43 protein-coding genes, 3 pseudogenes, 3 riboswitches and 1 other annotated feature (1 of these 50 cut by a window edge) are annotated in these 57,671 nt (G+C 50.7%); of the genes and pseudogenes, 10 read left to right on the forward strand and 36 right to left on the reverse strand.

The window, feature by feature from the left end:
* Positions 1-746, forward strand: partial view of an RNA polymerase sigma factor gene (locus LBW89_RS09130; protein WP_225039032.1) — the final stretch only. Its footprint begins 1,030 nt before the window's first position; 746 of the gene's 1,776 nt are visible here — the last part of the coding sequence; its start codon lies beyond the left edge, outside the window; the stop codon is at positions 744-746.
* A 144-nt stretch (positions 747-890) separates the two neighbouring features.
* Entirely contained in the window at positions 891-1,892 is a 1,002-nt protein-coding gene (locus tag LBW89_RS09135; protein WP_225039033.1) for an extracellular solute-binding protein, read from the forward strand.
* A 516-nt stretch (positions 1,893-2,408) separates the two neighbouring features.
* On the opposite strand, the gene LBW89_RS09140 is transcribed toward LBW89_RS09135, so the two are convergent.
* The 7 genes from LBW89_RS09140 to LBW89_RS09170 all read right to left on the reverse strand — a co-directional run bounded on the left by LBW89_RS09140 (position 2,409) and on the right by LBW89_RS09170 (position 9,652).
* The gene (locus LBW89_RS09140) at positions 2,409-2,807 is read right to left on the reverse strand and encodes a VOC family protein (protein ID WP_148453818.1); all 399 of its coding nucleotides are present in this window, start codon (positions 2,805-2,807) and stop codon (positions 2,409-2,411) included.
* A gap of 99 nt (positions 2,808-2,906) precedes the next feature.
* Entirely contained in the window at positions 2,907-4,211 is a 1,305-nt protein-coding gene (locus LBW89_RS09145) for a glycosyltransferase family 2 protein (RefSeq protein ID WP_225039034.1), read from the reverse strand.
* On the reverse strand, positions 4,204-4,347 hold the full coding sequence (locus LBW89_RS09150; RefSeq protein WP_213506601.1) for a hypothetical protein: 144 nt from the start codon (positions 4,345-4,347) through the stop codon (positions 4,204-4,206). Before LBW89_RS09150 ends, LBW89_RS09145 begins: the two co-directional genes overlap by 8 nt.
* 48 nt (positions 4,348-4,395) lie before the next feature.
* A complete protein-coding gene (locus tag LBW89_RS09155; RefSeq protein WP_225039035.1) occupies positions 4,396-5,271 on the reverse strand; it encodes a GGDEF domain-containing protein in 876 nt (291 codons plus the stop codon).
* Positions 5,272-5,305: 34 nt separating this feature from the next.
* Positions 5,306-6,346 (reverse strand): glycosyl hydrolase, encoded by a 1,041-nt coding sequence (locus tag LBW89_RS09160; RefSeq protein ID WP_225039036.1) that lies wholly within the window; start codon positions 6,344-6,346, stop codon positions 5,306-5,308.
* 291 nt (positions 6,347-6,637) lie between these two features.
* On the reverse strand, positions 6,638-8,746 hold the full coding sequence (locus tag LBW89_RS09165) for a TerD family protein (RefSeq protein ID WP_225039037.1): 2,109 nt from the start codon (positions 8,744-8,746) through the stop codon (positions 6,638-6,640).
* Positions 8,747-9,073: 327 nt separating this feature from the next.
* Positions 9,074-9,652 carry a TMEM175 family protein gene (locus tag LBW89_RS09170; RefSeq protein ID WP_225039071.1) on the reverse strand — a complete coding sequence of 193 codons (579 nt, stop codon included), beginning with the start codon at positions 9,650-9,652 and terminating at the stop codon, positions 9,074-9,076.
* A 229-nt stretch (positions 9,653-9,881) separates the two neighbouring features.
* On the opposite strand from LBW89_RS09170, the gene LBW89_RS09175 reads away from it, so the two are divergent.
* Complete coding sequence (locus tag LBW89_RS09175) at positions 9,882-10,364, forward strand: hypothetical protein (protein ID WP_225039038.1); 483 nt, start codon at positions 9,882-9,884, stop codon at positions 10,362-10,364.
* A gap of 324 nt (positions 10,365-10,688) precedes the next feature.
* Here the strand turns inward: LBW89_RS09175 and LBW89_RS09180 are convergent, their stop codons facing one another.
* Positions 10,689-11,867 (reverse strand): oxalate decarboxylase family bicupin, encoded by a 1,179-nt coding sequence (locus LBW89_RS09180; RefSeq protein WP_225039039.1) that lies wholly within the window; start codon positions 11,865-11,867, stop codon positions 10,689-10,691.
* A gap of 141 nt (positions 11,868-12,008) precedes the next feature.
* A complete protein-coding gene (locus tag LBW89_RS27695; protein WP_225039040.1) occupies positions 12,009-12,911 on the reverse strand; it encodes a methyl-accepting chemotaxis protein in 903 nt (300 codons plus the stop codon).
* Between the two features lie 189 nt (positions 12,912-13,100).
* On the opposite strand from LBW89_RS27695, the gene LBW89_RS09190 reads away from it, so the two are divergent.
* Positions 13,101-14,174 (forward strand): hypothetical protein, encoded by a 1,074-nt coding sequence (locus LBW89_RS09190; protein WP_225039041.1) that lies wholly within the window; start codon positions 13,101-13,103, stop codon positions 14,172-14,174.
* Positions 14,175-14,212: 38 nt separating this feature from the next.
* Here the strand turns inward: LBW89_RS09190 and helD are convergent, their stop codons facing one another.
* The 6 genes from helD to LBW89_RS09220 form a co-directional block, all read right to left on the reverse strand.
* Positions 14,213-16,633, reverse strand: a complete 2,421-nt coding sequence (gene helD / locus LBW89_RS09195; protein WP_225039042.1) for an RNA polymerase recycling motor HelD — start codon at positions 16,631-16,633, stop codon at positions 14,213-14,215.
* A 249-nt stretch (positions 16,634-16,882) separates the two neighbouring features.
* Positions 16,883-17,644, reverse strand: a complete 762-nt coding sequence (locus tag LBW89_RS09200; protein WP_148453836.1) for an AAC(3) family N-acetyltransferase — start codon at positions 17,642-17,644, stop codon at positions 16,883-16,885.
* A 44-nt stretch (positions 17,645-17,688) separates the two neighbouring features.
* Positions 17,689-18,603, reverse strand: coding sequence for an HPr(Ser) kinase/phosphatase (hprK, locus tag LBW89_RS09205; protein WP_148453838.1), 915 nt, complete (start codon positions 18,601-18,603; stop codon positions 17,689-17,691).
* A 189-nt stretch (positions 18,604-18,792) separates the two neighbouring features.
* Positions 18,793-21,966, reverse strand: a complete 3,174-nt coding sequence (locus LBW89_RS09210; RefSeq protein ID WP_225039043.1) for a collagen binding domain-containing protein — start codon at positions 21,964-21,966, stop codon at positions 18,793-18,795.
* On the reverse strand, positions 21,963-22,241 hold the full coding sequence (locus tag LBW89_RS09215) for a hypothetical protein (protein WP_225039044.1): 279 nt from the start codon (positions 22,239-22,241) through the stop codon (positions 21,963-21,965). Before LBW89_RS09215 ends, LBW89_RS09210 begins: the two co-directional genes overlap by 4 nt.
* Before the next feature lie 280 nt (positions 22,242-22,521).
* Positions 22,522-23,322 (reverse strand): transglutaminase-like domain-containing protein, encoded by an 801-nt coding sequence (locus LBW89_RS09220; protein ID WP_148453842.1) that lies wholly within the window; start codon positions 23,320-23,322, stop codon positions 22,522-22,524.
* A 13-nt stretch (positions 23,323-23,335) separates the two neighbouring features.
* Positions 23,336-23,423, reverse strand: a riboswitch (cyclic di-GMP riboswitch).
* A 58-nt stretch (positions 23,424-23,481) separates the two neighbouring features.
* Positions 23,482-23,567: riboswitch (cyclic di-GMP riboswitch) on the reverse strand.
* A 187-nt stretch (positions 23,568-23,754) separates the two neighbouring features.
* Between LBW89_RS09220 and LBW89_RS09225 the strand changes: the two genes are divergently transcribed.
* Positions 23,755-25,062 carry an ATP-binding protein gene (locus LBW89_RS09225; RefSeq protein ID WP_148453845.1) on the forward strand — a complete coding sequence of 436 codons (1,308 nt, stop codon included), beginning with the start codon at positions 23,755-23,757 and terminating at the stop codon, positions 25,060-25,062.
* A 902-nt stretch (positions 25,063-25,964) separates the two neighbouring features.
* On the forward strand, positions 25,965-28,010 hold the full coding sequence (locus LBW89_RS09230; RefSeq protein ID WP_225039045.1) for a serine hydrolase: 2,046 nt from the start codon (positions 25,965-25,967) through the stop codon (positions 28,008-28,010).
* A 72-nt stretch (positions 28,011-28,082) separates the two neighbouring features.
* Here LBW89_RS09230 and LBW89_RS09235 read toward each other — a convergent pair whose 3' ends face one another.
* The 9 genes and pseudogenes from LBW89_RS09235 to LBW89_RS09275 all read right to left on the reverse strand — a co-directional run.
* Positions 28,083-29,462: an amino acid permease gene (locus LBW89_RS09235; RefSeq protein ID WP_225039046.1), complete on the reverse strand. Its 1,380-nt coding sequence runs from the start codon at positions 29,460-29,462 to the stop codon at positions 28,083-28,085.
* Positions 29,463-29,611: 149 nt separating this feature from the next.
* A riboswitch (glycine riboswitch) is annotated at positions 29,612-29,692 on the reverse strand.
* Positions 29,693-29,880: 188 nt separating this feature from the next.
* The gene (locus LBW89_RS09240; RefSeq protein ID WP_148453852.1) at positions 29,881-31,485 is read right to left on the reverse strand and encodes a malate:quinone oxidoreductase; all 1,605 of its coding nucleotides are present in this window, start codon (positions 31,483-31,485) and stop codon (positions 29,881-29,883) included.
* Positions 31,486-31,636: 151 nt separating this feature from the next.
* Positions 31,637-31,963 carry a darcynin family protein gene (locus tag LBW89_RS09245; protein ID WP_225039048.1) on the reverse strand — a complete coding sequence of 109 codons (327 nt, stop codon included), beginning with the start codon at positions 31,961-31,963 and terminating at the stop codon, positions 31,637-31,639.
* A complete protein-coding gene (locus LBW89_RS09250; protein WP_225039049.1) occupies positions 31,845-32,348 on the reverse strand; it encodes a Crp/Fnr family transcriptional regulator in 504 nt (167 codons plus the stop codon). Before LBW89_RS09250 ends, LBW89_RS09245 begins: the two co-directional genes overlap by 119 nt.
* Positions 32,349-32,428: 80 nt before the next feature.
* Positions 32,429-34,099: a 2-isopropylmalate synthase gene (leuA, locus tag LBW89_RS09255; protein ID WP_225039050.1), complete on the reverse strand. Its 1,671-nt coding sequence runs from the start codon at positions 34,097-34,099 to the stop codon at positions 32,429-32,431.
* A 79-nt stretch (positions 34,100-34,178) separates the two neighbouring features.
* Positions 34,179-34,444, reverse strand: a binding site (T-box leader).
* 142 nt (positions 34,445-34,586) lie between these two features.
* A complete protein-coding gene (locus LBW89_RS09260) occupies positions 34,587-35,558 on the reverse strand; it encodes a helix-turn-helix transcriptional regulator (RefSeq protein ID WP_148453858.1) in 972 nt (323 codons plus the stop codon).
* Between the two features lie 50 nt (positions 35,559-35,608).
* Entirely contained in the window at positions 35,609-36,244 is a 636-nt protein-coding gene (locus tag LBW89_RS09265; protein WP_148453860.1) for a type 1 glutamine amidotransferase family protein, read from the reverse strand.
* Positions 36,245-36,333: 89 nt separating this feature from the next.
* Positions 36,334-36,504: a hypothetical protein gene (locus LBW89_RS09270; protein WP_170287108.1), complete on the reverse strand. Its 171-nt coding sequence runs from the start codon at positions 36,502-36,504 to the stop codon at positions 36,334-36,336.
* Positions 36,505-36,667: 163 nt separating this feature from the next.
* A pseudogene (locus LBW89_RS09275) lies at positions 36,668-36,889 on the reverse strand (helix-turn-helix domain-containing protein); the annotation flags it as partial.
* A 13-nt stretch (positions 36,890-36,902) separates the two neighbouring features.
* On the opposite strand from LBW89_RS09275, the pseudogene LBW89_RS27470 reads away from it, so the two are divergent.
* The 3 genes and pseudogenes from LBW89_RS27470 to LBW89_RS09285 all read left to right on the forward strand — a co-directional run.
* A pseudogene (locus LBW89_RS27470) lies at positions 36,903-37,070 on the forward strand (LysR family transcriptional regulator); the annotation flags it as partial.
* Between the two features lie 99 nt (positions 37,071-37,169).
* The gene (locus LBW89_RS09280) at positions 37,170-38,120 is read left to right on the forward strand and encodes an ABC transporter ATP-binding protein (RefSeq protein WP_148453862.1); all 951 of its coding nucleotides are present in this window, start codon (positions 37,170-37,172) and stop codon (positions 38,118-38,120) included.
* A gap of 1 nt (position 38,121) precedes the next feature.
* A complete protein-coding gene (locus tag LBW89_RS09285) occupies positions 38,122-38,862 on the forward strand; it encodes an ABC transporter permease (RefSeq protein ID WP_148453864.1) in 741 nt (246 codons plus the stop codon).
* Positions 38,863-38,878: 16 nt separating this feature from the next.
* On the opposite strand, the pseudogene LBW89_RS09290 reads toward LBW89_RS09285, so the two are convergent.
* The 8 genes and pseudogenes from LBW89_RS09290 to LBW89_RS09325 all read right to left on the reverse strand — a co-directional run.
* A pseudogene (locus tag LBW89_RS09290) lies at positions 38,879-39,090 on the reverse strand (IS630 family transposase); the annotation flags it as partial.
* Positions 39,091-39,164: 74 nt separating this feature from the next.
* Positions 39,165-39,962, reverse strand: coding sequence for an SDR family oxidoreductase (locus LBW89_RS09295; RefSeq protein WP_148453866.1), 798 nt, complete (start codon positions 39,960-39,962; stop codon positions 39,165-39,167).
* Between the two features lie 47 nt (positions 39,963-40,009).
* Positions 40,010-40,534 carry a GNAT family N-acetyltransferase gene (locus LBW89_RS09300; protein WP_148454558.1) on the reverse strand — a complete coding sequence of 175 codons (525 nt, stop codon included), beginning with the start codon at positions 40,532-40,534 and terminating at the stop codon, positions 40,010-40,012.
* A 20-nt stretch (positions 40,535-40,554) separates the two neighbouring features.
* On the reverse strand, positions 40,555-41,007 hold the full coding sequence (locus LBW89_RS09305; RefSeq protein ID WP_148454560.1) for a MarR family winged helix-turn-helix transcriptional regulator: 453 nt from the start codon (positions 41,005-41,007) through the stop codon (positions 40,555-40,557).
* A gap of 143 nt (positions 41,008-41,150) precedes the next feature.
* Complete coding sequence (locus LBW89_RS09310) at positions 41,151-42,026, reverse strand: DMT family transporter (protein WP_148453868.1); 876 nt, start codon at positions 42,024-42,026, stop codon at positions 41,151-41,153.
* Positions 42,027-42,289: 263 nt separating this feature from the next.
* The gene (srtB, locus tag LBW89_RS09315; RefSeq protein WP_148453870.1) at positions 42,290-43,063 is read right to left on the reverse strand and encodes a class B sortase; all 774 of its coding nucleotides are present in this window, start codon (positions 43,061-43,063) and stop codon (positions 42,290-42,292) included.
* Positions 43,064-43,085: 22 nt separating this feature from the next.
* The gene (locus LBW89_RS09320) at positions 43,086-49,274 is read right to left on the reverse strand and encodes a carboxypeptidase regulatory-like domain-containing protein (RefSeq protein WP_148453872.1); all 6,189 of its coding nucleotides are present in this window, start codon (positions 49,272-49,274) and stop codon (positions 43,086-43,088) included.
* 1,178 nt (positions 49,275-50,452) lie between these two features.
* On the reverse strand, positions 50,453-50,875 hold the full coding sequence (locus LBW89_RS09325) for a VOC family protein (protein WP_225039051.1): 423 nt from the start codon (positions 50,873-50,875) through the stop codon (positions 50,453-50,455).
* Between the two features lie 248 nt (positions 50,876-51,123).
* Between LBW89_RS09325 and LBW89_RS09330 the strand changes: the two genes are divergently transcribed.
* Complete coding sequence (locus LBW89_RS09330; RefSeq protein ID WP_225039052.1) at positions 51,124-53,508, forward strand: glycoside hydrolase family 16 protein; 2,385 nt, start codon at positions 51,124-51,126, stop codon at positions 53,506-53,508.
* A 76-nt stretch (positions 53,509-53,584) separates the two neighbouring features.
* On the opposite strand, the gene LBW89_RS09335 is transcribed toward LBW89_RS09330, so the two are convergent.
* The 4 genes from LBW89_RS09335 to LBW89_RS09350 all read right to left on the reverse strand — a co-directional run bounded on the left by LBW89_RS09335 (position 53,585) and on the right by LBW89_RS09350 (position 57,549).
* A complete protein-coding gene (locus tag LBW89_RS09335; protein WP_225039053.1) occupies positions 53,585-54,976 on the reverse strand; it encodes an MATE family efflux transporter in 1,392 nt (463 codons plus the stop codon).
* Between the two features lie 527 nt (positions 54,977-55,503).
* A complete protein-coding gene (locus tag LBW89_RS09340; protein WP_225039054.1) occupies positions 55,504-55,929 on the reverse strand; it encodes an SRPBCC family protein in 426 nt (141 codons plus the stop codon).
* 73 nt (positions 55,930-56,002) lie between these two features.
* A complete protein-coding gene (locus LBW89_RS09345) occupies positions 56,003-56,962 on the reverse strand; it encodes a sigma-70 family RNA polymerase sigma factor (RefSeq protein ID WP_225039055.1) in 960 nt (319 codons plus the stop codon).
* Between the two features lie 143 nt (positions 56,963-57,105).
* Positions 57,106-57,549 carry an SgcJ/EcaC family oxidoreductase gene (locus LBW89_RS09350; protein ID WP_148453884.1) on the reverse strand — a complete coding sequence of 148 codons (444 nt, stop codon included), beginning with the start codon at positions 57,547-57,549 and terminating at the stop codon, positions 57,106-57,108.
* Positions 57,550-57,671 lie beyond the last annotated feature (122 nt).

Below are 57,671 nucleotides of genomic sequence, written 5' to 3' on the forward strand. Positions count from 1 at the left end.
TGCCGTTCATCCGAAAATATGTTGAACTTGGCAGGCCGGTGCTGTACTTCGATACGTTCGCCACAAAACCTTATGTGCACGAATGGGCCCTGATTTACGGCTATGACGACGAGGCACGAGAAGTCTTGTTGACCGATGCGGTGAAGCCGGAGGGAAAACGCCTCTCCTACGACGATCTCGCGGAAAATCCGCTGCGCTTTCTCGTAGGCATCGATGGAGAGGCGGAGGCCTTCGTTCCGGCAAGGCCATCCACGGCGAACGGAACGGAAGCCGCCGCGGCCGAACGGGTCGAGCGGACCGAACGGGCGATCCGCGAAGCGGTGCGTTATTCCCGCGAGGGCTGCGAATACCGCCCTATGACGGGGTATTTAACCTACACGTCGGGACTCGCCGCGTATGATCGCTGGATCGGCCATCTCCAGTCCGGACACGCCAACCGGTACGGCATGGGGCAGCTGGCCTTCGTGTATGCGGATACGAAGCGGTATGCGGCGGACTATTTGCGGCGTGTGCCGCTTGAAGGCGAAGCCATGCGGCTTGCGCTGCTGGCATCGGAAGCTTATGAACAGGCCGCCGCATCGCTCGCCGCGTTAAGCAAGGACGTACCGTTCATACGCTCGACCGAACTGCTTACCGATGAGCTGCGGGCCGTTTGCATTTCCCGACTGACGCAAGCGAAGGAATTCGAAACCGCCGCGGTCGGTTACTTGGAGAAAGCGATATGTGAATTGGAAAAGGAGAAATGAGCCTTGGCGCAAACAAAGATGAAGCTTCGCTATTTGACGCAGTTTGACCCTATGCGGGATCTCCTGGATGCAAAGACTTCGTTTGAGCAGACTCATCCGGAGGTAGAAATTGCGATCGAGTAGGCTGCCGATAACTTCGAATCGATGCAGGTATTCAAATCCGGCGAGTGTCCGGATATTATGGATGACGGCGGATGGTATCTTTTTAATCAAAAGGGGTTATTCGTGGACTTGATGCCGTTCGTGGAGAGTGAGCCCGGTTTGGCGGACGATCTGCAGCCCGGGATTATGCGGGTGGCGCGTAAGGATGGAAATCTTCCGGGGCTCCCTATCGATATCGCACTCCCGCTGATGGTGATCCATAAGGAGATGTTCAAGAAGGCCGATGTTCCGCTTCCCTCCGACGACTGGACGTGGGACGAAATGATCGAAATGGCCAAGCAGCTGACGATTCGCGACGAGGACGGGATCGCAACGCAATTCGGGCTCGGTATCGGCCAGGATATCGAGGAGATCGAGCCGTTCATCCTGCGAAATGGCGGACGTTATTTGTCGCCGGACGGCTCCACGACGCTAGGATACGCGGACAGCTCCGCATCGATCGAGGCCATGCAGCGCGTAATCGACGCCTTCCGGGTCCACCGCGTCACCCGCAAACCGGGCGAACCGTCGAAGGCGGGGGACTTGCATGAAGGATTCGCGATTGCGCTGGGCTACACCTGGTACGTCGGGAACCTGATCCGGTTCGGGTTGGACGGAAGATTTCAGATCGTCCGCTTACCCCGGATGCCGCGCGCCGAGGAGGCGAATATGATTTATATGGGCGCCGCCGGGATTACGACCAAGTGCGAGCATCCGGAGCTGGCATGGCAATTCCTTAAGCATTACATTCTCGAACGCCCCGAACGGTTCCGGCAGACGCAGACGCTGCCGTTGACAAAGTCGCTGGCCCGCGACAGCGGGATGACGGAACACCCGATCTGGGCCAAGTTTATAGAAGAACTGGATTATGTGCAGGCGAGCGGCTTTTACCTGAATGAGAAATGGAATTCTTCGCGGCAGCTCATCAATGAGGAAATTCAACGCATGATTCTTAACGGGGCGGACGTCGCCCAAACGATGCGCTCCTGGAGCAGGTATGCATAGAGGATACCCCTTTCACGGGAAATTCCCCCGTGAAGGGAGGCTGTGCGGGAGGAGAGGTGAGTGGGCAGGGTAACCCCGAAACAAGATCATCGGCAACCATACCGTGTAATGGCTGTTTTTTCGGCTATTACCCGCCCGCGGCACTAGTTGTTGCATTAACCCGAAGGGCTAATCGCCGTAACCGCCTCTCTTTGAAGCCGGGCTGGTGGATAAGGGCCTTTTGAGGCGCTATTTTGTCGAAGTTGGCTCTTCGAGGTGAAATAGAGGTCATTTGGGGCCTTATTTTAGAGAAAGTCGGGCAAAAACTTGATTTTTAAGCTCGCACCAGAGAAATAAGGCCCTTTTTAACCGCTATTCTTCCCGAAAAAGCAAATCTGGACGAAATAACGGCCCAAAACGCCGCTATTATAGCCGGCGGCAAAAGAGATTAGCGGATCGACAGCACCATGCCAGGTTTAATGCAACTCCTGTAGGCCGCAAGCCCGTTTCCGGTATAACGGGTGGGGCGTTTTCACCTTATTCCCCGTCCTGCGGCCAACCGCCCCACAAGTTCCCCATATGTCCATCCGGATCCCTAAAGGTGAAGCTGTAACCGCCTTGGGGTTTAAACACCATTTCCCCCACTTCCGCCCCCAGCTTCCTTAATTCTTCATAAGCTTCATGAATATTGTCCACCTGTAACGAAATGATCGGCTGAAGCCGCCCCTGGCTGTCCGTGAAGTCCAGCTTGGGGACCTCGGGCGAGTAAATCAGTCCCAGGCCGACTCCCCCGACATTTAACCAAGCCTCCGGGTCCCCGGGGGTATAGTCGAACGTGAACGGAATGCCCAGCATCTGCGTGTACCATCTCACGGAAGCGTCCAGATCACGTACGGGCAATTGGACGACAGCATAGTTTTTTACGTGGAATGCCATAATACTCCTCCTCTACAAGTTGTCCCCCCATTATAAACGAACGCCAGCCTTATCTTTCCCTTCCTTTCCCAGTCGCTTTTTCGGAGCGGTAACCGCCCCCTATCCCTCAAATCGCTGCGTCTTGTACCATTTCGTTTTCCGTCCCGTCGCTTTATCGACGACCATCGAATAGAAAGCGCGCAGGGAAATCAGCAGGAATAGTTGAGCATAGGTGAAATAAGAGAGGCAGGATAAAATAAAGTTTTGCGTCGTGCTCTGCCCGATATCCGTGGCCAGCGCCAGATTGATCTGCAGTACAAACAGGTAATACATCAGTCCCCAAGCAATCATCAGGTACACGTACAGATCGTCCGCAAATTGGAACGGCATCGCCACCTCGGGATTAAACAGCCCGATGAAGCCGTAAATCAAATTCATGACGATAATGATGTCCGAAATGATAATGGCCAGCAAAAACCAGAAGTAACTCGCCGTATAGTACAGCACGTGCAGTTTGATGCGCCAACTGGACCGGTTGAACAAATGGTGGAGATTACCGATCACGACGGAAAAATTCCCCTTGGCCCACCGCTCCCGCTGCTTCAAGTACACGCCGAGCTGTTCGGGCTCCTGCTGATACGCCTCTGCCTGGGGCGCCAGCGCGATAAGCTGTCCCCTCGTTAGGATCTCGAACGAAATGGCCGTATCCTCCGTAATCGCCTCCGTATCCCAGCCGCCGATGTCCCGGATCAAATCCGTTTTGACGATAAAGTTCGTCCCGGGAATCGTGCCCAGTTTAAACAGCTCCCATAATCCGGTGTGATAAATCCGCTGGGCCGTAACCAGTTCAAGGTTAATGCATTTGGACAAGAGGTTCTGCCCGCGGTTTCTCGCCTTGTTCCGTCCAAAAACCGCCCCGTAATTTTCCGGGTCTTCCATCGCCTTTTCGACCAAAAAAAATAAAGCGTTGCGCTCGGGCGCCGCGTCGGCGTCAAAAATACAGATCCACTCGTGTTTCGCATACTGAAGCGCGTCGTTGAGCGCACCGGATTTTCCGCCGATTCCCGTCCGTTCAAAGATCATAAAGTCCCGGTCCCGGAACGCTTCCTTGCTTTTCAGCGCCTTTAGCTTTCCGGCGGTATCGTCACTGCAGTTATCGGCAATAACGATGAGCTGCACTTTCTCCTTCGGGTAATTCAGCCGCAAAATATTCTCCGCCGTCGCCGCGATCACCAATTCTTCATTGTGCGCCGGCACCATGACGGTAATCGTAGGGAAGTGCTCCATTTGCTCCGGATCGGGAACCGTCCAATCCTTGCGGCTTTGTTTAAAAATAAAGCGGACAGCGCCCGACATAATCACAATCGATTGAAATACGGCCGCCCAAATACTAAGAATTGAAAACACCAATAATAAATCAGCCACGAACTTTCCTCCGGTCATATTTTCGATTTACGCGTCCCCGAAAGACCAGTGTTGCAATAAACAATACCAGGACCGCAGCGGCAAAAATCAGGCTGACGATCCGGCATAGCGGAATAAACCAGGCGGTATAAGCCATTTCCTACTCCTCCTGTTGCATATCACCCATCATGAACCGCGGGTGACTTTAAATGTACTCTCCGATCAAGTCCGTCTCCGTATTGCGCTCAAGCGCGGATATGACTGCGTCGATATCTTCGTATTTGCTGAACTGTTCTTTCGTAAAAACCAAGGCTCCGGCGCGGATCACCAGCTTCAAATCCCGGTCTTTCCGGTCCAGGAAGGGCATGTCCATCAAGGCGTTTTTGATCCGGTCCGTCAGTTCCTTCAAATGCTCGTGATTCGTCATCGGGAATAGAACAATAAACCTCCCCCGGCCCAGCCCAAACTTATAATCCTCGTAGCGGATTTGCTCCTGAATCTCCTCCGACAAGGAAGCGAGCAGCCGGGCATATCCTTGGGAGCCGAGCGACTCCCGCACCATCGGCAAAAAATCAATCTTAAACATAGCCAGACAGAAATGATATATATCGGAATACCGGTTGGCCAGATTCGACTGTTTCACAAGCGTTTGGGCAAAAGCGTCCTTATTCCCGAGCGAAGTATCCAAATCCACTTCCGGATTTCTCTGCTCCAGTTCGTCAAGCCGCTCCATCAGCCGCTTGTTGCGGATCAATCCCACTTTGATGAACGCGGCGGCGGCCATATAGGCCGGGGGGAGCCACAGCCAGGAAAGCGACAACACGTCCACCTCGGCATAAGACGCCAACCACACGAAATAGGCTACCAAGTAAACGAAAATACAGACGGTCGCAACCCCGACCGGGAGCAAAAAACCGAGCAGCAGAGCCGCCAGGCTGCCTATACTGAACACCAATTCGAATGCCGTAAAAGATTGCTCCCTAAACATATTCACAAACACCAGCAGCACCTGGACGACCGCCAACCCGATCAGCAGGCTGTATCCCCAGACCATGCGCTGGATTAATCTCCTATTTCTCATGCCCACCTCTAAAATGTTTAAAATTCATAATTCATTACTTTCTCTTCAACGCATACTCCCCCAGGAGGGGGAGCAGATTATCAAAAATGTGGGTATTGGCCTCAAACACATACCCTCCAGGATAGCGGGAATCGCGCCCCTTGAAGGTCAGCATTCGTTTGTACAGTTGTTCGGCAAAAGACCGGTCCCCTTGTTGAAGGGCGAACTGGATGGCGAGGCCGTAAACCGAAGGGGACTCATACGTCACGGCCGCCGTCCGGTCGGCTCGCCTGTATTGTCCGAACAGTTTGCCCGTTTGTTTGAACTTCTGCTTCAGGAATTGATGCAGCGCCCCTTGATCTCTTTTCGTCTTCCCGGTATGAATGGCTACCATCAGCTGGTCAATCATATTTACGCTGGCTTCATACGAATACTCTCCGGTGACCACGTTGAACGACTTGGGGTAAAATACACCGTCATCCGGCATGTCCTGCAGCAGCGTATAGTACCGCAGGTAGGTCTCCTCGTGCAGCACCTCTTCTTGCACGAGCCTCTTTAACGTAGATAAATCCACATAGGCCAGAGCCAAAGTATCCGGGGACTCCTCTCTGGCGAAATCGTAGAAATCCACGAGGTATCCGTTTTTTTGCGAGTGGATCAGCAAGGCTTCCGTTAACCCCTTCGCCTTGGAACGCCACTCGGGATGTCCCTTCCACTTCCCCGCCCCTTCCAGCAAAGCCCCAATAATCCGCAGGTCGTCGCCAAGCGCGTTCGTGCTGACTTTCGAACTTCCGTCAGAGCTTAGCTTCCAAGCAATATAACTTTGATCCTTTGTGAAATAGCGGTCCAACGTTTCAAAGCTCCTATCAAAAGCGGCCTCATCGTTACCGGCCAACGCCGCCTGCATCCATAACCCGAGCGACTCGGAGAGCGCCTCTCGTCCCGCCGCCATTTCCGGACTGACCGAGGGGGACTCCTTTAAATAGGTAGCCAAGGTGCCGTTGAGATTGGTCATATGCTTCGCAACAAAACTTTTCGTCGACTCTTTCCCTTCCGCGTAGGACAAACATCCCCCGATCCCCAAAGCCGCACTCAATAATAACCCGAACCCCAAGCCAAAAATTTTACGTCTACTTCGCCTTAACAAACTAGGACCCCCGTTCTGTTGTGTCTCTCGTAGTCGTGATGTTGACGCGGTCTTCTTGAGAGGCCGATCTATTTGGAGCCTGGTGCAGTATTCTGGAATTAAATGAAAGTTTAGTGTTTCCTCCACGCATTGTATCATTTTTTATCTGTACAAAAACTGTACAAGCAAGAAAAAAAATCTCCGCACGCCAAAATCCCCGGTGAAATCCACCGAGGATAACGGTTGAGTTTAAAGTTTGGATCAGACCAAATACTCCGCCATAATTTGTTCGATATCGTAGGGAGTTACCCCTTTCTTCACCGAAAATACCATCCCCGCCTGGTCCGGACTGTCAACCCGTTCCCCGCGTGCCTGGGCATGCAGGCTGAACAGGTCTTGCAGATCGGGTTTCCGCATCGAGGTCATGGCTTTGCCCATAAGGACCATCCCTTTTTGGTTTCCTTCCACATTGTTGTAGTAATGGGGATGTCGCGTTAACGAAAGATCCGTCCAGATCACCTTACGGGTTACCAGATCCATAATGACGGGAATCGCGATCTGCGTATCGGCGGTGACGTCGATCTTGTTCTCCACGGTGGATGGCTCGAATATTTCCCCGGAGCCCGGTTTTTTACGCATCATCCAGCCCGCGAAGCACTCCGGCAAATCGCAATAAGGCTGTTCCGTAAACGAGTGCAGGGTGGCCACGATATACCGGCCTCCGTAATCGACAATGGAAGGGATATGCAGGTCAATAAACTCGCAGGCGCCCTGAGGAGCCGACACGATATCCCCGCTATGAACGGCACGGTATTTGGACGAGCGCAGGTTCGTATAGGAAATATGCTCCACGTACTGCCAGTTGCGGTCATACATGACGGCGGACAGGTCGATATCCACGCGGCCGGTGGGCTTTCCGTCGACGTTCCCCTCTTTCCACCAATTGAAGAACCGGATCGTGTCCCCTTCGCCCATCGGGAGGCGGCTTCCCCGCACAAGAGTGCGCAGCGCCTTGCTCGCCGAGCGTTGCGAGAACGGAACATGATAATTCTTCAATTCCGGATCGACATAGACTTTCCCAAGCGGAGGGAGCAAGGAGAAACGCCGGACCAGCGCTTCCTCGCACAATCGTACCGCTTCCCGGCAGACAGCCTCATCGATTTCCGGAAGGGTATCGGGAATCGCAAAAGCGTTAGCCACCCTTCCTTTCGGGAAAAAGACGCGCAGATCCCGCGGCTCGTTTCGGCGGGCAAAATGGTTTTTTACCTGCAGCAGCACCGGAGTCGATACCTGGTCCACCACTTCGCCGAACGCCAGCAATACATATTCCGGGTCTTCGGCGGTCCGAACCAGGTGATCCAGTCTTCTGGCAAATTCGCCGGGACGCTGCGTTAACAGATCTATGAGCGTCCACATATTTCGGTACTGGAACGCCAGTTCGACGCTTCCGTTGAAGGTCGTAAAGGGCTTGTTGTTCCGCAAAATAGCAAAAGCTTCCTCACATCGGCGAAAACGGTGTTTGTATTCGGAAGGGTGAAGAATCTCGCCCAAACGAATCCAGCGTTCCTTATACCGGAGCATATCCTCCGTGATTTGACCGCACTGTTCCAGCAGGCCCAGCAGCAGTCTCCGTTCACGCCGTTTAAATTTGCGGAAGCGCGTCGCCTCCGCCAGGCTGACATCGCCGTCCGACCAGGCCACGGCCAACCGCAGGACATCGGTAGCGGTTTTAAAATACCGCCCGATCAGCCCCAAATCGGCCTTGTCATGCCTCATCAAGGAGGCCGCTACGAAAGCGGCATTCTCCTTGAACGGAATCTCGGACGGTAGCATCGCCGCCAATTCATCCGGCTCCGCATGCTCAATAGCCGAATCGATATCTTGTTTGTCCGTCTCGGAAATGGAGACCTTGGCTTCGATCAGTCGACGGATCATGAGATGGAATTCTTCCTTGCTTCCAAGATCGATGACCTTCAGGTTTACCTGATCGAGCAGTGTAGGCCTATCCACAGGAGGATATTCAGGGTATTCATAAGTCAGATAATGATAGATCGCATTCAAATACAGCTCCACGTCATCCTCCTGCATCACCTGCATCGGGAAGGCGGGATACATCGGCTTATATTCCACATGCGCGCCAACCATCACCCTTAAATCGGATACCAGCTCGCGATAAAACATTTCAAATTGCCCTTTGGATAAGGCAAGTACGGCGCGCATCAACGCATGCGAAAACGTAAAGCCAAGGGCTTCCAAGTTTTTTAACGCCGTCGCCAAGTAAGCTTTGGGAAGTGTGTTCGCCATGTTCGCCTCTTGCCCTGGCTCGACGATCACCTTGTTCGCTCTCCGCAAAAAAATCGTATTTATCATAATTAAAGAGTCCAGGAAAGCCATATCCCTAATTCAATAAGGGAAGTAGAAGGAAGGAATATGATAGCCTGGACGCCTCCTCTCCGGATGGAAATCCTTCAGGAAAGCCGCGACCCTAATTCGCCAAATGAGTTTAGAAGGAAGGATCGCAATAGCCTGAAGGCTCAAAGGCTCGAAGTCCGTGACCCGATCGCTTTGATGTACTCATCATCGCAGAGTTTGCGGCGCACCAACAGGGCAGAAGTATTACGACTTGTTGAATGAAGGCGGCATTCGCCCAAAAAAGCTCTTCGAACCCGCCTTCACACGAGTATCGAAGAGCTTTTATTAACGGTCTCTCAGCGCATGCGCGATCCGCTGATCCGGCACGAACCAGATGACCGCAACGAGTACGAAGAAGAAGCCGGAGATCCAAGGACTCACATAGGCGCTCAAGGCCGCAACCAAGTAGAGCAAGGGAGATAATTTCCCTTTCCAGTCTTTGCCCAGCGCTACGACGAAGGAAGAATCGCCGGCATGCTGGTTGCTGATCGTCCGCTGAAGCAGCCAGTACGAGAACGCCGCCAGCAGCAAAATAAGGCCGTACAGCGCCGTTGGAGTAGCCTCAAAATGGCTTTCCCCCATCCAGGCCGTTGTGAACGGCACAAGGGATAGCCAGAAGAGAAGCAGTAAGTTGAGCCACATCAACCGCCCGTTCATCGTTCGAACCATATGCAATAGATGATGGTGATTATTCCAGTAGATACCGACATATACGAAACTGAAAATGTAGCTAAGCAGTTTCGGGCCAAGTCCGATAAGCGCCTCCCAGTTGTGGCCTTCCGGCACTTTGAACTCCAGCACCATGATCGTAATGATGATCGCCAGCACGCCATCGCTAAACGCTTCCATCCGGTTTGCTTTCAGAGGGGCTCCCCTTTCTCGCTTCTCGCGTCTTTTTCTATTCGACACCAGTAACTTTGCACATCCCCCTCCACCCTGTCAAGAAAAACTTCACGCTTTTACCCCATAACGTTCACGAATCCTACAAAAGGTTGAGTCGGGACCCTATTCAAAAAATGCTCTCGCAGCCGATATACCTTAAGTATTAAATTTTGAAAATTATCCCAACTGGGAAACTTGGAGGTCGTATTCAATGGCAAAATCATGGACCGTCCTGGTCGATGGCTCACCACACGAAATCGGCATTAAAACGGGGCTCTTTAAATGCAAGATCACCGTGGATGGGGTCGAAAGACGGGTGAAGAGCAGAAGCACGGTGATTCGGCTCATCGATGAACCTATAGTTATCGGGAGCAAAACCCTGAACCTGACTGCAATTGGAGGAAAAGTGGATTTGGCGGTTGACGGTTTCTATCTGAATTCCGCAAAACCTTATATTCCTCTCAGCAATATCCCGGGCTGGTCAACGACTATTATGCTGATTCTCACGATATTCGGCTGGCTTGTTGCAGGGCCGATCAGTTGCTCCATCGGTGTACTGGGAGGGGTATCCGTCGTTTCAAATTCACTGGCACCGGGGCAGAAAAGCCGACTCCCCGTCTGTCTGGCCATTACAGCCGCCACCGTGGGGCTCCAGATTGCATACCTTTTTCTTCGGTTGCAGCTCATGTATTGATTCACAATTCCAGTAGGAATACATAGCCGATGTACCAGGAAATACATAAGAAGATATCCGACATTATCGGGTGGAAAATGTTCTAGCGCACTTTCTAACCCTTCCAACTCCAAAAAGATGCAAATCTGCAGGTATTTTAGGCCGGTCCCCAAGGGAATTCGAAAAAAGATGCAAATCTGCAGGCATTTCTGACGATTTTAGAGAAACGAGCCGATTTCGTCAAAAATTCCTGCAGAATTGCAAGAATTTTGAAATTATTGTTCCAAACAGAAAAAAACCATGCACATATGCAGGAATTCTTTATCAAGGTTGTCTGATGGGGCACTAGCACCCCGGATACTTTACCACCGGCCACTTTTGCTTCCGCAGGGCGTTCATCGCTTCGGGGCCCAGGTTAAGATTGTCTTGTACCAACTGATGAGGCGTCAGCGCCATCCATTGATTCAAGGAAACATCCTCGAACCGGTCGCTCTTAAACATTTCCAGAAACCATAGGCTCTGGTCGCCTGTGTTCTGAATGTAATGACCATAGGCAAAAGGGACGTACCCCACATCGCCGGCACGATAATCGAACGTCCGGGCCGTGCCGTTTGCGGCAAACACCGTCATCCGCCCCATTCCCGAGATGTAATACTGCCACTCGTCATTGTTCGGATGCCAGTGCATTTCCCGCATGCCGCCCGGCTTGATCTCAACCAGAGCGGCGGCAATCTGGGTGGAGATCGGAAAGTTCGTGGAATCGACGATCCGCACGCTCCCTCCCGGAGTTACCAACGGCTTCTGCGCAAGCAGCCGATGCGAAAACGTTAAAGGAACCGTACCATAGGGATCGGCTACCTGTTGGCTTTCCAGAGTCCCGGGGACCTTGGCCTGAAAAATATAACGCTGTTCTTTCGGGATATGAGCAAAGGCGCTTGCCGGCACTCCAAAATTCGCGGCCAATACGTCCTTCGGCGTGTGCGCAAACCAATCGGAGATCGACAACGTATTGAGGTCCGAGAAACTCCCGTCGTCAAAAACGAGTAAGAACTCGCAGCCTTCCTCCAATCCTTGGATCGAATGCGGAACTCCCGGGGGAAAGTACCACAGGTCCCCCACGCCTACATCCGCTATAAAATTCCTCCCGTTCTGATCGACCGCCGTGATCCGGGCCCGGCCCACCAACATGATGGACCATTCCGCCTGCTGATGCCAATGCAATTCCCGGACGCCCCCCGGCGTAAGCGCCATGTTCACCCCGGCCAGCGTCGTCGCGGTCGGAAGCTCGCGAACGGTCACCTCCCGCGACCAGCCGCCGTGATTCAACTGCATATGTGCATCGGAGAATGAAAACTTCAGGTTGGGGATCATTCCGGCATCCGTGACGGGAGGAACCAGCAAATCCGGGTTCTCACGGTCGCGCAGAATATCACGCGGACCCAAGTCCCACCAACCTGCCCCATCCTGCCTTATCGGCTGTGGGATATGTCCCGTCGCAGCTTGGTGAAGCGGGTTATTTTCCACAGTATCACTCCTCCTTCTCTACTTGCCACTAATCTAAACTATGCCGGGTATACCTATCCCAATCCCAAACCTCCCGCGACTTTTTTCGGAGATATACGTAAAAAAGCCCCCAACCTGCCTGGGGGCAATATATCATCCTATTTAAATATTGGCCGCAACGTTTCGTGCCTGCTCGTCCAGCTTTTGAGCATAATCTACGATATTGTCAAAATCATCCAGGGTCACGCGAATCTGCTGCTGACTCTCCACGACGGAAGACTGAACGCGGCGGATACCTTCCGAAATCTCGGAAATTTCCTTTGCAATGCCGTTGATGGTTCCCTGGATTTGGGTGATGGAATCCGTCACTTCATTGGCCAGCTTGCGCACTTCGGCAGCCACGACATTAAACCCTCGGCCATGCGGTCCCGCATGGGCCGCCTCGATGGTGGCATTCAGGGCGAGCAGGTTGGTTTGTGAGGCAATGTCGCGGATCGTCTGCACAATCCCCTGGATCGACTTGGCCTGCTCCTGCAGCTGCTTCAGGGTAAGGTTGTTATCCTCCGAAACCTCGGCAACCCGGTCGACACTCCAGAGAAGCTCCCGACTTCGGCTGATTCCCGCTTCCGCACGCTGATTTAACCCCTGGGAGGTCGCCTCCAATTCCCTAACCACTGTAGCCAGGCTGGATTGACGAGCCGTAATATCCGTCGCGATTTTGAAAACGCCGATGATCTCGGATTCCCCTTCATCATAAATCGGCATATAGGTGGCTTCCAGCCACACCGCTTTTCCACGGGAGTTTTTCCGTTCTATTTTATCCTGAAAGCTCTGTCCCGACAGTAAGCCACCCCAAAATTCTTCGTAGGCCGGCGAGTCCGCAAAATATTCGAAACAGAAATCGCGATGCCGCATGTTCATAATCACATCTACGGAATATCCCATCGTGTTCGCGAATACCTCGTTGACATAAGCCACCTTTCGGTCAGTGTCGAAACGGATCATGGCCAAATTCCGCTCCAGCGCTCTGACGACCAGCCCGTCCGTTACCGCTTGATTGTTCATAATGATAAATTTGTCGACCTCCACCATGAAAAAATAAGCAACTCGGTTTCAGTTTAGCAAAGAGAACTCGACAATAAATATACAGATCCAAAAGGATTCCGGCCCCATGCGGCGAAAAACTCTAGGCAGGATAAGCTTTTTTCCGCCCATTCGAATGATGGACTAAACCCCAAAGCGAGGATATAACGGATGAACCTTCAATTACTCTATCATGAATATGTGAATCTAAAATTTAGTAGAGGTTTGCCTCCCGTGCAAATGGGCAGCTTCGAATACGGTTATTGCGAAGACGGCAGAACAGCGTTGTTCCTGACCGGCCGAGATGATGCGCTCTTTACGGACTGGACGGACGAATTACAGCCGAGAGATCCCCACTACATCAGGAACCCCGACTGGGAGCCCGTACTCTCGGATATTTTCAAGCAGATGGATGTATATGATGAACTGGTATTCTACTACCTGCTGTTTACGATCAACTCGACGACGACCATAACCAATCACAATCCGTACGGCGCAATGAACGATTTCATGAAAAACTATTGTTTCACCCAGTTGTCGCAATTGGGGGATGTCTCCGCCATAAGCGAGGAACGGAAGCGCCAATTAAGGGAGTTCTTCTTCTTTTTCTACCTCTATGCCCACCCGGTAAATGAGGAAACCCTCTACGCCTTTTCATTCCGGGAGCATGAGTTGGTTCATACGAAAACCAATATAGAGATGGAGCGCTATTTCTCCGCATATCACGATTATTACCGCGAGCATCTCGACAAGTTCAGCGGGAAGATCCTCCTGTCCCCCCAGGAAATCGAGGCCTGCAAAAGACTCACGTTGGAGCTGTTGAGATCCCTTGAAGGAAAATCGGCCAAGCTGACCCTGCCGCCGGAAGACGGGCTGGAGGACGTGCTGCGGCTGGTTAACGACGTTGATGCGCTGATTCGCACTTATTCGGAAAATAGAACGCAGGTGTTCGAGGTCATGGCCGGGTTTCTTGCGGACAACCACTCCAGTCCCTACCGCGATCACGGTTTCCGGACCCTGCTCCAGCATTATGCTTGTTACATCCTGTATTTTAAATTTGATGAGATTCATCATTTGGTGGATTACTTTAAAAGCAACCCCGCATGGTGCGGGAAGATTATTAACCACATGTTTGCGGATACCATCTTTCCACAGCGAATCATGAGGCTGAACCACATCGATATTACCGAACATAAGCGGGTGATCGAGTTTTTCGGCGAGGAGGCCCGAAGGATTTATCTGTAAACCAAAATCGGGGCACCGCGATGGGTGCCCACTTCATTCTATCCTTCTTCGATCTCATACAAAGACCCATCCAAATCCTGAATGAACGGGGTCCATTCTCCCGCGGCGTACAGCAACAGCCGATGCATGGCACGCGTGCACGCCGTATAAAACAGCTTGCGTTCGCTCTCCCGATGATACGTCCGCGAGGAGGCGTCATAGATGAGAACAGCGTCGAATTCAACCCCCTTAGCGAGATATACAGGGAGAATCAGCGTGCCTTGTTCAAAAGAGGGAGTGTTCTTCGTCACATGCTTTAGCCCCTGGCACCCCTGCGACATCAAGAGGTCATAGGCTTCTTGGCTTTCGGCCGCCGTCTTCGTAACGACGCCGATGGAGACGAAGCCTTCCGCTTGAAGCGCCGCTATGTGCTCGGCGATCCGCGCCGCCCGCGGCTCCCCGCTACCCGCGTCGCAGAGGAGCGGCTTCCGGCCGCTTCGTTCAAAGGGCACGATCTCCTGGCCGTCCGGCAGCAGCGACCTTGTGAATTCCACAATCTCACGGGTCGACCGGTAACTGCGAACCAGCCGAAACAGGTTGGTTTCGGCTTCCCCATATAAGCGGACCAGCGGCGAGTCGCCTCCGTAAAGTTCCGTGGCCTGAGCGAAGATGGCCTGGCCAAAATCGCCGAGCACCGTCATGCGGGCCCGGGGGAACATTTTTTTGAGGAACTCGTATTGAAACAGCGAATAATCCTGGCCCTCGTCAATGAACACATGCCGGATTTCCGTGTTTGTCCGCACGCCCTCGATAAGCTCTTTTAAGTACAGATATGGCGTTGCATCCTCATAGAACAGTTCGAGCCGGTCCAGCTTCTCCCGGGTCTGCCCGCAGATTTCCGTCCAAAGCGACGGGATCTCCGCGTGACCGGTCATCTCCCTGAACGTCTCCTCTTCCGCAAACAGCTGGCTGTACAACCCGACCATGTCGATGAACTTCATCCGCTTCACGCTTCGTTTCAGCGGCTTGAACTGCTCCTTGACGATCATCCGCCGCAGCATTTGTTCCTCCCGGTCGGCATAGTCAAAGTCAGCTTCATCGGGTCGGCGCTCCCCTTGGAGCCTTTCCTGAACTTCCTCATATTGTTCGGCGAAATCAAAAACGCCCCGATCCTTGTGCAGCCGTTGAAACGCCTCGGCATACTGATCCTTGTCGAGATAATCCAGCTCCTCCTGTACCCAAAGCTCCTCCCGTTCCTTCTTCTCCAGCGAAACCAGTTCACGCAGCAGCCACTCCTGCAGCAGGGCGATGCGGTTGGTCATACGGATGGAGGGATCATAGCTGTAAAACTTGGCCTCCATCCGCTCGGCCGGAATCAGGTCGCGATCGCGGAACCGGATGCTTTGGAACCGCATGCCCGCTTGCTCCAACCGCTCCGCATAATTCCGGAGCGCTTGCAGGAAGGCGGCGGACGCTTTATATTGAATGCCTTGGACCCGGGCCTCATACCCCTGGCCGGCATGTTCCGTCAAAACGTATTCGATTTGGTCGAAGGGGTCCTCCAGCCGAAACGTATGGCCCAGCCAGTAGTCGAGGTACTCCTGAAAGGTCGTTTGCTGCATGTTCTCTTCCCCCAGCTCAGGGAGCACCGTGGAGACATAGCTGTTGAACATCGGATTCGGCGAGAAAAGAATGATTTGATCCGCCTTTAGACGCTCACGGTGCGTGTACAGCAGGTACGCCACCCGCTGCAGCGCCGCCGAGGTCTTCCCGCTTCCGGCCGCTCCCTGAACAATGAGCATCCGGCTTTTGTCCTCGCGGATAATCGCGTTCTGCTCTTTTTGAATCGTCGCGACGATACTCTTCATTTGATGGTCCGCGCCTTTTCCGAGCACCTGCTGCAGCAATTCGTCGCCAATCGTCACGCTCGTGTCGAACACGTTTCGCAATTGCCCCTCGCGGATCTGATACTGCCGCTTCAAGGTCATCGTTCCCGTGATGGGTCCACCCGGCGTATCATATCCGGCCGCGCCGGGGGAATGATCGTAATACATGCTCGCGATGGGAGTGCGCCAGTCATAAACCAAGAAACGCAGGCCATCCGCATCGACGAAGGAAGAGACGCCGATATAAACTTGCTCGACAAAACCCAGGCCATCCTCATGGAAATCGATTCGCCCAAAGTAAGGGGACGACAGCAGCCGTTTCATGCTCTTCCATTGCTGGGTACGCAGACGGTGGCTTCGCTCCCGCTCGGACAATAGCGCTTCCTGCTGCCGGATGCTGTAGAAGGTTTCTTCAAAATCCTCATCCGTGCTGGTATTTACGGTGACTTCTTCCCAAAACTGCTTGCGGATGCCCGTCACCTGCTCATGCAGCCCGGTCACCTCCGGCTCCAGCTCGGCGATCCTGGCTTGCAGCTTCTCCGTGACCTCGTCCAACCGTTCCTGTTCTTGTTTCCAATCCTCAGCGCTGATCATCTTCCGCCTGCACCCCTTCATTCAAATTTGCGAAAAAATAAAGTTTGACAAAGCGAATTTCCATGTGGTATGATTAAGGTGTAAATAAGATGGGTTAAATACGCTCTGTTTCAAAAATATTAAAAAGCAGCTCTCCAATCATATCACAACATATCTATGTGCGCAACTTTAAACCGTCACAATTAAACCCGGCAAATTCGCCGGGTTTTTGATTTTTTTATGCGACTTGATTGCGTTATAAAACTCGCCTCAATCCTCCAAGGGAAGGTTATCCGAAAACAAATCCGGATTGCGCTTGAGCATTTCGGTGATTACTTTCGCCACCATCGCGGCATCACACACCCTTACCGAAGCATCGCCAAACTGCCCCCGGTGCATCGCGCCCGTCTTTTCCAGGACCTCATCCACCTTCCAAAAATGCTCCGACCACGACAGCCCGCAATGCCTGCGGGACGGTACCGGGATTTCCGAGCCGTCGGGTAAAACCGTATACAGCATCTCATGATCATCCGTTAACCTGCCCGGGATGTCCGCCCACTCCTCGACCCCATGAATAAAGGTATTGCGCCTTAAGTCAACACCAACCAACAAAATGGTCGCCCGTCGGTCGAGCAGCTTCCCCCAAGCGGAGCCTCTGGCGCAGGGAGTATCGAAATGATGGTCATCGTTTGTAAACGCTACGGCATCCCGACCTAACGCAGCCACGGAATGGGTGGGGTGCAGGGAACGCACCACACCGGGCCGTTGACGAAAAAGTTCGGGCAATATCCCGACGTTGGAGGGCGTCCGATCCACGTAAAACCTCGGATGATCCGCATTGATGCGGGACCACGTATGAGTCGGCAGGACAAGCAAGCCCTCCTTCATATACGCTGTAAACGCATCCAAAACGGTGTCTGCGCCGCCCTCGACCGGTCCTATGCTTTTCATGGAAGAATGGATCAGCAGCGTCCCCTTGCCGTCGATTCCCAACTGCTCCAATTGCTTTATCAAGCTCTCTTTCGTATGCACGTGCTCCCCCTCTTTGCGCCTTTATGGGCAAATGTCTCGATAACCTACTGCAACTTGCTCTCGATTCGCTGCATAAATTCCTCGGCTGCGCTGTATCCCAGCTGTTTAAGATACCAATTGTTCGCCGCCGCTTCGATCAATCCCGCTACGTCGCGTCCGGGCTGGAGCTGGATTTCAAGATGCGGAATTTGAACGCCGAGGTACTCGGTGAACTGGGGAACGACCTCCAACTCATTGTTCAGCGCATCTTCCTTCCAGGGAGACAGCTCAATATCAAGGACAATACGCGTCTCGTCCTGAAAAGCCCGGCGTCCATACTGGCGTACGACATTGATCAGCCCGACGCTGCGCAGGGCCAGAAACTCCCGAGTCGTCTCATTATGCGTCCCGAGCAGGGTCGACGGCCCCAGTTTCTTAAGGACCACGATATCGTCGGCCACAAAACGGTGCCCCCTGCGAATGAGCGTATGGGCGGTCTCGCTTTTGCCGATCCCCGATTTGCCCCGAAGCAGGATGCCTATCCCCGAAACATTCACGCAAACCCCATGAATCGACAACTCCGGCGCCAATGCCTTCACCAGATAGTTATCCAACTTGGCTATAAACTCCGTAGTCGTCTCGGACGTGCGCAGGAGCGGAATGCCCTCCTGGTCGCAGAACAGGGTTAGATAGGGAATCTCTTGCTGCCCCGACGTCACAATAAAACAAGGCGGTTGATATTTGACAATATTTCCGATATGAAGCTTGCGTTCCTCTATGCTAAGCGTCAATAAATAGGTAATCTCCTTGCGGCCGAGCACTTGCACGCGCTCCATTGGAAAAAAATCGAAGTATCCGACAAACTCCAGTCCCGGTCTATGCGTTCGCGGCCGGGTAATGGCGCGGTCCAATCGGTCGGCCCCCGCAAGTACTTCCAATTGGAATGTTTCCGTAAGACGCTGAACGGTAATCGACTTCATGTAGTTTTCTCCTCCTGCGGCTAAAGCGCACCTAAAATAAAATGCGCCTAATAATCGATACCCCGGTTTTAAGGATATATTCCACAGCCGACAGGTGCATTCCTGCTGAGTTTGCCGGAATGATAAACAACGGCTCCCCTTGCCTCATTTAAGGACAAGGGGAGCCGAAGCTTCCGAAATACATGATGGTTATTTGCTTACCCGTTTACGGCTTAACCATAAACCGAGACCGATCAGTCCCAGACCCGCTAAGATGTACGGATAACGGCTTCCTTCACCGGTCTTGGGAAGCAGGGTTCCCGGCGATGGCTTGCGCGTTTCCTGCGGTTCCGGTTCCGGCTTGCCGCGCGGGATATCCCCTTCTTCGATATCGACCGGAGGCGTCTCCGGATCTTCCGGCACAGGCGGCTGAGGCGTCGTCGGTTCGCCTCTCGGGATATCCTCATCCGGTACGTCCACTTCGCCGGACGGCGGTGTTCCCGGATTGGCCGGATTCGATGGATGGCTCGGCGTTACCGGAACCGATGAATTCCCGGGGCTCGTTGGATTCCCTGGAGTTCCCGGATCGGTCGGGTTTGACGGATTCGTTGGATTCGAAGGCTCGCCCGGTTTGACGGGTTCTTCCTTGCTGTTCGTCACGGTCAAGTTCTTCACGTTGCCTTGGCTCGTAATACTGGAGTCAATCGTGATGTTCCACTTCGCTTGATCGATTTTATATCCCTCCGGAGCTGCCAGCTCCTCCAAAATATAATCGTCGTACAGCAGTTTCGTGAACAGGATTTTGCCGTCCGCATCCGTTGTTTTCACGATCGGCGCCCGTTTGCCGGCTTCGTCGTAAAGCGCGAACTTTGCGCCGGCCAGCGGCTTCGTCTTATCGTCCCGGTCGACCTTGACCACTTCCAGGTTGCCCGTTACGCCGCCTCCGGATCCCGAACCGGAGGAAGTACGGACAATAATCTCTTCCGTGGTCTCCCTAAGCTCGGTCTTCAGTTGGTCGCCCTCGAGCGCTACTTTATTTTGTACGGCTTCTTTGTCTTCCGCGACAATGAACGATTGATATTCCAAAATATACGCCGTGGAGATCGGGTTGGTGAACTTCAATTCAAACGTCTCTTGATCTCCATCAAGCCTTGCGATGGTTAGCGTGTAGTCTTTTCCCTTTGTTAGCTCTTCCGCTTTCGCCGCTTCCCCGCTGGCCTCGATCTTGGTGGCGTACAGATGGAACGAATCCTCGATCAGGATCTGGTTGGAACTCGGATGGTCGATGATTTTAGCGTTGGAAATATGCGACTGCCCCTCATTGATTCGAATCGACCAGTCGATTTTATTTCCTTTCTGACTCCCTTGCTTCGCGACATATTCACCGCCATGAGGGACCGTTACTTTACCGTTCCAGGTCGCCGCTTTATCGCTTCCTTTCCAAAGTTCAGCGGTATTGTCTATCTCTTTGACAATCAAAGCGCCCTGCAGCGATGTTTTGAACTCAATCCAGTAAGCGGATGAAGTCGACCCGGGAAAATGAATCGAAAGTTGGTTTCCGTTAGCCTCGGAAGGCTCCGTCACCTTATATTTCGATGCGGGAACTTCGTCGCCTTTCTTGACGTCATTTCGTCCCCCCATCAATTTCATCTCGTATACCTTGACCGAATTCGGCACCAGCTTTTGATCCTGCTTTAACACATCCGTTACAACCGCGTCTTTAAGGGGTTCGAGGTTGTAGTTCATCTTGATGTTCCATGTAATCTCTTTGCCGACGGGATCATAACCGCCGTCTTTACCGCCATTGTTCTTCGTGTAATCGTCGGCGGAGAAGCTGGCATCCCGCTCAATCGGCCCCTTTTTCTCCCCGTTCTCGACCCACGTCATGGAAGCCCGGTTCAGAAAATCAAGCTTACGGTCCTTCAGCCAACCGATGTTAAACTTCGTCTCATACTCGATCGTATAGGTGGTGTCCAAGGTTTTGGCGAACTCGATAACAAAGCCTTGGCGTACATCTTTGTACTCCACCTTATAATGGCTCTCGGGAACGACTTTTCCGTCCGCTTTAACGACGACGGAGCCCGGTACGAATTCAAGCCCTTGTTGCGGGAACGTATCCGTGATCACGACGCTGCTCATGCTGTACTTACCGCCACCCGGCATTTTGTCGCCGTTGACCGTGATCAACCACTTTGCCGTTTTGCCCGCAAAGTCCACCTTCCCTGTTCCCTTGACCAGAGCGCGGCTCTTTTGGGCCGGAACGGTGACTTCTTTGGAAGCATCGCCCGACGCCACTTTGTTCTTCACCGGCTGTCCGTCGGCCGCCGTTCGATCGACCGGCTTGGTTTGGTAAACGATCGTATATGGTGAATCGATATCCTTCTTAAACTGCAGCTTAAATCCGTTTGTCCCTTGCGGATCAGCCTTGTACTCCTCCCCGGAAAGCAGATCCTGGGCATTCGTCGAATTGCCCCTATACACCTTCAACGAATCGGCAATCCATGTATGATTCGTACTGAATTCATCCGTGACGATCGCCTTTTCTTTCGGGATATTCTTTTCGTTAAAGTTGTACTTTACCGTCCAGGTGATGATTCCGGTGTCTTGATCAACACGATACGACTTATCCAAGAATGAGCCGCGATTTACGGTGACCGTAGCGGTCGACTTGGCCTCTTTCATCCCCTCGCCGGTCAGGACAGCCGTGTTCTCGAAGCGCGACTGCTCGCCGGTAAGCTTCGTCGAAAAGCGAATTTCGTAAGCTTTGCTGATCGTCTCATCCTGGAACGCAAGCTCCAGTTTGGCCCCGCCGTTCGTTTCGACCGCATACTTGCCGGATTCCACCTTGCCGCCAAGGGTAACCGATCCATCGCCGTTAACCTGCAACTGGTAAACCTCTACAGAGTCGGCGATCAGTTCCAGACCTTCAGGCAGCGCGTCCGTGATGACCGCGTGCTTGATGTTCTCCAGCGACTTGTTCACCTGAACCGTCCAATCGATCCGGTCTTTGCCGATCGCTTTTCCTTGTTTCTCGATCAGCTTGCCGCCCTCCGGTTTCAGGTTCACGATGATCGTCTGCACTCCGCTTTTTACCGGAATGGCAATGATGATTTCCGTGCTTCCTTTCAGCACTTCCTTCTTAAATTCCGTGCGGATTTCCAGCTTGCCTGTGATGTTGGAATGACTCTCGACGTAATCGTTGAAGGTCATGACCACTTTCCCGTTCAGATCGACCGTAAATCGGCCAACCTCCCCTTGACCGGAAACAAGCGGAGCATCGATATCCGTAAAAATTTCAAATTGCCCCGGCAGATCAAAAGTAAATGTATCTCCGTTCTCGTAGCCGTGTCCGTTCGGAAGTTCCCACTCATAGCTGAGATTCACGGCCGCCCTATATCCAGACTACTGCCGGGATTATACACCGCGTCAATGACGGTGCCGTTCTTATCGGTTAAGACGACTTTGGTTAAAATACTCTCCGTATTGGCGATCGGCGCCGACGGGTTATATACGTTATCCGTCACGGATTCCTGCACTCCAATCGCCGCTTCCTGCAAATCGGCCGCCGCATTCGCCGTCCATACGGAAGCGCCATACAGCGTTTGAATCAGTAACAGTAAAGCTACAACGAGTCCAAAAACTTTTTTCTTTCTCCTCATAATCTCTCCCTCAGTCTCTTCATCACCCTCATACTATTCGGTTCCGATCCGCTTTTTCGTGCGCAATTCGGGCCATACAACCAACCGATTGCATGGCGATAAGGGACTTTCCAGTCCATCACCTCCACTGCTTGTTTATTGACGCACGACTTCCTGTGCCTGTCATTTCTCTCAGGAACCAAATGGGCTTCCTGCATTATATATTCCAAAACTATACAATTTCTAGACAAACGCAAATAAGCCTTGGACCTTCCGTCCAAAGCTTAGGTTAATTCTCGTATTAATAATATTTAGCTGCGGTATAATGGGAGGCGTCCTTGACCATTTGGAATGCCGTCCCACTGCTCTTCCAGCTCGCATCCACCGTAGTGTCGATCGTCACCCATTGCCCGTTCAAAAACACTTCGTTCCAGGCATGGTAGACGTCAACGTAATCCGAAGTCCCCATAACCAGCTTAGCCGGAATATCGATGCTCCGCAGCATGGAAGCGAACAAAGAGGCGTAGTCGTAACACATTCCCTTTTGCCCCGACAATGTTCGATTAATGTCCGGGAGGTAATCCGTCAATTCGCGGGCCGCAAGAGCCTCGTCATACCGAATCGTGCCGACGATATAGTCGTAGATAGCTTGTACTTTCTTCTCATCGGATGAGGCCGATTGGGTTAACTTCTTCGCAAGCTGAGCCGCCTTGTCGCCTTCGTTCCAATGGATATTTTGGATGGAGTTCAAGAATACCTGGCCGCCGTTCGCCAGCCGAAGCGTTACGTCCGCTTCCTTGACCGGCTTATATTTGGTGCCCCCGACTTGTTCCAGAACGGTAATCTTATAGTTCCCGTTGCCCATCTGCAGCGGAAAAGCCTCCTGCCGTTTATCCGGCGAAAGTCCGTATGTATATTTGTCCTGACCTTTAGCGATCATGAGCTTTGTCTTGACGTCGGCCTTCACGTCATATTTAATGACGATCACGCCGCGGTCCATCTGCTCCAAGTCCAACCAATCCTCAGAGGAGGCGGCTTGTACAGCCGGAGCCCACATCAATAACGCAAAAAGTCCTACAATAGCGAACACTACGCTGCGCATACTGTAAACTCCCTTCGGTGGCCAGGCTGCCATTGACGGATCGTCAAGAAGGCCCTATGGCTTTGCGTCCTTGTCTTTCAACAAGTTTGCCGTTATCGCAATAGAGTTCCACAGATCTTGAATCAAGTTTGTCCAGAAAAAACAAAAAAAGCGTCTTCGTTCGGTAGCTGGCTGCCATTGACTTACGTCAAGAAGGCCCTGTAGCTTTGCGTCCTTGCCTTTCGACAAGTTTGCCGTTATCGTGAGTAGCTTTGTGAGTCCATCGTACCAAATATATGAGCTATCATCAAGAGAAAAAATGGAATTTTGTCGAAATAGTTATTTTTTAGATAAAACTGTCTTTCCATATGCCTGTAGACACAAGTTTTAATAGAACTTGTATTCCTTTTATAGTATATTCTGAGTATATTTGTTACGAAGGGCGTGAATCTGATGACAGTTTCTTTAAAAGAAGTTTTCGGAATTTCTAGGGATATCCTTAAGAGTTATGTGTCTAGAGAGATAGATAATGAGTTTAAAGATAAACTTGAACTTACGGATCATCATATAGTTATCTTTGGGGAGACTAAGGTCGGAAAAAGCTTTTTAAGAAAAAAGTACATTCCAAAAAGTGATGAAGTAGTTATTATCGATTGTACAAAAGGTATAAACTTAAATGATGTTTACATGCAAATATTATACAAGTCAGGAATTGAAGTGACAGATAGTTTAACAAAGTCCTTTGAAGAAACCAACAAACTTAAAGGAGAAATCAGCGGCGGTTTCCTAGATTTCCTGAAAAGTAAAATCACTGGAGAAATAAATGATAAAGAAATTCAAACCGAAAACAGCAGGCCCTATATTCCAAATACTGTTAGTGTAAAAGTTTCCAATGAATTGGAAAGAGCCGGTAAAAAAATTATTGTCTTGGATGATTTTCATTACCTTGAGCTATTTGAACAATATCAACTAGCGTTTGATTTAAAAATGTTTTATCAAAATGGAATCCGATTCGTTATTATCGGAACTAAAATAACCTCTGGTTATTTTGAAAAATTTAATGGAGAACTTTCACACCGTATCGATTACATCGACGCAACTATTTGGAAGCATTCAGAATTACGCCAAATAGCTGAAAAAGGATCCAGAGAATTGAACATAAATATCTCACAAAGTGTTATTGATTATTTCATCGACTCTTCAAGTGGAATTGTCTCTGTGTACCAAGGCTTATTATTTAATTTTTGCCGAGTAAATAACGTAAGGGAAAAGAGTGCTCAATTAATTCATTTGGAGAATATAGATCTAGCTTCTAAATGCACGAAGACATATTGGGATGAGATTAGTGAGATATATTTTAAAAAAGTTAAAGATATTGCAAGTGGTGGACGAAGACGTAAGCTACAATTATATTATTACATAATCAAAATAATTTTAAATTCTGAACAGACGCTCATACGTGCTGGATTTCCATTCCAATATATATTTGATCAGTTAAAAACAACTCACCCTCTGAAAGATAGCCTAAACCAAGGGGCTTTAACGTCTGTACTAAATCATATTGATGACTTGCAGTATGATAAAGAGATTTTCCCTAAAGTATTCACATATTTTGATAAAAGACTTTCGATTGTCGATTCAGACTTTTATTTTATGACAAGACACTTACCTCGTGAAAAAATAGATGAAATATTACCACCCCATGAATATGTAATTCAATTAACAGATATCGAGGAGGAAGGACAACTAAGTTTGTTCTAATGAGTCTATTTCGTCTTTTAGGGGATATATTGTTGATACGACTCAGCTTAATGGTTATTGGGTAAGATTGAACCTAAGTATACAAGATTTTCTTACTTTTCTCCTCAGACTTAAATTAATCCACCACCACTTGTTTTGCCTGAATTAGAACCTACATTAATAAACAATTTGATATGCTTCAGACTCCCGATATGTTTCAAAGCGACCATTTAATCTGCTTCTATCAAGTAACCTGCATCAAGTTTGACTAAAGTAAAGACAGTTCCCTAAGAAAATAGGCCTACTGATAAGCCACCCATCATCCTGAAAAAGGTTGGTGGGTTTTTTTCGTTGCTTCTAGTGCCTCATCAGACATCGTAGTAGGAGAAAATGAGGAGTCGCTAAATCGTATTTAGCGCACTAAGATCAAGGTGCCTAACCCCTACCTTCCAACCCAGCCAACTCCAAAAAGATGCAAATCTACAGGTATTTAGGCCGATTCCTGAGCGGATGCGAAAAAAAGATGCAAATCTGCAGGTATTTCTAGTGATTTTAGAGAAACGAGCCGGTTTTGTCAAAAATTCCTGCAGAATCGCAGGCATTTTCAAATTTTTGTTCCGAACAAGAAAAAAACATGCAGATATGCAGGAATTTTATGTTATCAGGGTTGTCTGACGAGGTACTAGCTCATAGTTTTTAAACACACATAGTTAATTTCCACTGACCCACTCTATTTCACAAATTTTTGCTTTTCAAATTATTTATCATGCCGATGAGCCTTCGTACGCTTGCAGTGCTCCTTCAGTATATTTGCGCGACAACGCAAAATATCATGCGGTGTACACGGATTTCCGCCGGCTTGCTATTTGATATAGTGATATTGCCTATCCCGCACCTAATACATTTTGAGGAGAAAAAAATCGATGAAAATCATCATTCCCAAAGGAATCACCCCGGCTATCCTGACAACGGCCATCCTGATTGGATGGACTGCGGCCGCGCCAAGTCTACCCGTTGCAGCCGCACAAGACCCTATCGCGTCGGCGCAGAACGCGTCAACCGCTTCGAAGAAAGCCGTTCCCGTCACCGCCGAGTCGGTAGAGCAGTTTGCCGATGCTTATTTTTCGCGTCCCGATGTGAAAGAACGGCTCAAAGGCGCACTCTTTCTTGTCGTTAAAGACGATAAAGTCCTGCTCAATAAAGGATACGGCTATGCCGACGCCGACGCAAAAAAGCCGGTTGACCCCGATACCACGGTATTCCGTATGGCGTCCATCTCCAAAGTCTTTACGGCAACGGCCGTTATGCAGCTTGCCGAGCAAGGCAAGCTTGATCTCGAACGCGACATATCCGAATATATGGCGGGCATCACTATCCCTAATCGAACAGGCTCCCCGCTGACGATGAAACATCTGTTAACCCATACAACCGGGTACGACTATACGGAAGGTTCCGCAGCCGCGAACCGCACGTCTTTGGAGAGTTACGTCAAAGAAAATATACCGACCGTCATTCGTAAGCCCGGACAGGCCTACCGTTATGACAATATCGCTTACGTGCAGCAGGGATATATCGTACAAAATGTGGCGAAGCTCCCGTTTGAAACCTATACGAAAGAGCATATTTTAAAACCGCTCGGCATGAACAGATCCGATTTTGTCATGAGTGACGAGATCCAGGCCAATTTGGCCAAGGGTTATGATCCTGAGGGCAAAGAGATTCCTTTGTACGAGAATACCCCCTATATCGATCCCACCGGAGGATTATTCTCAACCGGCGGCGATATGGCCAAATTTATGATGGCGATGCTGAATGACGGCAAGCTCGGGGAGACTCGGATATTGAAGGAACAAACCGCCCGGACTATGAAATCCTTCCAATTCGGCGTTCATAAAGATCTGCCCGTGATGGCGTATGGGTTTGAATCCTTCTTCAACCACCTCCATAATGGAGAGGCCGTCATCGGGAAAGGCGGGGACCTTGCCGGAGCTCATTCCTGGATGTGGATGCTGCCCGAGCATAAAGTAGGCGCGCTGGTTATCGTAAACGGCGAGGCCATAGATCCGAGAGTCGAACTGTTCGCCGCTTTCATGCAGCAGTTTTATCCCGATCAGCGCTCTGCCGCTCTGCCTCAACTTCAACGGGCACAAGAACAACAAACACCTTTGACCCGGTTTGAAGGCACTTACCGCAACCTGCGGAATCCGCAGGCGGTCTCGCGTATTACGGCCAATCAGGACGGTACACTTACGGTAAATGATCAGATGGGCACGCACCAACTGCAGAAACTGGAGGCGTTGTTGTTTCAAGACGAAGAAGGCATGAAGGCGGGATTTAAAGAAGATAGCCGAGGAGAAATCAGCTACTTCTACTATAATGCCCCGGACAGCTTTTTCGAGAAATTGCCAACCCCTGCGCCCTACAGTGACGTACCTGAGCATCACCCGTACGCCTCTTCGATTTATCTGTTAAAGCAGCTTGGGAAGATCAGCGATGACAATCCGAGCAAATTCGGACCCGAGGAAACTTTAACCCGTGCCGAATTCGTGCAAATGCTGGTGCAGATCGGCGGGTTTCCATTGAGCAAGGAGCCTGTCCGATTTGCCGATACGGCCGGTCATCCGCTCGCACCGGAAATCCAGACGGCTGTAGAACATATAGGTGTCGAAGGCGTACAGGACGGACGTTTTGAGCCGGATCGAGCGATCACGAGGCAGGAAGCCGCTTCGCTAGCATGGAAGTTTGCACAGGCGTTTAGGCCGGACCTACCCCAAGAAGCAAAACTAAGCGGGGAACAACCCTCGCCTTGGGCCAGGGAGGCCGTATCATTTGTAGCCGCCGCAAAGCTGTTTGGCCCCGAGGTAAGCATGGGCGCCGACGGGACGGTCGATTACAGGCCAACGCGCCCCATGCTTCGCCAAGAAGCCGCCGCGCTGCTAGCCCCGCTTGCCGTTCCGTCGGGATCATGAGCGCCCCTCCCTAATTTTAAAAGGCCGGTTTCCCGGCCTTCCTTATATTCCTCATTTAAAAGCGTCACGCAACTAGGACTGCTGGTTCTTAACCGCTGCGCCATGGCTTCTCTCCCTTTTTCCTCTGCCCGCATACAAAGCGAACAAAAGAACAAACCATACAGGAGTCAACAATAAGGCCATGCGCGTTTCCTTGGCGACCAGCATGATCAGGAGAATGACCGCGAACAACGTCAGGACGGCATAATTCACAAATGGCGTAAACGGTGCTTTGAATTTGGAACTCGCGTGCAGTTGCGGGTGGTTTCTTTTATACCGTAAATGACAAATCAGGATGACCCCCCAGACCCATATAAAACAAATGGCGCTAATGGTGGTCACGATGCCGAAGGCTTGCTCCGGCACAAGCTTGCTCAAGAGGGCGCCGGCCGAAATGACCAGCGTGGATACGAATAACGCGTTTCTCGGCACATGATTCTTGTTCAGCTTGGCATACTGGGAGGGCGCCTGGTCCTTCTTGCCCAAATTGTACAGAATCCGGCTTGTTGAGAACATTCCGCTGTTGCAAGCGGAAGCGGCCGAAGTTAATACGACGAAGTTAATGATGCCGGCGGCCACCGGGATCCCGACTAAACTAAACGTTTTAACGAATGGACTTTCCGAGGGACTCAGTCCTGTCCATGGATTAATGCACAATAAGGCGATCAACGCGCCAACGTAGAAAAATAGAATCCGTAACGGAATTTTATTGATCGCCGAGGGAATATTTTTTTCCGGATTCGCGGTTTCCGCGGCCGATACCCCCACCAATTCCACACCGACGAAGGCAAACACGACCATTTGGAACGAGAGTAAGAACCCTGTGATCCCGTGCGGAAAAATTCCGCCATGCTCCCACATGTTTTTTACCGTCACCATGCCCGACTCGGTTTTAAATCCGATAACCAGCAGAACAATCCCGATGGCGATTAGAGCGAGGATTGTCACCACCTTGATTAAGGCGAACCAAAACTCCAATTCTCCGAAGTTTTTTACGGTCAGCAGGTTGAGTGCCAACAAAATGAGCAGACAGATGACGGCGGGAATCCACTGGGGGATATGGAACCAATACTGGACGTATACCCCGACGGCGATCACATCGGCCATAGCGGTCATGATCCAGCAAAACCAGTAGGTCCACCCCGTTACGAACGCAATCCGCGGGCCCAGATAATCTTCGGCGATGTCCGTAAACGATTGATACCCGGCTTTGGACAGCAGAAGTTCCCCCAACGCCCTCATCACGAAAAAAACGGCGATTCCCACGATCAAGTACGCGAAGACAATGGACGGTCCCGCCAGTTGAATCGCTTTGCCCGATCCGAGAAACAATCCGGTACCGATGGTGCCGCCTATGGCGATGAGTTGGACATGCCGATTTGCTAAATCTCTTTTTAATTCTTGTTGTGCCAAAACAAACTCCCCCTCGATGTTTAAATTGTTTCATGTGAAACATTGAACCGCATAGATACAAAAAAAAGAGATTGGATCGCTCCAATCTCCAGGTCTAAAAGAATAATAAATAAGATTTGTTATTCAACGGGGAATAGCAAATAAATATCTAGTACTCTTCTGTCCTTTTGCCTGAGATGGTGAACCCTTCGGCGCCGCGGAATCCCCGCGGTCTCTCCAGAAGCCGCTCCTGCTATAGTACGATCCATAGCAATCATAGCTTGCTTACTATTCAATTTTTAAGTAATGACAGTTACTTTAAATATTTTTCAATACTACTCCCGGCCCCCGGACTTTGTCAATAACATAAATTTCATGGTTGGGCCTGTCCGGTAAAGCAAAAAGCTAAGCGCGGCGGGATGCCGGCCTAGCTCTTTTATTAAATCACTATGGCTCGTTTCTCTTCCGTCAAGCCGAGCGCCTTCGCGGTTTCGGGATCGATTTGGCGGAAAAGATGGGGGTTTTCCGACAGCGATAAGCCATAGGAAGGAATCATTTCCTTAATCTTTGGCTCCCATGCTTTCAAATGCTGCGGGAAGCATTTCTTGATGACCTCCAGCATGACGTGAACGGCCGTCGAAGCCCCCGGAGAAGCGCCCAGCAACGCGGCAACCGAGCCATCGGCGGCGCTCACCACCTCCGTGCCGAATTGAAGCGTTCCTTTACCGCCTTCCACGGTATCTTTAATCACCTGGACGCGCTGGCCCGCGACGACCAGCTCCCAATCTTCGCTCTTGGCGCCCGGGATAAACTCGCGCAATTCATTCATACGCTGCTCTTTGGACAGCATCAGCTGCTGGATGAGGTATTTCGTCAGGGCCATTTCCTTCACGCCCGCCGCCAACATCGTCAAGAGGTTATGCGGTTTTACGGAAGTGATGAGATCGAACACGGAGCCCGTTTTTAAAAACTTGGGAGAGAAGCCGGCAAACGGCCCAAACAGCAGCGATTTCCGGTTATCGATAAATCTTGTGTCCAGATGCGGAACGGACATGGGCGGAGCGCCCACCGAAGCTTTGCCGTACACTTTTGCATGATGCTGTTGGACGACCTCCGGGTTATTGCACACCAGGAATATTCCGCTGACCGGAAATCCCCCGATGCGTTTTCCTTCGGGAATGCCGGACTTTTGCAGCAGGTGCAGACTTCCTCCGCCGGCCCCGATAAAGACGAACTTTGCTGTATGGTGTTCGACGGCTCCGGTATCCAGATTTTTCACCTTTAATTCCCACAATCCGTCCCGGGTCCGCTTCATATGGGTAACACTGTGTTTGTAGTGGACATCGACTTGTTGAGCCTTTAAATGGTCGAACAGCATCCGCGTCAGCGCGCCAAAGTTCACATCCGTACCGGAATTGATTTTGGTGGCCGCGACCGGTTCGGTAAAGCTGCGGTTCTTCATCATCAGCGGAAGCCATTCCTTGAGTTTGCCCGGATCGTCGGAAAATTCCATGCCGTGAAACAAGGGATGGCTGGACAGGGCTTCAAACCGTCTCTTTAAAAATTGGACGTTCTGCTCCCCGCGAACATAGCTCAAATGAGGCAGCGGCATGATAAAGTCCCGGGGATTCCGGATCAGATGGCTATTCACCAAGTAAGCCCAAAATTGCTTGGAGATCTGAAATTGCTCATTGACCTTGATGGCTTTGCTGATATCTATGGATCCGTCAGGTCGTTCAACGGTGTAGTTAAGTTCGCACAAGGCGGCATGCCCGGTTCCCGCGTTGTTCCATTCGTTCGAACTTTCCTCCCCCGCACGGGCGAGCTTCTCAAAAACCGTGATCTTCCAGTCCGGCGCTAATTCTTTCAAAAGGGTTCCCAACGTTGCGCTCATAATTCCGGCACCAATCAACACAACATCTGTACTAGTTTGTCCGTAACTCATACTAACCTTCCTCACCCTAGAATTTGCCGAAACGATGTAAGCGCTCTCGCTTCGGCATCGCCATAAGCCCGTCTCAAGCCGACCCACATCTTTTCTCATTGAAATATCATATGGTCCTAGTGTATCAATAGTGCCGCTAGATTTAAATATTTATTTCTAAGATATTTATAATTAATGCAAAAGATCGGCCGAATTTTACCAAAATAGAAAAAGCAACGCCTTTGACCGCGTCAAAGACGTTGCTTGCAGCTTAGTGTCGCTCGTCCAAGTTAAGCATGTCCGATTCGTAGGACTGAAACGCGTTTTCCAAACCCATAATGACATCCTTAATCTTCATGTACCCCTTGGTATACGGGGCGGAATCCCGAATTTCTTCCCACATATAGTGATAAGGCTTCATATCCTCCGTTTCGCATACGATGAAATCCGTATATTCCTTTCCCGGAAGCGCCTCCGCGTCAAAAAAGCGCACGCTCACCTGTCCCCTGTATTTTTGAATAATGTCCTCCAAAGAAGCCGCGTGCTTTCGACGTTCTTCCCGCGGTAACGCCAGCCAGGATGGATAAAACTCTACCAAAACAATCATCATATAACGCATTCGATCTACCTCCGCTTTGACAATCTGATCTGAAGGTCAGTGTACTCGTTCGTCGTCCAGGATGCATTGCTTCCCCCTTTACCATACTGCCGTAAGAGGTCGCAAAATCTTGTTCCAGGGAGAACGCCACATTATATTCTCTTCCATCGGGCAAAAGATAAAACAGACGAAATAATCCCTCCGAGCAAAAATAAGCATGGTGCACCCGTTGACCCGCTTCAACGATTCGCGTTCCTTGCCCCACTTTTTTCACGACAGTCCGTTCTACAAACGTATTCCAATCGGCTTCGGCGAACGAAAAGACGGAGACCTTGTTTAATAGCGGGAGATAATGATGATTTGGTTTTTCGGATTCCGGATGCATTCGTATCATCACCTTATTAGCAAGGGCCCCTTTGCCTGCTGCAAAAGGGCCCGTTATTTGAAAATCTATGCTGACCGGACTTATCTCCGGGCACTCCGGCTGAATTGATTCACGGCACTAAACAGGGCTTTTACGGACGAGGTCATGATGTCCACATCAATGCCGCAGCCCCAGTAGATTCTGCCGTCGGAAGCCGTGATCCCGATATAAGAAACCGCTTGGGATTTGGATCCCGTTTCCAGAGCGTGCTCAGTGTAGATCAAATCGGTATAGTTCATGCCGAGACCCGATTGCAGCGCGTTGCTGATCGCATCGAGTCTTCCGTTCCCGGTCCCTTCCATTTCCTTGACTTCATGACCGGTCCGGATCGTGACCACCGTTTGAAAGCCTTCATCGTCTGCGGAGCGGTATTTGATAAATTCCACAGGAGTGCTGATGTTCACGTATTCCTTCATGAAAATATCGTAGATTTCCTCCGGCATCAGTTCCTTTTGCTGCTGGTCCGACACGTTTTTAACGAAATACCCGAAGTTTTCGCGCATTTTCGCCGGGAGATCGAGTCCGTACTTCAACTGCAGCACGTATCCGATTCCGCCTTTACCGGACTGGCTGTTGATGCGGATAATATCGCCTTCATACTCTCTGCCGATATCCTTGGGATCAATGAGCAGATAAGGAACCGACCAATGCCGGGGCTCCTTCTCCTCACGCCATTTCATGCCTTTGGCGATGGCATCCTGGTGCGAACCGGAGAAAGCCGTGAATACCAGCTCGCCTCCGTACGGATGTCTTTCGCTGACTCTCATTTTGGTCAGCCGTTCATAGACGGAAGCGATCGCCGGGAGGTTCTCAAAATTCAGTTTCGGGTCCACCCCGTGGGAATACATGTTGAGAGCCAGCGTCACAATGTCCACATTCCCCGTTCTCTCCCCGTTTCCGAACAAGGTGCCTTCGACGCGCTGAGCTCCCGCCAGCATCCCCAGCTCCGCGTCGGCTACGCCCGTTCCCCTGTCGTTATGCGGATGAAGCGACAAAATCACATGCTCCCGGAAATTCAGGTGCTCGCTCATATACTCGATTTGGCTGGCGTAGACGTGTGGCATCGACATGGATACCGTTGCCGGCAGATTGATGATGACCGGATTCTCCGCCGTCGGCTGCCATACGTCAAGCACGCTGTTGCAGATGTCCAGCGCAAACTCGATCTCCGTCCCCGTAAAGCTCTCGGGGGAATACTGGAACTGGAAGTTCCCTTCCGTTTCCTCCGCGCACTGCTTGAGCAATTTGGCGCCGTTAACGGCGATGTCGATAATTTCCTGTTTGGATTTGCGGAATACCTGCTCCCGCTGCGCCACGGAGGTCGAGTTGTACAAATGAACCACGGCCTTTTTCGCGCCCTTCAGCGATTCGAACGTTTTGCGGATAATATGCTCTCTCGATTGAGTGAGCACCTGGATCGTGACATCGTCCGGGATCAATTCCTGCTCGATCAGGGTGCGCAGGAAAGTGAACTCCGTCTCCGAGGCTGCGGGAAATCCGACTTCGATCTCCTTAAATCCGATCTCTACGAGCATTTTGAAGTATTCCAGCTTCTCCTCCAAATTCATCGGAACGATCAGCGCCTGGTTTCCGTCGCGAAGGTCGACACTGCACCAGATCGGAGCCTCCGTAATATACTCTTTCCGGGTCCAATTCAAGCTCGTCTCCGGCGGCATAAAATATCCTCTGACGTACTTTTCAACATTCCTCATGGGTATCTTTCCTTTCGTCGATTTTTTGGCTTATCTGCCAAAGACCGGATGCACAAAAAAAGCCTTTCGTCTCCACTACAACAGAGACGAAAGACTTTGACATCTTACGCGGTACCACTCCGAATTCACGCCGTCGCCCGGCATGCACTCCACGGATACGGGTTTGCCGAAAGGACAAACCTGGCATCCTCCTGATGATAACGGTCAGGCTCCGGCTCCGCCTACTTCTCTGGGTTCAGCGAGCAACTCCAAGGTGAGTTCCGATTTCCTCCACGGCTGTTTCACACCAACCAACAGCTCTCTGTTCGCTTGGATAATCGTACTATTCCTTTTCAACGTATTTTAATTATTAGGATCATGCTATAACACCTATCCGATGGTGTCAAGTGGAATCTGATGTTCCACCGCTCCACCCCGGATACCCCAACTGCCTCAGCCGTATCTGTATCATATAGCCTCTTCGCTGACAACTAGCTGTCAGCCTAGTTCAATCGGCATCGTCTTCGTAATGTTGGGCGATTTCGCGGGCCATTTCGCGAATCCGGCGCTGCAACTCCAGCGGCTCCCGAATGCGTATGGCCGTACCGAACGACATCAGGTAAGTCGGCAGATACTTGTTCATCGTCGGAACGTCGAGCAGAAACCTCGCCTCCCGATCGGTTCGTTCCGTCAAATAGTGGCGCATATGCCAGTGACCGCATACTTCGTTCAGCACGTCCTGCTCTCCCTCGATCCGGATGACCGCCAGCGGTCCGTCCGCCTCCCGTCCCCGATTGGACTGGTCGCGGAAATAAGCCGACGCGGAGAAACGCTCCGGCGTCTCAAACCGCGTTTCGGTCGGCTCCAGCCGCGCGATCCGGTCCACGCGGAACGTCCGTACGGCCTGCGACCGATGGCAAAACGCGACCGCGTACCATTCGTTCCGGTCGTAAGCCAGCCCGTACGGATCGACTGCACGCTCGCTGGCCTGTTCCGCATTCGCCTTGCGATAGACGATGCGGACGGTTCGCCCTTCCTTGGCCGCCTCCTCCAGATCTCTGAGTAACGGAACGACGGAAGGCGGACGCACCGGAGAAATCACATCCATGCCGCTCGTCTGGCGGGATAGGTCGTGGCGCTGCTCTTCGTGCAGCCCGTTCTCCACCTTTTTCAGCGCGCTCTCCAACTCCTCGGCATATGGGTATCCGGCGCCTTGGGCAAATTTAAACGCGTCCACCAGCGCCTTAAGCTCTACGGAGTTGAAGAACAGCGGCGTTTCCCTGAAGCTCTCCAGAATGCGGATGCCGCCGTCATGGCCCGATTCCGCGACGACCGGCACTCCGCTTGCGCACAGTGCGTCGATATACCGGTATACGGTTCGCACGCTAATCTCCAGACTGTCCGCAATCTGCGCGGCCGTAAACTTCCTTCCGGATCGCAGCATCCAAAGCATGGACAGCATATTATCCCATTTCGCCATCGGGAGGCCCCCTCTTTTTCTCACGACATCCAAACTAATTCGAGCCCTTTTTATTCGCTATGGATAGATTCCATCAACTCGAAAAAGTATTTTGGCTCATGCGTCCGATATAGATGGAACCATGCATGCAAGGTCTCGGGTGCAAATACATCCAGCAGCTTCAACACATGCATCGTAAACTCCAATGGCGCGACTCCTGACGCGGTTACTAAGTTCCCATCGGTTACGGCCGGTTCCATTTCATAATACCGCTCTCCACGGTACTCAGGACATAGCATTTTCATATATTCCAGATCATTGCTTGTATGCCTTCTTGAGTCCAGCACTCCTATCTTAGCAAGTCCCGTGGTTGCACCACAAATCGCCGCGACAACCGCCCCTTCTTTCACAGCTTCGGCGGCTATTCTCAATATAGGCTCATGGACAGCCTCCAGCCAAGTATCTCCGCCCGGGAGAACCAAAACATCCGTATTTTTCAAATTGCATTCAGCAACAGATATACTAGGCTGTATTTTCATACCTCCCATGGTCGTGACCGGGTGATGGTCCATGCCTACGGTAATCAACTCTAAGGGCGCTGTATCTTTTTTAAAATATCTCCCTGAGTTCAGTTCGGCCGTTAAATAACCTACCTCCCAGTCCGCCATCGTATCAAATACATAAATATACACCTTTTTTGTATGCAAAATATACACTCCTTTAATTTGAATTACCCCTATTGTAAAAAAACTTTACTGACAACTTCCGTCAGTAAAGTTTCGAAAATTTTGGGCTTTCATTTTTTTGGTTCCTCTTCAGGAATAGCGTCGGTTCGAATCACAAAAGCGACCTCCTTGATTTCACTATCCCATTCGCACAACAGCCGAAAACCTCTCAAAACAGCACCGGGTTCATAATCGACTGTGGTGGTCCGTGCTGCCCTTGATGCCTCCAGGTTGATGGCCATAGCTCTGACAACCGATCGATGAGATCCGGAGAAATTGTCGCGGCCGGCAGCACCGGCACGCTCCGGAGAGATGGCTAGCTGGCATAGTCACAGGGTTGCTGCTCTAGTCCGTCAGATATTTTACATGAAATGTAATTTATGCAACCAATTTACTGAGGCAACCCTAGTGCGCCTTCTCTAAATACCTATACTGCGTGGTATTACTGATACCAGTCGCCACTGTAATTTGCTTAATTGTATAGTCTTTACTTTTATACATCTTAACAGCCATTTCCACTTTATCTTCTTTCTTAGTAGGTCTCCCACTTTTCTTTCCTCTTGATCTTGCTGCTTGAAGACCCGACTTTGTTCGTTCACTAATAATATCTCTTTCTAGTTTAATGATTAACAGCGGATAGGTGTCTGCAAATAAATTATATCAATCAGAAGTTGTCTACGAAGCCATATGTGATTCTAAAATTGTTGCGGAACTAGCCGTTGCATCCCGAAAGACGAATATAAACCCAGAATTACAAGAGTTTTTGAAAATAGCGAAAGGCAAGGCGATGAACACATTTACAAAGTGACAAAACTGTTAGTTTGAACGAATGTTTGTAAGAAAGTTCGATGGTTTCCTACTTTTTTTTTTATTATATTGAAAATGAAGAATGTAAGGAGTGGGACAATTGAAAACGGTACTATCGGTGCAAAACCTAACGAAAGAAATCAAGGGCAAGTTGATTGTGCGGGACATATCGTTCGATGTGGCAGAGGGAGAGATTATTGGACTACTTGGTGCGAACGGAGCGGGCAAGACAACCACGATGAAGATGATAGTTGGTCTAAGCACAATAAGTGACGGGGACGTGCGGATTGCAGGCTACAGTATTAAGAGTCAGTTTTCTAAAGCACTCATCAATGTAGGGGCAGTGATTGAAGCACCTGCATTCTATCCTTATTTGAGTGGGTACGAAAATTTACGTCAATATCAGCGTTTGCACAAAAATGCGAATAAGGATTGGTTGCTGGAGGTAGCCAGTCTGACTGGGATAGAACATGCGCTTAAGCAGCGAGTAGGCACGTACTCCATGGGAATGAAACAACGCTTGGGAATTGCACAAGCACTACTGCGAAAACCAAAGTTGCTTGTGTTAGATGAGCCGATGAATGCACTTGATCCTGCTGGTGTCCGTGAAACCCGGAACTATTTAAATAGAATTGCGGCAGATTTGGGCGTAGCAATTGTGATCTCCAGTCATCAACTGTCTGAGATTGAGCAGATGGCACGCCGAGTGGTTATTATACAGAATGGCCGCTTAGTGATAGAGCAGCGGATTGATGATGGGTTAAATGATGGAAACTTCTGTATTACTCTTCACATTGATAATATTGAGCTTACAAGCGAAGTTGTGGTTAACTTGTTTGGGGATGATCATCATGTATTGGATTATATGCAGACAGAGAAATTATCTAACGGTTTGCATACTATGACAGTAGCTATTGATGAAGGTCAAGTTCCAAAGCTGATTCGAGCATTGTGTGATGCCGGGGTGGAAGTTCATCGGGTGTTGCCGGCACATACGAGTTTAGAGGATAAGTTTTTAGAATGGACAACTGCGCGCAGTGAGGTGAGTTAAGTTGTTATGGAACGAATGTTTGAAGGTAGTGAATAAAAGAATCTTTATTCTTTCACACATTGGTTTTATTGTGATGACGGTACTGTTGTCTTGGTCGTACATCAGTAATCTCAAGGCTGATGTTACGGTGGCCCAAATGGTAGCTGCTTTGCTTGGCCTATCGGGAATGCTTGTAATTCTACCTTGGGCGATTGTTTTATCACCTCTTATTTGGACGGATGAGTATCATTATGGTACTCTGAAACAACTATTCCTGCATACGTCCTCGCGCTCACGGTTGTATGTTGCCAAAATTGCTGCGATGATCTTGCTCATCGTTACGAGTGTTGCTAGTATATTCATTGTTTCTTTGTTATTGAATCTTCTGATGGCTCCACAAAACATGCAATGGGGCGACATGACGCATGTTATATACTCTATCGGAGCACTCGTATTGCAATGTTGCCTTTATGCAAGTCTAGCATCCTTGATTGGTGTGTGGACGAGATCAGCTGCTATCGCAGTAGGCGGTAGTTTAGTGCTATACTTTCTTCAGATAATATTTGGAAGTAGTCTCTTATCTACATCATGGACGCACATTTTATTCATTCATCATGATGATTTAAGTGTCTATTGGAGCACATCACAATATAAATCGGAATTAGTTGGTTTACCTATGTCGTTAGCGATAGATATCTCCTATATTTTGTTTTTCTTTGCAATTGGATTATGGTTGTTCGTCAAAGAGAGAGGAGCAGGCTAAACATGACACGGAGCTACCCGCGGTGTTTGCCTGTAGTCTGGGTAATGCGTTGCTTCCCTTTAAGAAACCAGGTATGCCGAAGCGCCTGGTAATCCCGGATCATGGACTCATCTTCGAAGAGCAAATGGGCAATGTCTTCGTTCATTAATCTTTTTTCAAAGCGGGAAACGTCTCTTCTGTAAACACTTGTTGTTTGGCTTCATCCGCAGCAGCTAACGTATACGTGGGGTCATCCTTGCGGATGACCCCTTATAAGCATGGTGTAATGAAATAAACTGTAAACCCTCATATGGTCCGTCCCGTTAGAAACCGCCTCTAGAATGGATGATTTGGCCGGTAATCCATTGGGCCTCGTCGCTTGCCAAAAAAGCGATCAGACGGGCCGCATCCTCCGGAAGACCGATTCGACCCATCGGAAAACTCGGCAGTAGCGCGCTCTTCACCTCTTCGGACATCCAACCGGAGTCGGTAGGACCGGGATCGACGGCGTTGACGGTAATGTGCAGCGGTGCCAGCTCTGCGGCCAGAGATTCGGTAAAAACGGAGATGGCCCCTTTGGTCGCGGCATAGGCAAGATTGCCGGGCATAGGGCCCTTGCCTTGACCCGAAGTGAGGTTGATGATTCGGCCGCCGAGTACACTAGGGGAAGCTTGCGCTTTTTTCTCGGCCTCGAGCATACGCGCGAATTCAGCGGACAGCATGAAGGTGCCCCTAATGTTTACGGCGCAATGAGCGTCGATGAGAGACTCGTTTAATTGACGAAAATCCGCATCGACACTATACGCGGCATTATTGACGAGGATCGTGGGAAGCCCCATCGCTTTTCGGACTTCACTTAACAAGTCGGACGCGGAGCCCGGTACGGAAAGGTCCCATTTCATGTGTGCCGCTTGAACGCCCAACTGCCGCAGCTCTCCCGCAAATAAATCGGGCCAATTCTCATCCGCATCGTTCGGATTGATTTCTTTATCGTAGTCGTACAGATGCGTAAAGAACAGGCTGGCGCCTTCGTTAGCCAAGGCCCGACAAATCGCGGCCCCGATTCCGCCCGGCCGGCTCGCCCCCGTGACTATGGCGATTTTACCTTGCAATCTGGTCAATTTGACGATACCTCCCGTTGTCTCTATACCTGCATTATTGGGAAGTTTTAACGTCCGGTCAAGGTTTTGACCATTATAAAATCGGTTTGCTCCTCATCTCCCATATAGAAGGAGTGCGATCCTGTTTGAACAAATCCCATTTTCTTATAAAAAGCGATCGCATTTTCGTTTTTTTCCCATACGCCTAGCCATATCTTCTTCTTTTCCTGTTCCGCCGCAATTTGTATGGCCTTGTTCAGCAGATTTTTGCCGAGCCCATGTTTTTGAAACTCGCTTTTTATATAAATTCTCTCGATTTCGAGTGACTCTTCCCCCATATCTTCCGTTTGAGCCTCATGCGTGTTGACCTTTAAATATCCAGCCACTTCCTCACCAACATAAGCAAAAAGGAATTGCGAAAAAGGATGGGCTAACTCACTTTCCAGTTTCCTCAAGTTAAAAGCTTTCTCCAGATAGGCATGCATGTTTTCGGGCGAATTCTGTTCCTTAAACGTCTCATTAAATGTGACGTAACTAATTTCTTGAAGTTTATTTACATCGTCAAGGGTGCACTTTTTTATAGTTATAGCCATTTGATTATGTCGCTCCTTCATCAATATGCTCTCTTATTTCCCTTTTTTACGTATTCCCAGTCCTTCTCGACATTTCTCCTTACTCTCTGGAGAAGATGGACCAGGGTCTCTATTTCTCCCTCGGAAAAACCCTCCAAGGCGACACTATTGGAATACTCGTTCTCTCTTTTTATATTTGGATAAACATTTGCCCCTCTCTCTGTTGGAAAGAGCCTGTTTATTTTCTTGTTTTGTTGATCGTCTTTTTTTTCGATGAATCCACTCATTTCAAGTTTCTTTATAGCACGAGCCGCCGTGGTTCGATCCACTTTGATCATCTCGGCCAGCTTTTCCTGAATGATTCCCGGGTTTTCGCAGATTCGCACAAGGTACAGATACTGCCCTTTGGTGAGGTCGAATTCCTTGAACTCTATATTGCTTATTGAATCCAATGCCCTTGCGATCATACCAATTTCACGAAGAATGTCCTTCATCATTATCTCCTTGGCTAGTTTTTGTTGCATTTACAACAAAATAGGATGTAAAAATTCTATCTTATTTTTGTTGTAGTTGCAACAAAAAACTCTAAAACCGGATAATAAAACCCCTTCAGCCTATAGTTGAAGGGGTTTCGGTACTATCGATCTTCTTTTATAGCCAATAAAACGCCAATAAAAATCAATGTGGAGCCGAACCAAAACGTTACACCAATGTTCTCTCCTAGAACAAGCCATCCGAGCAAGGTTCCAACCACGGGCTGAAAGAAGAAAAATAGCCCTCCGCTTGAGGCGTTAAGCAATTGCAGACCCCGATTCCAAAGTAAAAATCCACCTGCAGTTGAAGCAATGCCCAAATACAAGAATCCACCCCAAATCGTCGGGTGAGCCAGCTGAGAGGCGTCAATTTCGTGCAATCGCGGCAAAACAAAAGGGGTCAGTACAATAAGGGCCACCAAGATGGAATAAGTGGTTACCGTAATTTGTGAATACTGATTAGGCACAAGCTTTACAAGTACAGACATTAGTGCCCATGTTAGCGCAGCTATCAGGAGCCATATACCTCCAAGTTTCATGGACAAGTTCATTCCACCGACCCCAACAATGAAAAGAACCCCGATTGTTGCTAAACCAATAGAGAGCCCCTTTTTTAAAGTCAACCGCTCTTTCAGGAGGAGACGAGCAAAAATCACCATAAACGCCGGTGTTGAGGAAGTTATAATGGCTCCCATTTGTGCCGAGGAATGCATTGTCCCCATTTCCTGAGTAACAATCGAAATGGTATTGCCAATGACTCCAATAGCTATAATGATTAAAAAATCACGTTTGTGAATCCGCCAGTTCTGTCGTGTTATCAACCCGACCGTGATCAGTGCCGCCATAGCCACTAAATACCGTATCCACACCAACTCCAATGGAGGCACTACCGAAACGACAACTTTAACAACAACGTACATACCGCCCCAAATACTGGCGGCCAAAGCTAGATATATAGATCCTAACAAGGTATTTTTCATTTTTGTTCCCTCCGCTTTATTTTAGGTCACCGAAGCCCCTAACGGAGGAGATGTGGTAGTCACCTTTACTCCACTAAGGGCGCAAAAGTGCAACCGGTACATCGTTTTCAAATAATGGAGCCAAGTACACTATAATTCACCTCTATCTCAATCAATCTACATGTTGTTATATTAGCATACATTGATGATCTACCGGACACTTCCAATAAAAAATCACGTCCTCCAAAGGAGAACGTGATTTCTGTGAAGCGGTTTGACTCTAGTTATTTACGCTTTCGGGCGACTACCGCCAACCGCCCGTTGTCGGTCGAGTACTCGCAGGTAGACAGTACAATAAGCTTGTCGCCGTATTGGGCCGTTACGCCCGTGTCGTAAAGTGCGAGTTTTTTGATGTTCTGAACATAATCATCAAACTCAGCGGGCGTACGTACCTTATCAATCTGGTAGTACTTAAAAACGTCGTCCGATTTGCGATAAACTTTTGACAGGATCACGGCAATAATCTCATACTCTTCCTTTTCATATAGCGTGCTGAACTGGAACGTGGCGTGCTCTTTGTAAAAGCTTTCGTTCTTATACTTCGACAAATCTTTGAACATCCAGCCGCTTTTCATGTGGTGTCCGTGAATCAGCAAAATGTCCGAGCCGTTAATCCGGCTGTGCGCATCCAAAAAGGGAAGACCGCTCTTGGTTTTCTTTTGATCAAAATCGCGATTGAGATAGTATTCCGGATCCTGCGGATTCTGCATAATCGGGTAATTAATGCGGGTATTGTCCACACTTAACCACCCGACAATGTCCGAATTTCTTTCGTAAAGCTCCCGAAACTCGGGAAGCATGACCGGCTCACGCGACTTCGCGGCTAAAGGGAGCACCTTTGCTTGACCCGTGTCCGACCCTTCCGCCCATGCCTCGGTCAGGCTTTTGATTTTCTGTTGTTCGATATAGTCCCCCACGAGCATCCTCGCAAGATTAGTCAGGGAAAATACCAACAGAAGGACGGAAACGGCGATAAGAATTTTTTTGATTTTACTCATGTTCTTACCGCCTTTCCGATGATTACAGGATGTGTTTTTTCTTCTTTCTGTCGAGCAGACAAATTCCGATAGTAATCAGGGACAACAGCGCCAAAATCAGATAGGAGATTGGCGAAGGTCTGTGATCCCCCGTTTCCGGGACATCGTCCAGCTCGTCGTCGACAATGCCAGGTCCGTCAACGACATTGTCGGCTTCGTTGCCGGCGTTTCCGATGCCGTTGTCGACGTTGTTGCCGGCTCCGGTATCCACGCTGCCGGTTCCATTGTCGACGTTGCCGGTTCCGTTATCCACGTTGCCAGCGCCGTTGTCGACATTCCCGGCTCCGTTATCCACATTGCCGGTTCCCTTGTCAACGTTGCCGGTTACGCTGTCGACGACGGTACCGTTTATGCTATCGATGCTGCCAGGTTCCGGCTTGACAGGATTAGGAACGGGGGTCACCGGAACCGGATAAGAATATCCGGAGTCTGATCCGCCGCCTGTTCCTCCGCCGCCGCTATTGCCGCCGGTACTTACCGGGCTCAATTCTACATTGTAGCGTACGATGTCGCTTCCAACCCTGATCAGGTCGCTTGTATGCGTCACATATCCGGTTTTTGTAACCACCAGATAGTAATCCGTATTCGGGAACACCATGTACGCATATGCACCGGTTGCGTCGCTGTACTGACTTGGACTGGCGTTATCGTTCGGTGCAAAGCCCGGAATGCTCCGCAGCGTCACTTTCGTGCCTGGCACAATACCTTTGGCTTTGTTCTCCGGTGTGTCGGCATAGTACAGGGTCACTTCGGCACCTTCAATCACGGCGCCGGTGTTTTTATCCGTAATGATGCCGTATGGATCAACGAGCTCCTGGGAAATATTCAATTCCCCGCTGGCCTTCACACTCAGAATCGCATCCCGAACAATCGTCAGTTCTTGACCCGGCTCAAATTCGTAACGCACTTCCATCTTATAGTTCTCCGCGGTTAAACCGTCCGCCGAGAATGCGCCGTTCGGCTGCAAATGAAATGCTTTAGGAGCGCCATCTTGGTCCTTAACATATTGATCGTTCGCATCGCGCAAATAGATGCGCATCTTGCCGGCGAGCTCGCCGGTCACCAGTGAAGACTGCCCTTCAGGCAGCTTCAGGAGTACGACACCTACGGCCGTAATGTCTGCCGGAACCAGTTCTCCGCCTCTCACATCACCCTCGACTTGCGCTTTTTGCGTGAAAGTGATCGGCTGTTCGACGCCGCCCACTTCGATCAATTTGGTGTAACTGATCGTATAGTCGCCGCCATACAACACAGGATAGAAGTACGCACCATCGGCGTCGGTTTTGATCTCATGCTCTTTGCCATTCGTTTTATCGGTAATAACAATAGTCGCATTCGGAATCACTTCGCCCGTTTCGTTATCGCGCAGCACCCCGATGATCGCTGCCGGTACGGTAGTTACCTTCGCGATGTTGCTCGTCAATTTCCCTTCCGTCAGGCTGTCCACCTTAGCCACGATAAAGTGATCCTCAGGCGTTGTAGTTTTCAGCTCCGGCGGTGTATAAGAGATAACCGCTTTCCCTTGCTCATCGGTCGTCGCCTTCACTTCCGATTGATCCGGCAGCAGGAAGATGACTTCCTCGTTCGCCACCGGCTTGCCGTCATAATCGGTCAACGTTGCCGTCAACTGCGAAGGTGTCTTACCGTTGCCGGGAACGACTTCGGGATCCGCCGTCAGCGTTAGCTTGCCGGGGAGATACCTTGCATTGACGTACCGGGCTTCGGCAATCCGCTTCGCTATAATCTCACCGGTATACTTCCGATTCGCCGGGTCGGCGCTATAATCCTCGCCCGAATAATCGGTCTGCGTGACGATATATCGGTCACCGCTCGGAATGCCCTCAATAGCGACGGTTTCCCCATGCTTAAGGGTGATCTTACCGCCGGACTTGATCGTTCCCGTCGTGCCGTCCGACTTGGTGTAGGCGTACGCCTTACCCGCAGCGGCGTCCGGGAATTGGACCGTAAACTCGAACTCTTTATTCTTGTCCGCCCCACTGCCTTCGACCGTTTCACCGATCAGCAGACCGCCGTACACCATCCGCGTGTTAACGATCCCCGCTTCATGGTCGCCTCCATCGGTAATGGTGCCGGTCGTTTTCCGGTCTGGCCAGGTTGTCGTGTATCCTTCGGCCGTATAATCAGCCTCGGTGACGGTGTAGATTGTACCCTTGGGAATTCCATCAATGACGGCGGTTTCCCCATGCTTGAGGGCGATCTTGCCGCCGGACTGAACGGTTCCCGTCGCACCGTCCGATGTCGTATACGTATACGTTTTGCCCGCTCCCGGGCCCTCAAACGTAACGGTAAAATCGAACGCCTTGTTCTTGTCCGCGCCGTTGCCTTCGACCGTCTTCCCGATCGTCAGCTTGCCGGGGAGGTACTTGGCGTTAACATACTTCGCTTCGGCCGTTTGTTCCTTCACGATGCTGCCGGTGCGCGTCAGATTCTCCGGATCGGTCGTATAGCCATCGTTTGCGTAACTCTTCTGAACGATGGTGTAGGTGATGCCGTCCGGGATATCCTTGATCGTAATCGACTGGCCGCCTTTGAGCTTAACGGTTCCGCCGTCGGCTATGGTGCCGCTTGCGGAGCCATTATAGGCATAAGACTTATGGTTGCTGAAAGAAATCGTATATTCAAATTCCTTGTTCGGGTCAGCCCCTAGTCTTTCGATCGCCGTGCTCAACTTCAAATCGCCGGGCACCCACACCGGGGTTGGCACAACGAGCGGCTTTTCTTTAGTTACCTCCACTCCGTCCACCCAGATCGGATTCCAAGGAGTCGAAGCTACACGTACCTGATAAACCGTCGTGGTCGGCAGATAGGTGGTCTCGTCAATAAAGGTTTGCTTGAGCACATAGAGTCCCGCTTTGGGAAACAGGCTAAGCTTGCCGTCCGAACCGGTGGTTCCGCCGGTGACCTCTGTCACACCGTCAGGCTCATACAACTTGAAGATTACGCCGCCCAGCGGCTTGCCATTGGGGTCAACCTTAAGCAGATCCAGTTTACCCTGAGTTTCCGCGCTGCCGCCTACGTCACTGTTATCGACAGCGTGTTCACTTTTGGCGCTGATACCGTCCAGGGTGTCATCGCCCATCAGCTTGATCTCGTTGCCCGCCTTACCACCGCTAGGTACTTCGGTGACCTCGGTCTGATAAACGAATTGGTAGAGCTGGTTCGGATTCGCCATGCGGAAAATCAACCGGGTCGCTCCACCTTCCGTGACGGTTTCCACCTTGACTTCACTGTTCGGATCGTACAGGTTCAGCGCTTCGCCGTCCCTGACAAGAGCTCCGCTTGGAGTCAGCTTGGCGTGGTACACCGCCATGTCAGGGCGCCGCAACGAGAGGTCCCCCTTCTCGTCCTTGCGCAGAGCCAGCCCCTCGCCAAGAGTATCCTGCAGATAGACGCCGTTCTTCACCTCGAAAGGAGGTGTGTAGTTCACCGTCCACTCCAGTACGCCAGGGTTCGGCTTAGTCACCGATTTGCCCAGCGTCTGCATCGGAACGATGACCTTGCGGCTGGCTTTGACCGCGGTAGGCTCATCCCCCCATGTGATTTGCATCTCGGCGGTGTTCGTCGCTTCAATTTTTGCGTTGCCTGATTCAAAGTATTGACGGAGGGCCGCCTCGCTCGGTCTTGCCTTGACCAGAACGACGTAAGGACTTTCCAGCTTGGTAAAGGAAAAGGTACCTACGTTCCCTGCAGCGGAGAAGCTCACGAGACCACTTGGGTCGGAAATCAGCGTCGTTGCGCTAACCGTCGCTCCATAGTCTGCCCGGGCTCCCTTGTAAATCGCAAAATCCTGTCCCTCCGAATAGGGTACAAACTCCCAGCCCTCGGGCAGGGTATCTACAAGTTTGATGTCGCTGGCAACGTGATTTCCGCCATCCTTGGCCATCTCTTCGGTCCTCATGCCGTTCATATTGATCGAAAACCGGAAGGTCACCGTCTTGCTCACCCGATCAAAGGCTGCCAGTGTATAAGTTTGGTTAGCGTCGTCCCGGATGTAGCTTCTGACATCGTTAGGGATAACGCCTGTCCCATCCGGTTTGGACGCAAAGAGCATCTCTTTGGCCAGCACGCCGCTGTTGAATCGTTGAGAAATCCGATTGGAATCAATTGTCCGAGTTGTGCCTTCAAACAAGACCGCCCGGTTATACTGATCCGTGGACTTATTGCCCGCGAAATGCTCCCACTGTGTCAGCAGGGAGTTATATGTGAAGGAAGCGGGCTTATCGGTATTGTATCCGGTGACCTGAAGCAAGTCGGCGACAGGCTTCCCATCCTGTGAAAGCGTGTATACTTGATGCGTTAAGCCGTCACTCGACTGAAAGGAACCGGACTGGAACCGCTGGTAGTAATTCTCCCTGCTGTTCCCCTTCAACTGATTCAAAATTGCGGAGTCAAGCACCGGATTGGCGGTAATCTTGGTGAAGTCGATGGAGCTTGCATCCCCATACACAAGTAGATCGTACACCGCACCGTCCGGAAGAGCTTCCTGAGGTGTTAGGGTGATTTTCCACGGCAATGTGCCCAAAGCAAGGGTATCACCGGTACCTACACTCTTTGTCAGGGTATGGGCGCCAATGGTGACAACGGCGGTGTCCCACACGGTAGCTTGGTCATTGTCCTGCACGGTATTGACATCCAGCTTCCACTGGGCGGTGGCCTTGTTATTGAAGCTGGGCTGACTGCCCGTAACTTCGGATACAATGACCAGACGGATCGGGCCGTTTACCTCACCGAAGGAGTACACATTGTTGGCATCAGGGGTGATCGGCGTTGTTGTGTCCGACCACTTCTGACCGTCCCATGTTTGCCAAGCGGCCGATAATCGGGTAAGTCCGGCCGGCAAGGGATCGGTGATCGTAAAGTTCTTAAGCCCTTGCTTGCTGTAGTTCTTGTTAACGTCAATCGTCCACGTAATGGTACGCGGGTCTGAAGAACTCGTCCGCTTGTTCAGCGTACCGCTCTTCTGAATCCAGTCGGGCCTGAAAGTCACGCGCCAAGAATTCGAGGAAAGCAGCTTGCTGTCCGTCTTGTCTCTCAACTCCGTGATGTTTGTGACAGTCTGGTACCCACTAGCCGTATTATACTCAGTATAATATTTCGCCTTAGGAATCCACGTCCTGAAAGTGACGGTCGCCTTGTCACCGAATCCCTCCGGGAAGGTATAGACCAGCGCGTTCGCGGTGCCGCTTTCCGGTGTCACTGTGTTGCCGTTAACCTTCAGGGAGCCCTCCACCAAGGTGCCCACCTGAGTCGGATCGAGCGCGTTGTAGAACTTTAGCCCGTCCAACGGCTGCGGAATGGTGGGATCGAACTCATCCGTAGCGGCAATGTCCACTTGCCACTCGATGGTTCCATCCACGAAGTCTGCCGGATAAATCCAGTTGTTTTCAGTAGCATTGCTGTTCGATTTCAGTTTAATGCTGTACGCAGGCGTAACTTGAGGGTTTTCAAGCAGGTAGTTCCCGCCGAAGATGTTAATCGGCTTTCGCTCGCCGTATTGTATACCCGACAAGTCTGCCTTAGCGGTGGACTCAAAGCCGAACTGGACGTTCTTGCCCTGGCCATTGAAGAAGCGTTCTTCGCCATCGAACACCACCCTGATCCCCGCTTCGGAGAAATAAGCGGTTCCGATGGTGTAACCCGTTTTTTCCTTGAGCGTCATTGTGGCATCCGGCAGAATGACTTCCGGAAAATAGGTCGCTTTGTCCAGCATGACATAGTCGCCATGCAAAATGACCGTGCTGCCATCCACCGTGTTCGGATTGTCGGCATCCCCTTTCACCGGGATCTTGATATCGCCCGATCTTAAGGTGAAGGGCTTTCTGCCATGAATGACGTCATCCGTATGTAAGACATTTTCGTTCTGCACGACTTCCAACGGAAAAGGCGAATTGGCTCCCATGAGGACCGCCGTTTTGTCCGTCGGGGCTGCCGCCGTCACCATGAAATGGTTCGGCACATCGTACACCGCCTCAGGTGCCGACGGCGCTTCGTCCGCGCTCGGCGAATCGGCTTCCCTAACGGCCTCCGCTCCGGACTCGCTTGGCACACTTTCCGCATAAGCAGTGACAGAGAACGCCACCGTTTGCAAGACAAGCATCATCGCCAGGCAGAAAGAGAGTATTGCTTTACCTATGCTGCGTTCATGTTTCAAGACTGTAATCTCCCCCGTTCCAAAATTGCCTAAACGCGCATAGACCTATGCGTCTGCTTGATCCCAACGACCCTTTACATCACCCAAATATTTCAAATTTTAAATAATTGGCTGAAGGTCATGGGCGTTCAGGCTGTCGATCATGCTAGTAACTTCTCCCCCCCCCTTTTTCAACCATATTCGACACTTCCATCCTGCAAATGGCAGAGTACGCCCATTTTAAACAGCGTACTTCCCCATTATATTACGAGAGATCTCTACAAATTCTAGACAAAACTCGACAAAGGGACTTGGAGACGAAAAAACAATAGAGGAATGAAGCGGAAGCCGTAAAGGAGAATAGCCTGATGGTCAGGCTCCTTTTCCAGGAGGAGTAAGGGTTACGTCACCTTCATAAATATACTTCGGATTTTTTAATGAATCTTTTAAGTCCTTTTCGGTACTTCAATATATCCTGCTCATTCGGGGTCTATTTTGGAGTAACCCAAATTAAAAAGATTGCACCCCAACAGGCACAACTCGGTACCACATTGATCCAGTGCCCTATCAGACAACCTCGATAACATAGAATTCCTGCATATGTGCATGTTTTTTTCGGTTTGGAACAATGATTTCAAAATTCCTGCTAATCTGCAGGAATTTTCGACGAAATCGGCTCGTTTCTCTAAAGTCGCCGGAAATACCTGCAGATTTGCATCCTTTTTCGAATTCCCTCGGGGACCGGCCTAAAATACCTGCAGATTTGCATCTTTTTGGACTTGGAAGGGGAGGAAAGTGCCCAGGTGCCTTGATCTCCGCGGGTTAAGTCACTAGCGTTGCATTAACATGAGGAGACTAACGGCTGTAGCCGCCTCCATTGAGCCGGACGGGTAAATAAGGGCCGTTTGAGGCGCTATTTTGTCGAAATCGTCCTTTCCGAGTGAAATAGAGGTCTTTTGGGGCCTTATTTTTGGGAAAAGCGGGCCGAAACCTGATTTTGGGACCCGAACCAGAGCAATAAGGCCCCTTTTGGCCGCTATTTTTCCCGAAAACGCAAATCGGGCTATAATAACGGCCCAAAACGCCGCTATTATAGCCGGTGGTAAGAGAAATTGCGAATAGGCGGCACCAGGTCAGGTTTCATGCAACGCCAGTGGGGTTAAATACGATTTTTCCCCTACTACGATGTCTGAAAGGCGCTAGTCCTGAATCTCCGTATAAATTTGAAAGGTAACTCCGAACTTGTCCGTGACATCTCCAAATCCGGGGCTAAAGGTTTCTTCCTGAAACGGCAAATTCACATGCCCGCCTTGCCGCAAAGCCTCATAGATCTGTCTTGATTTCTCCACGTCGTTCGTTGTGATGCAAATGGTTACTCTTTTTCCGTTGGCAATGGGTGAACCCCCTGGAGCATCGGAAAACATAAGTTCCGTTTCACCCACTTGTACCTTTGCGTGGGCCACCAGTTTTTTTAAATCGTCAGTAAACGTATTCGGCATTTCCGGCATCTCCCCGTAAGTCATCATCGAGAGAACTTTAGCGCCAATGGCCTGCTCATAAAACTGAATAGCTTCCCTTGCGTTTCCCTCCAAAGTAATATAAGGGGTTAGTTTTACAGTCATAAATAGTACCTCCTTGGGTTCGGTGAAATTTGATTCATTCTTATAGACGATTTACGCACCCCCAAATCATCGGTCACTCGCAAAATTCTTATTTCATCCCCTGCTGTCAGAAAAACGGGCACCCTACCCGAAAAATGGCACCTATCTCTCGGATGATCCGGGTTGATACAATGAAGGTATTCCCCTGTGCAATTATTTTCCACGGGTTACATAGGTTGGGGAAATCCTTTAATTGAGGGAGGGTATTTATGAGGCGGTCTCACTTTAGGGAAAAGCGGTTTGTTCAAAAAGTATGCAGTTTGATCCTGACGATCGTGATCGCGAGCGGCATCAGCCTGTGGCCGACTTCCGAAGCCCAGGCGGCTGAAGGAGCGGGGACAACCATCACCTCGATGGGTTACTTCTCGGCGGCTGACGGGCCTGTCATCACAAAATCGGGGGTCGGTCAGGCCAGTTACGGATTCGTTATGCCCATATTCAATGGGGGCTCCGCCACCTGGAACGAGGTTGTCCAAGACTTGGGCGTGAAGGTGAAAGTCAACGGCAGTTGGGTCGATATCGACAGTGTCGGCAGCTTTGTTTATAACCAAAACTGGGGCCACTGGAGCGACAGCGGCTTTAACGGCTACTGGTTCACCCTTTCCGCCACGACAGAGATTCAGTTGTACTCCAAAGCGAATGGGGTTACGCTCGACTACAAACTGGTATTCCAAAATATCAACAAAACGACGATTACGGCGATGACGCCGACGCAAGGGCCGGAAATCACGGCGGGAACGACGGGCGGAGCCGGCTTCACTTATCCGGTCTTCAACCATGATCCGGGTATTCCTTACGCGGCTGTGGCCGATGATTTGAAGTTGTATGTTAAACCCGTAAACAGCAGCGCATGGATCGATATTGACAACAACGCGGCCAGCGGCTGGATCTACGATCAAAACTTCGGCCAGTTCACCGACGGAGGCGGCGGCTACTGGTTTAACGTCAAGGAGTCGATTAACGTCAAGTTGGCATCGAAAACCTCTTCGGCTAACGTCATTTATACCATCACTTTTAATGAACCGGTAAGAAATTCATATATCCTTACTCCCTTTGATGGAACGACTTTCACCGCAAATGAAAGCGGCGCCATCGGTCTGCCTCTGCCCAAGATTGATGGAAGCGCCCCGGTCGCCGATGAACTTGGGAACTTCGTATACCAGATTCGTATCAACGGACAATGGGTCGACTTGGGAAATTCCGGTCAGAGCGGATTCGTATATTCCGCGAACGGTTACAATAATCTGTCCAGCGCCAATCAGTGGGGGTATTGGGCCGATCATATCTACGGGCTGTGGTTCCAGCCCATCCAGGAAGATATGCAGCTCCGGATCGGATATCCCGTAAATGGGCAGGCGGGCGGAAATGTCGGCGACAATTTTGTCTACTATACCTTTGTCGGAAATCCCGACGCTCCCCGTCCCGATGAAAACGATCAGGGGGATATTCCGCTCGGAACTCCGAACGATCCGGCGATCGAGGGCATGACGCTGGTTTGGCAGGATGAGTTTGACGGAAACCGGCTGGATGCGGGGAAATGGAATTATGAACTGGGCTATTACCTCAATGACGATCCCGGTACTTGGGGTTGGGGCAATGCGGAACTGCAGCACTACACCAATAGCCCGCAAAATGTATTTGTGCAGGACGGGAAGTTGAATATCCGGGCTTTGAACGAGCCCAAATCCTTCCCGCAGGATCCAAACCGGTATGCCCAATACTCTTCCGGTAAGATTAACACCAAGGATCATTTTTCGCTCAAATACGGCAGGGTGGATTTTCGCGCGAAACTGCCGGTGGGGAACGGCATCTGGCCGGCCTTCTGGATGCTTCCGCAGGACCAGGCCTACGGGACATGGGCGGCATCCGGGGAAATCGATGTGATGGAAGCGAGAGGGCGTTTGCCCGGCACGTCTTCGGGCGCCATTCATTTTGGCGGACAATGGCCGGCCAATACCTATCTTTCCGGCGAATATCACTTCCCGGCAGGGCAAACCATCGCGAGTGACTATCACGTCTATTCCGTCATCTGGGAAGAGGACAACATCAAGTGGTACGTGGACGGCAAGTTCTTTTTTAAAGCCACCCGGGATCAATGGTACTCCTCCGCTGCGCCGAACAACCCGAACGCCCCGTTCGACCAGCCTTTCTATCTCATTATGAATCTGGCGATCGGCGGAAACTTTGACGGCGGTGTGACTCCGGGTCCTGGCGACATCCCTGCGACGCTGCAAGTGGATTATGTACGCGTGTACAAAGACGGCGGCGGCCAAATTCCCGGAGAGCCCGGCCCGGGTTCCCCCTCCACGGTCGTCATCGGCGATGAAGTGAAAGGCCTGAAGAAAACCGGCGATAACTTGCTGTTCTATGTAAACGGCGCAACCTTCGCCGATTTGCACTACAAGGTCAATAACGGCACACAGCTCAACGTAGCCATGACCCCTACGGGGAACGGCAACTATACCTATGCGGTCAACAACCTGCGGCACGGGGATACTGTCGAGTATTTCTTCACCTACAACCCGGGCCAAGGAGCACTGGATACCCCTTGGCAGACTTATATTCACGGGGTCACGCCAGGCAGGCCGGAATAACCCGGGCAACCGCGTTTCACCTCAAACAGGGCTCCCTCAGGCGAGGGAGCCCTGTTTTTGATATAACATACCCGTTTTAAGCCTGCGCCCCCGCCCCGTTTTCCGCAACGGAAACCGGTTTTACGAGCGCCTTCTTCTCCCAGGCCCGGCTTTTCCAGCGAAGCAGCATCATGACCCCGCGGAGCCATTCGTCCACCGTAAAAGCGATCCATACGCCAAGCAGTCCCAATCCGGAATGAACGCCCAGCACATAAGCCAGCGGCACCGAGACCCCCCACATCGAGAGTACGCCCATCAAGACGGGAAAACGCGCATCTCCGGCGGCGCGCAGCGAATTGATGATCACCATATTGAAGGTCCGGCCGGGTTCGAGTACGATGGACAGCAGAAAAATCCCCGCTCCCGCGGCAATGATTTTGGGGTCCTCCGTGAACATGCCGATCAGCTCGTGCCGGAATATCGCCGCTACCCCGACGACAGCCAACGTTAACAGGAAGCTGATCCTCACGCTGGTTATCAGCCGCCGATAGGCCGCCTTCATTTCCCCCGCGCCGACCATCTGTCCGACGATGATCTCGGTCCCCGATCCGATCGCCAACGCAAGCGCCATGAAATAATTCGATATGTTCATGACATAAACATGCGTATTTAACGCGGTGATGCCGATCATGTTGACAAAACTGATCACCATGAGGTATTGCGACTGCCAGGCCAGATGCTCGCCCGCCGCCGGGAGCCCCACGCTCATAATCTGTTTCACGTAGGGACCGTTCCAGGTGACGTAATCCTTCCGTCGGATCGGTGCGGGAATTCGGCGATACAACAGGATAAAAAGAACGATGATGCCGAGGAAGCGGCTAACGACCGTGGAGACGGCCGCCCCCGTAACGCCCCACTCCGGAAAGCCCAGGTTGCCGAATATGAGCAAATAGTTTCCGGTCACATGGATCAAATTGACGCCCAAAGTTACGTACATCACGCTCTTGGTGTTGCCGCTCGCACGAATCACCGACGAGACCGCGTAAGACAGCGCCTCGATCCAGATAAATCCGCCGATGATCTCCAAATAGTGGCTTGCGATGCCGATTTGTTCGGGATCCAGGTTCAACAGCCGCAGGAGGGATTCCCCAAAACCGACGAGAACCAGGCTGACGAGAATGCCGAAAATCAGGTTCAATGTAATCGCAAGGGCCGAGATCCGGCTCGCTTCTTTCTCCCGCCCCGCGCCGATATACTGGGATACCGCCACGCTGGTGCCGATGCCGACAAAGCCGAACATCAGAATGCAGAAGTAAATGATTTCGTTGGCTAAGCCGACGGCCCCTGTCGCCTTGTCGGAGATGCGGCTTAACATAAACACATCGACGGTACCGAGCAGCATCCGCAGCACGGAGTCGACGAAAATGGGCCAAGTCACAGCAAAAAGACTAAGTTTCTTCCACGAGGGAATACGTTCGGATAAGGTCACGTTATACAAGCTCCTACCATGTGTTTTTCTCTTTCGACCTTCCTAGTTTAGCGCCGGCAAGCCAATACGTCTATGGGGGAAATTTCGTTTATAAGGGTTGAACTAAAAAATTGGCGTTGGGCAAGGCTGTGATAGGTTCGGATATACGCAGCCAACACCCACGATTGTAGATATAAAGTCCCGTCGTCGGAGTCTGCATCATTAACAGGAAAATTTCCCGTTAATTTACCGCTCTTGGCCCCTCGATCGGATTTAGCTGGAAAAGTTCCATCTATTTCGTGGCCCTATTGCCGAAATGCACGATTTCAGGCAAATTAACGGGAGGTTTTCCAGCTAATTCGCCTCTGAAGCCGCATACGTACCCAATTAACGGGAGGAATTCCCTTTAATTCGAACCAAACCCTTAGTTGCAGGTCAAGATTGTGAAAAGAACCTTTTACACCGCTGTCTAATATGCAAATCAATAGTTCAACCTACATAGCACAAAAAAAAGCGCCCGCCGGGACGCCAAGGGTTATGTCTAAGAACTAAGATTGTTCCGTGTACTTTTTGAAATTGTCCAAAATCGCCTGCCAGCCCGCCTGCTGGAATTCCACCGGATGCGTGCTTTCCGCGTCAAACGTTTCGACGACCTTCGTTTCGCCGCCTTGGCCGCTAAAGGAGATTTCGCCCCTTCTTCCATCTCCCATCGTATAGGAGATCCATTCATGCGTCCTCACTTCGTCATAGACCCCGCCAAAATCAAAACCCATGCTGCCGTCCTTCGCTTCCATTCGGGTCGTAAATTTGCCGCCGGGCCGCAAATCATTCTCCGCTCTTGGCGCATGCCAATCCTCGGAGGCTTGATTCCACTTCGTAATGTGCTGCGGCTCCGTCCAACAGCTCCATACTTTTTCCACAGGGGCTTGAATTACGGCCTGAACGGTTACTTTCGTCGGATTACTTGTTCCCATTTTAAAGGACACCTCACTCGGTTTCGTCGGATTTTTGTTTCTCAAGCGTATAGACGTAAACCACCTTCGAAATTCATCGGTGAATTTGCTCCGGCAGCCTAAACCGTAAAAATAATTTCGTATTAATGAAATTTTGGACGTGGAGGATTTGATGATCCTTGACCTCGAGCACATGAATTCCCCAAGGGATGAGGACCGCCGCGTTCTCCGGATTCGGCATATATTGCGCAAAGGCGGGATATCCGCCATTTACCGTAATCGGCACAAAGCGGGAGCCCTCACAATGCGGCCGGGTCAATGAAAAAAACTCGAACAGATCGTTTCTGCCGCGCACCCACATGGCAAAAGGCGGCATCGACATACAGCCTTCCTCATGAAATAACGCGACCAGCGCATCGATATCAAATTGTTCAAAGGCCTCCACATACCGTGACAGCAGCTCGCGATCAGGCTCGGTATCCATCCGGCTGAGCTCGTCGGAGCGCAGCCGGGTCCGGTTCAAGGTTTCCCTGGCTCTCTGTAAAGCGCTGTTCACGGCGGCCGGCGACATCCCCAAAGTTTCGGCAATCTGTTTGGAGGACCAGTCGAAAACATCCTTTAGAATAAGAACGGCGCGCTGACGAGGGGGTAAGGTTTGCAAAAGCGCGATGAAGGCGAGTTGCAGGGTATCTTTGCGAATGAGCGCCTCTTCGGGATTCTCTCCAAAGTCGGGAGCAACCCAGATCCAGGATGACTCGGGCAACGTTTCGCGGGGCTCGACAATCGCAGCCGCCGGGTTGGAGAGGTCAACGGGCAGAGTACGGCGTTTGGCTTGTCTCAGTTTGTCCAGACACAGGTTGGAGGCGATGCGATAAACCCATGTTTTGTACGATGATTCCTGCCTGAAGGAGTCCCGGCTTTGCCAAGCCCGGATATAGGTTTCCTGAACCGCATCGTCCGCGTCATCGATAGATCCCAACATTCGGTAGCAAAACGAGGTTAGCCCCGGCTTTAAATTCTCTAGTAACTGCAGGTCCACAGCCGTCTCGCTCATAGTAGCCTCCTTTTGACAGGGAAAATTAGTTTGTGCGTTTTGTCATAGTTTACCACAGGAGCGAGCGGTGATCACCCTTATCATGGCGATGGCTTAAAAGGCTTACAAGGATTAGGCCAAACGGGGCCAGCCGGCCGTTCCCGCTACTTGCTGAACTTCATGAATATTTTTTGCATCAGCCCCGGAGGGGAAATCCTGCTGTTTTGAAACGCCGCGATGACCCAATGGCCGTTTCGTTTCACAACAACGTTGGTATTAATGGAATCTCTTTTGACGGGGGCTTGTTTCTGCCATCTTAATTTGACAACGCCGAGTCCATGAAAGACCGCCGTCTCCGGAGAAAGAAAACGAATTTGCTTGATCTCCCCTTCCAGCGTCGATCCTTTCAAAACACTGTTCCATAAGGCTTTATGGCTATCGGATATCGCCTTTCTTCCCTGCAAATGTTCTCCCTGAAACGTCACGTAGTCGGCATCCTCCGTAAAACAAGAACCATACGCCGCCTCATCCCCCTGATCCCAAGCCGTTTTCAATTTCCGAAAAAGGGATTCAATCTCTTTCCTATCCTGCGCTTCTTGCATATCCATGTCGATCCGCTCCTTTAATTGTGGTATACTTGGTTCCTGAAAAGTTTGATTCATACACTTTCTTAGTAAGGTAATTATCTTTTTATTTTAATTATCTTAATCAATCAAGATATATTGATCTT

Source organism: Paenibacillus sp. alder61 (assembly GCF_020179875.1).
Lineage (GTDB): Bacteria > Bacillota > Bacilli > Paenibacillales > Paenibacillaceae > Fontibacillus > Fontibacillus faecis.

Coding starts and splice junctions, on each gene's coding strand:
- LBW89_RS09300 (WP_148454558.1), bottom strand. CDS start 40,534: ATGGCTATAACTATAAAAAAGTGCACCCTTGACGATGTAAATAAACTT.
- LBW89_RS09340 (WP_225039054.1), bottom strand. CDS start 55,929: ATGGGAACAAGTAATCCGACGAAAGTAACCGTTCAGGCCGTAATTCAA.
- LBW89_RS09135 (WP_225039033.1), top strand. CDS start 891: ATGCAGGTATTCAAATCCGGCGAGTGTCCGGATATTATGGATGACGGC.
- LBW89_RS09325 (WP_225039051.1), bottom strand. CDS start 50,875: ATGACTGTAAAACTAACCCCTTATATTACTTTGGAGGGAAACGCAAGG.
- LBW89_RS09260 (WP_148453858.1), bottom strand. CDS start 35,558: ATGGCGAAATGGGATAATATGCTGTCCATGCTTTGGATGCTGCGATCC.
- LBW89_RS09140 (WP_148453818.1), bottom strand. CDS start 2,807: ATGGCATTCCACGTAAAAAACTATGCTGTCGTCCAATTGCCCGTACGT.
- helD (WP_225039042.1), bottom strand. CDS start 16,633: ATGATCAGCGCTGAGGATTGGAAACAAGAACAGGAACGGTTGGACGAG.
- LBW89_RS09345 (WP_225039055.1), bottom strand. CDS start 56,962: ATGAGCGAGACGGCTGTGGACCTGCAGTTACTAGAGAATTTAAAGCCG.
- LBW89_RS09190 (WP_225039041.1), top strand. CDS start 13,101: ATGAACCTTCAATTACTCTATCATGAATATGTGAATCTAAAATTTAGT.
- LBW89_RS27695 (WP_225039040.1), bottom strand. CDS start 12,911: ATGAACAATCAAGCGGTAACGGACGGGCTGGTCGTCAGAGCGCTGGAG.
- LBW89_RS09155 (WP_225039035.1), bottom strand. CDS start 5,271: ATGAGAAATAGGAGATTAATCCAGCGCATGGTCTGGGGATACAGCCTG.
- LBW89_RS09305 (WP_148454560.1), bottom strand. CDS start 41,007: ATGAAGGACATTCTTCGTGAAATTGGTATGATCGCAAGGGCATTGGAT.
- LBW89_RS09165 (WP_225039037.1), bottom strand. CDS start 8,746: ATGATAAATACGATTTTTTTGCGGAGAGCGAACAAGGTGATCGTCGAG.
- LBW89_RS09215 (WP_225039044.1), bottom strand. CDS start 22,241: ATGAGGAGAAAGAAAAAAGTTTTTGGACTCGTTGTAGCTTTACTGTTA.
- LBW89_RS09220 (WP_148453842.1), bottom strand. CDS start 23,322: ATGCGCAGCGTAGTGTTCGCTATTGTAGGACTTTTTGCGTTATTGATG.
- LBW89_RS09330 (WP_225039052.1), top strand. CDS start 51,124: ATGAGGCGGTCTCACTTTAGGGAAAAGCGGTTTGTTCAAAAAGTATGC.
- srtB (WP_148453870.1), bottom strand. CDS start 43,063: ATGAGTAAAATCAAAAAAATTCTTATCGCCGTTTCCGTCCTTCTGTTG.
- LBW89_RS09225 (WP_148453845.1), top strand. CDS start 23,755: ATGACAGTTTCTTTAAAAGAAGTTTTCGGAATTTCTAGGGATATCCTT.
- leuA (WP_225039050.1), bottom strand. CDS start 34,099: ATGAGGAATGTTGAAAAGTACGTCAGAGGATATTTTATGCCGCCGGAG.
- LBW89_RS09175 (WP_225039038.1), top strand. CDS start 9,882: ATGGCAAAATCATGGACCGTCCTGGTCGATGGCTCACCACACGAAATC.
- LBW89_RS09350 (WP_148453884.1), bottom strand. CDS start 57,549: ATGGATATGCAAGAAGCGCAGGATAGGAAAGAGATTGAATCCCTTTTT.
- LBW89_RS09150 (WP_213506601.1), bottom strand. CDS start 4,347: ATGGCTTATACCGCCTGGTTTATTCCGCTATGCCGGATCGTCAGCCTG.
- LBW89_RS09230 (WP_225039045.1), top strand. CDS start 25,965: ATGAAAATCATCATTCCCAAAGGAATCACCCCGGCTATCCTGACAACG.
- LBW89_RS09250 (WP_225039049.1), bottom strand. CDS start 32,348: ATGCATCCGGAATCCGAAAAACCAAATCATCATTATCTCCCGCTATTA.
- hprK (WP_148453838.1), bottom strand. CDS start 18,603: ATGAAGTCGATTACCGTTCAGCGTCTTACGGAAACATTCCAATTGGAA.
- LBW89_RS09270 (WP_170287108.1), bottom strand. CDS start 36,504: ATGGCCATCAACCTGGAGGCATCAAGGGCAGCACGGACCACCACAGTC.
- LBW89_RS09310 (WP_148453868.1), bottom strand. CDS start 42,026: ATGAAAAATACCTTGTTAGGATCTATATATCTAGCTTTGGCCGCCAGT.
- LBW89_RS09240 (WP_148453852.1), bottom strand. CDS start 31,485: ATGAGAAAAGATGTGGGTCGGCTTGAGACGGGCTTATGGCGATGCCGA.